General features: G+C 60.9%; 39 protein-coding genes, 1 other RNA gene and 1 pseudogene. 17 read left to right on the forward strand and 24 right to left on the reverse strand.

All coding sequences use genetic code 11. The features are described 5' to 3' along the window. The 4 genes from GIW48_RS25830 to hemN all read left to right on the forward strand — a co-directional run. On the forward strand, nt 1–2412 hold a 2412-nt coding region (locus tag GIW48_RS25830), incomplete at its 5' end, for a heavy metal translocating P-type ATPase (RefSeq protein ID WP_236490683.1). A gap of 22 nt (nt 2413–2434) precedes the next feature. Then, entirely contained in the window at nt 2435–2647 is a 213-nt protein-coding gene (ccoS, locus tag GIW48_RS25835; protein ID WP_017134806.1) for a cbb3-type cytochrome oxidase assembly protein CcoS, read from the forward strand. Beyond that, a complete protein-coding gene (locus tag GIW48_RS25840; RefSeq protein WP_017134805.1) occupies nt 2640–3323 on the forward strand; it encodes a sulfite exporter TauE/SafE family protein in 684 nt (227 codons plus the stop codon). Before ccoS ends, GIW48_RS25840 begins: the two co-directional genes overlap by 8 nt. A gap of 103 nt (nt 3324–3426) precedes the next feature. Next, complete coding sequence (hemN, locus tag GIW48_RS25845) at nt 3427–4809, forward strand: oxygen-independent coproporphyrinogen III oxidase (protein WP_170039242.1); 1383 nt, start codon at nt 3427–3429, stop codon at nt 4807–4809. A 6-nt stretch (nt 4810–4815) separates the two neighbouring features. Here the strand turns inward: hemN and GIW48_RS25850 are convergent, their stop codons facing one another. Beyond that, nucleotides 4816–5289: a hypothetical protein gene (locus tag GIW48_RS25850; protein ID WP_170039244.1), complete on the reverse strand. Its 474-nt coding sequence runs from the start codon at nt 5287–5289 to the stop codon at nt 4816–4818. Nucleotides 5290–5442: 153 nt separating this feature from the next. Here GIW48_RS25850 and fnr point away from each other — a divergent pair, with 153 nt between their 5' ends. Then, nucleotides 5443–6177 (forward strand): fumarate/nitrate reduction transcriptional regulator Fnr, encoded by a 735-nt coding sequence (gene fnr / locus GIW48_RS25855; RefSeq protein ID WP_056861531.1) that lies wholly within the window; start codon nt 5443–5445, stop codon nt 6175–6177. Nucleotides 6178–6258: 81 nt separating this feature from the next. Then, a complete protein-coding gene (locus GIW48_RS25860) occupies nt 6259–6807 on the forward strand; it encodes an adenine phosphoribosyltransferase (RefSeq protein ID WP_099548818.1) in 549 nt (182 codons plus the stop codon). Between the two features lie 115 nt (nt 6808–6922). On the opposite strand, the gene GIW48_RS25865 is transcribed toward GIW48_RS25860, so the two are convergent. From GIW48_RS25865 to dnaX, 5 genes are all read right to left on the reverse strand, one after another. Beyond that, nucleotides 6923–8071, reverse strand: a complete 1149-nt coding sequence (locus tag GIW48_RS25865) for an acyl-CoA dehydrogenase family protein (protein ID WP_236460281.1) — start codon at nt 8069–8071, stop codon at nt 6923–6925. Between the two features lie 172 nt (nt 8072–8243). Then, nucleotides 8244–8846, reverse strand: a complete 603-nt coding sequence (gene recR, locus GIW48_RS25870; protein ID WP_099486741.1) for a recombination mediator RecR — start codon at nt 8844–8846, stop codon at nt 8244–8246. Between the two features lie 66 nt (nt 8847–8912). Then, nucleotides 8913–9947 (reverse strand): NADP-dependent oxidoreductase, encoded by a 1035-nt coding sequence (locus GIW48_RS25875; protein ID WP_236460280.1) that lies wholly within the window; start codon nt 9945–9947, stop codon nt 8913–8915. A 132-nt stretch (nt 9948–10079) separates the two neighbouring features. After that, complete coding sequence (locus GIW48_RS25880; RefSeq protein ID WP_003175481.1) at nt 10080–10418, reverse strand: YbaB/EbfC family nucleoid-associated protein; 339 nt, start codon at nt 10416–10418, stop codon at nt 10080–10082. Nucleotides 10419–10464: 46 nt separating this feature from the next. Next, nucleotides 10465–12570, reverse strand: coding sequence for a DNA polymerase III subunit gamma/tau (gene dnaX, locus GIW48_RS25885; protein ID WP_236460279.1), 2106 nt, complete (start codon nt 12568–12570; stop codon nt 10465–10467). 133 nt (nt 12571–12703) lie between these two features. Between dnaX and GIW48_RS25890 the strand changes: the two genes are divergently transcribed. After that, nucleotides 12704–13480 (forward strand): amino acid ABC transporter substrate-binding protein, encoded by a 777-nt coding sequence (locus tag GIW48_RS25890; protein WP_236460278.1) that lies wholly within the window; start codon nt 12704–12706, stop codon nt 13478–13480. Between the two features lie 54 nt (nt 13481–13534). Continuing rightward, nucleotides 13535–13906: a VOC family protein gene (locus GIW48_RS25895; RefSeq protein ID WP_017134794.1), complete on the forward strand. Its 372-nt coding sequence runs from the start codon at nt 13535–13537 to the stop codon at nt 13904–13906. On the opposite strand, the gene GIW48_RS25900 is transcribed toward GIW48_RS25895, so the two are convergent. Next, nucleotides 13820–14779, reverse strand: a complete 960-nt coding sequence (locus GIW48_RS25900) for a DMT family transporter (protein ID WP_236472895.1) — start codon at nt 14777–14779, stop codon at nt 13820–13822. The two genes, GIW48_RS25895 and GIW48_RS25900, sit on opposite strands and share 87 nt — an antisense overlap. A 102-nt stretch (nt 14780–14881) precedes the next feature. Here GIW48_RS25900 and GIW48_RS25905 point away from each other — a divergent pair, with 102 nt between their 5' ends. Then, nucleotides 14882–15745: a LysR family transcriptional regulator gene (locus GIW48_RS25905; protein WP_236460276.1), complete on the forward strand. Its 864-nt coding sequence runs from the start codon at nt 14882–14884 to the stop codon at nt 15743–15745. Here GIW48_RS25905 and GIW48_RS25910 read toward each other — a convergent pair. The 3 genes from GIW48_RS25910 to GIW48_RS25920 form a co-directional block, all read right to left on the reverse strand. Further along, the gene (locus GIW48_RS25910) at nt 15742–16335 is read right to left on the reverse strand and encodes a hypothetical protein (protein ID WP_017134791.1); all 594 of its coding nucleotides are present in this window, start codon (nt 16333–16335) and stop codon (nt 15742–15744) included. The two genes, GIW48_RS25905 and GIW48_RS25910, sit on opposite strands and share 4 nt — an antisense overlap. A 1-nt stretch (nt 16336) precedes the next feature. Then, entirely contained in the window at nt 16337–17383 is a 1047-nt protein-coding gene (locus GIW48_RS25915) for an N-acetylmuramidase family protein (protein ID WP_017134790.1), read from the reverse strand. A 156-nt stretch (nt 17384–17539) separates the two neighbouring features. Next, on the reverse strand, nt 17540–18469 hold the full coding sequence (locus GIW48_RS25920; RefSeq protein ID WP_170039256.1) for an N-acetylmuramidase family protein: 930 nt from the start codon (nt 18467–18469) through the stop codon (nt 17540–17542). On the opposite strand from GIW48_RS25920, the gene GIW48_RS25925 reads away from it, so the two are divergent. Further along, a complete protein-coding gene (locus GIW48_RS25925; RefSeq protein ID WP_236460275.1) occupies nt 18468–18635 on the forward strand; it encodes a hypothetical protein in 168 nt (55 codons plus the stop codon). The two genes, GIW48_RS25920 and GIW48_RS25925, sit on opposite strands and share 2 nt — an antisense overlap. Before the next feature lie 41 nt (nt 18636–18676). Here the strand turns inward: GIW48_RS25925 and ffs are convergent. From ffs to GIW48_RS25955, 6 genes are all read right to left on the reverse strand, one after another. Further along, nucleotides 18677–18773: signal recognition particle sRNA small type (gene ffs, locus GIW48_RS25930), an RNA gene on the reverse strand. Between the two features lie 240 nt (nt 18774–19013). Further along, nucleotides 19014–20180, reverse strand: coding sequence for a zinc-binding metallopeptidase family protein (locus GIW48_RS25935; protein ID WP_236460274.1), 1167 nt, complete (start codon nt 20178–20180; stop codon nt 19014–19016). Between the two features lie 161 nt (nt 20181–20341). After that, on the reverse strand, nt 20342–22699 hold the full coding sequence (gene ligA / locus GIW48_RS25940; RefSeq protein ID WP_099548813.1) for an NAD-dependent DNA ligase LigA: 2358 nt from the start codon (nt 22697–22699) through the stop codon (nt 20342–20344). 87 nt (nt 22700–22786) lie between these two features. After that, the gene (gene zipA, locus GIW48_RS25945; protein ID WP_017134785.1) at nt 22787–23656 is read right to left on the reverse strand and encodes a cell division protein ZipA; all 870 of its coding nucleotides are present in this window, start codon (nt 23654–23656) and stop codon (nt 22787–22789) included. A 284-nt stretch (nt 23657–23940) separates the two neighbouring features. Beyond that, the gene (smc, locus tag GIW48_RS25950) at nt 23941–27429 is read right to left on the reverse strand and encodes a chromosome segregation protein SMC (RefSeq protein WP_236460272.1); all 3489 of its coding nucleotides are present in this window, start codon (nt 27427–27429) and stop codon (nt 23941–23943) included. A 2-nt stretch (nt 27430–27431) separates the two neighbouring features. Continuing rightward, a complete protein-coding gene (locus tag GIW48_RS25955; RefSeq protein ID WP_186617202.1) occupies nt 27432–28091 on the reverse strand; it encodes a GntR family transcriptional regulator in 660 nt (219 codons plus the stop codon). Between the two features lie 280 nt (nt 28092–28371). Here GIW48_RS25955 and xdhA point away from each other — a divergent pair, with 280 nt between their 5' ends. From xdhA to guaD, 4 genes are all read left to right on the forward strand, one after another. Continuing rightward, complete coding sequence (gene xdhA, locus GIW48_RS25960) at nt 28372–29820, forward strand: xanthine dehydrogenase small subunit (protein WP_186617203.1); 1449 nt, start codon at nt 28372–28374, stop codon at nt 29818–29820. After that, nucleotides 29813–32200, forward strand: coding sequence for a xanthine dehydrogenase molybdopterin binding subunit (xdhB, locus tag GIW48_RS25965; RefSeq protein ID WP_186617204.1), 2388 nt, complete (start codon nt 29813–29815; stop codon nt 32198–32200). Before xdhA ends, xdhB begins: the two co-directional genes overlap by 8 nt. A gap of 149 nt (nt 32201–32349) precedes the next feature. After that, on the forward strand, nt 32350–33189 hold the full coding sequence (gene xdhC, locus GIW48_RS25970; RefSeq protein ID WP_017134780.1) for a xanthine dehydrogenase accessory protein XdhC: 840 nt from the start codon (nt 32350–32352) through the stop codon (nt 33187–33189). 15 nt (nt 33190–33204) lie between these two features. Further along, nucleotides 33205–34509 carry a guanine deaminase gene (gene guaD, locus GIW48_RS25975; RefSeq protein WP_170039269.1) on the forward strand — a complete coding sequence of 435 codons (1305 nt, stop codon included), beginning with the start codon at nt 33205–33207 and terminating at the stop codon, nt 34507–34509. Nucleotides 34510–34680: 171 nt separating this feature from the next. Here the strand turns inward: guaD and GIW48_RS25980 are convergent, their stop codons facing one another. Further along, on the reverse strand, nt 34681–35445 hold the full coding sequence (locus tag GIW48_RS25980) for a GntR family transcriptional regulator (protein ID WP_017134778.1): 765 nt from the start codon (nt 35443–35445) through the stop codon (nt 34681–34683). 215 nt (nt 35446–35660) lie between these two features. Here GIW48_RS25980 and GIW48_RS25985 point away from each other — a divergent pair, with 215 nt between their 5' ends. Next, nucleotides 35661–36851 carry a benzoate/H(+) symporter BenE family transporter gene (locus tag GIW48_RS25985; protein WP_017134777.1) on the forward strand — a complete coding sequence of 397 codons (1191 nt, stop codon included), beginning with the start codon at nt 35661–35663 and terminating at the stop codon, nt 36849–36851. A gap of 36 nt (nt 36852–36887) precedes the next feature. On the opposite strand, the gene GIW48_RS25990 is transcribed toward GIW48_RS25985, so the two are convergent. Beyond that, a complete protein-coding gene (locus GIW48_RS25990) occupies nt 36888–37232 on the reverse strand; it encodes a YggL family protein (protein WP_017134776.1) in 345 nt (114 codons plus the stop codon). Between the two features lie 236 nt (nt 37233–37468). On the opposite strand from GIW48_RS25990, the gene dacB reads away from it, so the two are divergent. Continuing rightward, complete coding sequence (gene dacB / locus GIW48_RS25995) at nt 37469–38929, forward strand: D-alanyl-D-alanine carboxypeptidase/D-alanyl-D-alanine endopeptidase (RefSeq protein ID WP_236460271.1); 1461 nt, start codon at nt 37469–37471, stop codon at nt 38927–38929. 107 nt (nt 38930–39036) lie between these two features. Here the strand turns inward: dacB and GIW48_RS26000 are convergent, their stop codons facing one another. Continuing rightward, nucleotides 39037–41421, reverse strand: coding sequence for a sensor domain-containing diguanylate cyclase (locus GIW48_RS26000; RefSeq protein WP_099548808.1), 2385 nt, complete (start codon nt 41419–41421; stop codon nt 39037–39039). A 151-nt stretch (nt 41422–41572) separates the two neighbouring features. Continuing rightward, nucleotides 41573–43837, reverse strand: a complete 2265-nt coding sequence (rlmKL, locus tag GIW48_RS26005; protein ID WP_017134773.1) for a bifunctional 23S rRNA (guanine(2069)-N(7))-methyltransferase RlmK/23S rRNA (guanine(2445)-N(2))-methyltransferase RlmL — start codon at nt 43835–43837, stop codon at nt 41573–41575. 532 nt (nt 43838–44369) lie between these two features. On the opposite strand from rlmKL, the gene rmf reads away from it, so the two are divergent. After that, complete coding sequence (gene rmf / locus GIW48_RS26010; protein ID WP_002553055.1) at nt 44370–44585, forward strand: ribosome modulation factor; 216 nt, start codon at nt 44370–44372, stop codon at nt 44583–44585. 136 nt (nt 44586–44721) lie between these two features. On the opposite strand, the gene GIW48_RS26015 is transcribed toward rmf, so the two are convergent. From GIW48_RS26015 to GIW48_RS26030, 4 genes and pseudogenes are all read right to left on the reverse strand, one after another. Beyond that, nucleotides 44722–45741, reverse strand: coding sequence for a quinone-dependent dihydroorotate dehydrogenase (locus GIW48_RS26015; protein WP_236460269.1), 1020 nt, complete (start codon nt 45739–45741; stop codon nt 44722–44724). Nucleotides 45742–45826: 85 nt separating this feature from the next. Beyond that, entirely contained in the window at nt 45827–46282 is a 456-nt protein-coding gene (locus GIW48_RS26020; protein WP_099548806.1) for a transglycosylase SLT domain-containing protein, read from the reverse strand. Continuing rightward, the gene (locus tag GIW48_RS26025; RefSeq protein WP_169984961.1) at nt 46275–46676 is read right to left on the reverse strand and encodes a winged helix-turn-helix domain-containing protein; all 402 of its coding nucleotides are present in this window, start codon (nt 46674–46676) and stop codon (nt 46275–46277) included. The genes GIW48_RS26020 and GIW48_RS26025 overlap by 8 nt, the downstream gene beginning before the upstream one ends. A 206-nt stretch (nt 46677–46882) precedes the next feature. Beyond that, a pseudogene (locus GIW48_RS26030) lies at nt 46883–47124 on the reverse strand (type III secretion system outer membrane ring subunit SctC); the annotation flags it as partial.

A 47124-nucleotide genomic window follows, 5' to 3' on the forward strand; every position in this document is an offset into this window, starting at 1 on the left:
GTCCCGCCCGGCAGCCGGTTCACCGCCGAAATCCTCGGCGAGCGCCGCGAACTCTGCTGCCCGGGCTGTCAGGCAGTGGCCGAGGCGATTGTGGCCGGCGGGTTGCAAAGCTATTACCAGCACCGCAGCGAAGCCTCGGCCAACCCCGAGGCGCTGCCGGTGCAACTGGTCGACGAACTGGCGCTGTACGACCGCGCCGACGTGCAAAAACCCTTTGTGCGCCACGAAGGCGATCTGGCCGAAACCACCCTGTTGATGGAAGGCATCAGCTGCGCGGCCTGTGGCTGGCTGATCGAAAAACACTTGCGCAGCCTGCCCGCCGTGGCCGAGGCGCGGCTGAACCTGTCCAACCATCGCCTGCACGTGCGCTGGGCCGATGGGCAATTGCCGCTGAGCCAGGTGCTCAGCGAACTGCGCCATATCGGCTACGCCGCCCACCCTTACCAGGCCGATCGCGCCGCCGAGCAATTGGCCAGCGAAAACCGCCGGGCCTTGCGCCAGCTGGGCGTGGCGGGGTTGCTGTGGTTCCAGGCAATGATGGCGACCATGGCGACCTGGCCGGAATTCAATATTGACCTGAGCCCGGAGTTGCACGTGATCCTGCGGTGGGTGGCGATGTTTCTGACTACGCCCATCGTGTTCTACAGCTGTGCGCCGTTCTTCAAAGGCGCCCTGCGCGACCTGCGCACGCGCCACCTGACCATGGATGTGTCGGTGTCCCTGGCGATTGGCGGCGCGTACCTGGCGGGCATCTGGACCGCCATAACTGGTACTGGCGAGTTGTACTTCGACGCGGTGGGCATGTTCGCGCTGTTCCTGCTCGCCGGGCGCTACCTGGAGCGCCGGGCACGTGAGCGTACGGCCGCCGCCACCGCGCAGTTGGTCAACCTGCTGCCGGCGTCATGCTTACGCCTCAAAAGTGATGGTCAGAGCGAGCGCATCCTGCTCAGCGAACTGGCCGTAGGTGATCGCGTACTGGTGCATCCCGGCGCCGTGCTGCCGGCCGACGGGCTGATTCTTGATGGCCAGTCGAGCATTGACGAGTCCCTGCTCACCGGCGAATACCTGCCGCAGCCGCGCAACGTCGGCGACGCGGTTACCGCCGGCACGCTCAACGTCGAAGGCGCGCTGACCGTCGAGGTGCGCGCCTTGGGGCATGACACCCGCCTGTCTGCCATCGTGCGCCTGCTGGAACGTGCCCAGGCCGAGAAACCGCGCCTGGCGCAAATCGCCGACCGTGCTGCTCAATGGTTTCTGCTGTGCTCGCTGATCGCGGCCGCGCTGATCGGCCTGCTGTGGTGGGAACTGGACGCGTCACGCGCATTCTGGATTGTGCTGGCGATGCTGGTGGCAACCTGCCCTTGCGCGTTGTCGCTGGCGACACCGACCGCCCTCACCGCCGCCACCGGCACATTGCACAAACTCGGGCTGTTACTCACTCGTGGGCACGTGCTGGAAGGATTGAACCAGATCGACACGGTGATTTTCGACAAGACCGGCACCCTGACCGAAGGCCGCCTGGCCCTGCGTGCCATCCGCCCGTTGGGCACGTTGAACAGCGACGACTGCCTGGGCCTCGCCGCCGCGCTGGAAAACCGCTCCGAGCACCCGATTGCCCGCGCCTTCGGGCGTGCGCCGCTGGCCGCCGAGGAAGTCCTGAGTTTCCCAGGCTTAGGCCTGGAAGGTCGTGTGGGCGAGCATCAATTGCGCATCGGCCAGCCGGGCTTTGTGTGCCAATTAAGCGGCTGCGCGATTCCCGCCTCGCCGGACGAAGCAGGCCAATGGTTGCTGCTGGGCGATCGTGAAGGCGCCCTCGCCTGGTTCGTGCTCGATGACCGCCTGCGCAGCGATGCGCCCGCCCTGCTGGCCGCGTGCAAAGCGCGAGGTTGGCGTACGCTGTTGCTGTCGGGTGACAGCTCGCCGATGGTCGCCAGTGTCGCGCTTGAGTTGGGGATTGACGAGGCCAAGGGCGGCTTGCGCCCCGACGACAAACTGCAGGTGCTGCACCAGTTGCACCAGCAAGGCCGCAAGGTGCTGATGCTTGGCGACGGCGTCAACGATGTGCCTGTGCTCGCCGCCGCCGATATCAGCGTGGCGATGGGCTCAGCCACCGACTTGGCAAAAACCAGTGCCGATGCCGTGCTGCTGTCCAACCGTCTCGACGCGCTGGTGCAGGCGTTTACCCTGGCGCGGCGCACGCGGCGGGTAATCATTGAAAACCTGCTGTGGGCCGGGCTGTACAATGGCCTTATGCTGCCGTTTGCCGCCCTCGGTTGGATCACCCCGATCTGGGCCGCGATCGGCATGTCCCTCAGCTCGTTGACCGTGGTGCTCAACGCCTTGCGCCTGACTCGGCTGCCGAGCACGCAGGCAAACAGTGCCACCTTAGTAACCCGCCCGCTGCCGGCTTGAGCCGCGTGGGCATGGAGTACCGATGCCAGCTCTCTACGTGATGATTCCGGCGGCGCTGCTGTTAGTCGGCGTGGCCATTTACATTTTCTTCTGGGCGGTGGACAGCGGCCAGTACGACGACCTCGACGGCCCGGCCCACAGCGTGCTGTTCGACGACCAGGACCCGAACCACCTGGCGGGCGTCGACGAAGCCAACCGGGCCGAGCAACCGCCCAAAGACCCACCCCATGCTTGAGCTGGCGCCACTGCTGGTCTCTGCCCTGATCCTTGGGCTGCTGGGCGGCGGCCATTGCCTGGGCATGTGCGGCGGACTGATGGGCGCGCTGACGCTGGCAATCCCCAAAGAACAACGCAGCCGCCGTTTTCGCCTGCTGCTCGCCTATAACCTGGGGCGCATCCTCAGCTACGCCGCTGCCGGGTTATTGATCGGCCTGGCCGGCTGGGCGGTGGCCAACAGCCCGGCGGCGATGTTCATGCGCGTGCTCGCCGGGTTGTTGCTGATCAGCATGGGCTTGTACCTGGCCGGTTGGTGGAGCGGCCTCACCCGTATCGAAAGCCTGGGGCGCGGCCTGTGGCGCTACGTACAGCCGGTCGCCAACCGTTTGCTGCCGGTGTCCAGCCTGCCACGCGCATTGCTGCTGGGCGCGCTGTGGGGCTGGTTGCCGTGCGGGTTGGTCTACAGCACGCTGTTATGGGCGGCGAGCCAGGGTAATGCGCTGGACAGCGCAATGCTGATGCTCGCCTTTGGGCTTGGAACCTGGCCAGTACTGCTGGCGACTGGCTTGGCGGCGGAACGTGTCACGGCGGTGCTGCGCAAACGCAGCGTGCGTGTGGCCGGTGGCGTGCTGGTTATGCTCTTCGGCGTTTGGACGTTGCCAGGCCCGCATCAACACTGGCTAATGGGCCATTAAATCGCCATGTGGCATAGCGCCGCTCCCCGTTGATGCAAATCAAGATGGTACCTGCGGTGCGCCCCTAGACTCGGCTCACTAGCCAATCCCGGGGACCGCCCGCATGCTCGACGCCATTCGTTGGGACACAGATCTGATTCACCGCTACGACTTGGCGGGGCCGCGCTACACGTCCTACCCCACCGCCGTACAATTCGACAGCCAGGTCGGCACCTTCGACCTGCTCCACGCCCTGCGCGACAGCCGCAAGGCCGTACGGCCCTTGTCGCTGTATGTGCATGTGCCGTTCTGCGCAAACATTTGCTACTACTGCGCGTGCAACAAGGTCATCACCAAGGACCGTGGCCGAGCCCAGGCCTACCTGCAACGCCTGGAGCAGGAAATCCAGCTGGTGGCCTGCCACCTCGACCCGAAACAGCCCGTGGAACAGTTGCATTTCGGCGGCGGCACGCCGACTTTTCTCAGCCACGACGAACTGCGCCAGGTGATGACCCGCCTGCGCCAGCACTTCAACTTGCTCGATGATGATTCCGGCGACTACGGCATCGAGATCGACCCGCGTGAAGCCGACTGGGCGACCATGGGGCTGCTGCGTGAACTGGGCTTTAACCGCGTGAGCATCGGCCTGCAAGACCTTGACCCCGAGGTGCAGCGTGCGGTCAACCGCCTGCAAAGCCTGGAAGAAACCCGTGCGGTGATCGATGCGGCGCGCACCCTGCAATTTCGCTCGATCAATATTGATTTGATCTACGGCCTGCCCAAGCAGACGCCGCTGAATTTTGCGCGCACCGTCGAAGAGGTGATCAACCTGCAACCGGATCGCCTGTCGGTCTTCAACTACGCGCACCTGCCCGAGCGCTTTATGCCGCAGCGGCGCATTAATGCCGACGATTTGCCCTCGCCGGAAGAAAAACTGCTGATGCTGCAAACCACCATCGAGCAGTTGACCCGTGCCGGCTACCGCTACATCGGCATGGACCACTTTGCCCTGCCGGATGACGAACTGGCCGTGGCCCAGGAAGAAGGCACGCTGCAGCGTAACTTCCAGGGCTACACCACCCACGGGCATTGCGATTTGATTGGGCTGGGCGTGTCGGCGATCAGCCAGATCGGCGACCTGTATTGCCAGAACAGCAGTGACCTCAATCACTACCAGAACGCACTGGCCGGCGCGCAACTGGCCACCAGCCGTGGCCTGGTCTGCACCACGGATGATCGTTTGCGCCGGGAAGTAATTCAGCAGTTGATCTGCAATTTCAGCCTGGCATTCGAGCGGATCGAACAGGCCTATAACATCGATTTTCGCGGCTATTTCGACGAACTCTGGCCACAGCTGGAGACAATGGCCGCCGACGGCCTGATCGAACTGGATGCCCACGGCATTCGCGTTTTACCGGCCGGGCGCTTGCTGGTGCGCTCGGTGTGCATGGTGTTCGATGCCTACCTGGAGCACCAGAACAGGCAGCGATTCTCGCGGGTGATCTAAGGGCAGCTACTTCATTGCCAGGGCAGCGGTCTTAGCTGCGTCGCTCGCGCTCATGTCTTTCATCGCCTTAGTCAAAGACGCCTGCATGCCAACCAAGCTGGCTTGTAAGGCGCTCAACGCACTTTGCAGACCGGAGAGGCGGGCTCGCATCTGATCAGGGCTGAGGTTTTTATCTGCCATCAGCGCAGCCATCTCAGCCTGCTTCTCGGCAATCTGCTTTTTGATCTCACGAATCATCTTCAGCAGATTCTTGACGTTATCCGCCAGGCCGCTGTCGTCGATATCGCTGTTGGAGGTTTTCTCATCCGCCGCAGCTTTCATCGCCGCGCCGGAAATTGTAACCGCCACACCTTCGACCGCCGCGGAATCGGCCTGCGGTGTCGAAGCGCTGTTGGTGTTGTCTGCCACCGCGTCCTTTTGGGGTTGTGGCGCAGCAGGAATACGAATACTTGAAGGATTGACACCCATGATGGAAGACATGGCTCTTGTCCACGGTTATTGAGTTGTGATCTTGTATCGACCCCGATACAAAAAGCTTTATATCTTTGCTGCTTTTTTGTACACGCTGGCCTCACAGTCCCCCGGTGCGTTACCCTTACGTCTTATGTGTGTTTTCCCACAAGGATTTAAGAAATGTCCGAGCCAGTTAAACTGCGCGCTCACAGCCAGGCTCACTGCAAGGATTGCAGCCTGGCCCCCCTCTGCCTGCCACTTTCGTTGAATTTGGAAGACATGGAAGCGCTGGACGAAATCGTTAAACGCGGCCGACCGCTGAAAAAAGGCGAGTTTCTGTTTCGCCAGGGCGACAAGTTCGATTCCGTTTATGCAGTACGTTCAGGCGCGTTGAAGACCTTCAGCCTTAGCGACGGCGGCGAAGAGCAGATCACCGGCTTCCACCTGCCCAGCGAACTGGTCGGGCTGTCTGGCATGGACACCGAGATTCACCCGGTGTCGGCCCAGGCCCTGGAGACGACCTCGGTGTGCGAAATCCCTTTCGAACGCCTGGATGAATTGGCCCTGCAGCTGCCGCAACTGCGCCGCCAATTGATGCGGGTGATGAGCCGCGAGATCCGTGACGACCAACAGATGATGTTGCTGCTGTCGAAGAAAACCGCCGACGAGCGCATCGCCACGTTTTTGGTCAACCTGTCGGCACGCTTCCGTGCCCGTGGGTTCTCGGCCAACCAGTTCCGCCTGAGCATGTCGCGCAACGAAATCGGCAATTACCTGGGCCTGGCGGTGGAAACCGTGTCCCGCGTGTTTACCCGTTTCCAGCAAAACGAACTGATTGCCGCCGAAGGCAAGGAAGTGCATATCCTCGACCCGATCCAGCTGTGCGCGCTGGCCGGGGGCTCGCTGGAAGTCTGAGGCAGACACTTGCGGCCGCGCCAATCGGCAGGGCCGCAGGTATACTTCGAGTCCGTTTTCCGCTCCCAGGACTCTTCGACGATGACCTTCGATTCGTTCGACATCAAATCCCTGATCCGCCCCGTCATCGACTTCCCCAAGCCTGGGGTGATCTTTCGTGACATTACCCCGCTGTTCCAATCGCCCCGCGCCCTGCGCCTGGTGGCCGACAGTTTTGCCCAGCGTTACGTCGAGGCCGACTTTACCCACATCGGCGCGATGGATGCCCGTGGCTTCCTGATCGGTTCGATCATCGCCTACCAATTGAACAAACCACTGATCCTGTTCCGCAAACAGGGCAAGCTGCCCGCTGACGTGCTGGCCGAGGGTTACCAGACCGAATACGGCGAAGCCTTTCTCGAAGTACACGCCGACAGCCTGTGTGACGGCGACTCGGTGCTGATGTTCGATGACCTGATCGCCACTGGCGGCACCTTGATTGCCGCGGCGAACCTGGTGCGACGTATGGGCGCGAAGATCTTCGAAGCGGCGGCGATCATTGATCTGCCTGAGCTGGGTGGTTCGCAACGCCTGCAGGATATGGGCATTCCGACGTTTTGCCTGACGCAGTTTGGGTTGACCGACGTTTAAAAGTTGCCTGGGCCGGCGCTATCGCAGGCAAGCCAGCTCCCACATTTTGATTTGCAAACACAGTCAAAGGTGGGAGCTGGCTCGCCTGCGATAGCGCCTGAAAGAACACCACTAATCACAACCCCATCTGCTTGCTGATGATCTCGTTCATCACCTCACGCGTGCCCCCGCCGATAGACAGAATGCGGTTATCCCGATACAGCCGTTCCACCAGGCTGCCACGCATATACCCCTGCCCACCCAGTATCTGCACCGCGTCATAGGTCACCCGATCCGCGGTATCAGTGGCCAGGTTCTTGGCCATGGAAATCTCCTTGATCACACTCTTGCCGGCCGCCATCTTCGCCGCCTGGCGGTAGGTGAACTCGCGGGAGACTTCCACTGCGGTGGCCATTTCCGCCAGCCGATGCTTGAGCACCTGGAATTTGCCGATGGGTTTGCCGAAGGCTTCGCGCTGGCTCGCCCACTTGAGGCTTTCTTCCAGGGCGAGCTGCGCGGTCATGTTCGCCATCAGCGCCAGCGCCAAGCGTTCGCTCTGGAAATTGCCCATGATGCAGGCAAAGCCCATGTTCTCGACGCCGATCAAGTTGCCTACAGGCACGCGGCAATCGTCGAAGAACAACTCAGCCGTGTCCGACGCCCACCAGCCCATTTTCTTCAACGGCTGGCCGACGGTGAAACCTGGCGTCTGTTTTTCGATCAGCAATAAGCTGATGCCGCCGAAGCCCGGCCCGCCGGTGCGTACGGCTACCGTATAGAAGTCGGCGCGGATGCCGCTGGTGATAAAGGTTTTGCTGCCGCTGACGCGATAAAAGTCGCCATCGCGAAGGGCGCGGGTTTGCAGGTTGGCTACATCGGAGCCGCCACCGGGCTCGGTGACGGCCAGGGCGATGATCTTCTCACCGGTCAGCACTTGAGGCGCAACGCGCTCACGCACCTCGGGGCGCGCCCATTTGACTACCGGCGGCAAGCCGATATCCAGCGAACCCAGGCCCGCGACCACGCCACCCGAACCGCAACGCATCAACTCTTCGCTGGCGGCGACCTTGGCGAACAGGTCGCCTTCATGGCTGCCGCCCAGGCTTTCGGGGTAGCCGATGCCCAGGATCCCCGCCGCGCCCGCCTTGAGGTACAGCTCACGGGGAAAGCTCTCGCCCTCCTCCCATTGCTCGATGCCCGGCAACATCTCGCGCTCGACGAAACGGCGCACGCTGTCGCGGACCAATTGGTGGCTGGGGTCGAAGTAGTCCTGATAGGCAGACATCGGCAAGCTCCACGGTGAGGTGGAGAGAACTTACCAAGCGCTTGCTTGGTTATCAAGATATCCCTGACAACACAAAACCACTGTGGGAGCTGGCTTGCCTGCGATAGCGGAGTGTCAGGCGACATCAATGTCACTGATCCACCGTTATCGCAGGCAAGCCAGCTCCCACATTTTAGAGCGCGATCGGCTTGCGACCGGCAAAAGAGTGCGCCAACGTGCCGCCATCCACCAATTCCAGCTCGCCACCCAACGGCACGCCATGGGCGATACGCGAGGTGATCAAGCCTTTGTTGGTCAGCAATTGGGCGATGTAATGCGCCGTCGCCTCGCCTTCCACCGTCGGGTTGGTTGCCAGGATCACCTCGGTAAACGTGCCCTGCTCTTCAATGCGCGTCACCAGTTGCGGAATGCCAATGGCTTCCGGCCCCAGGCCGTCCAGCGGCGAAAGATGCCCCTTGAGCACAAAGTAGCGCCCGCGATAGCCGGTCTGCTCGACGGCGTACACGTCCATCGGCCCTTCAACGACGCACAGTAAAGTGTCGTCGCGACGTGGGTCGGCGCATTGCGGGCACAGGTCTTCTTCGGTCAGGGTGCGGCACTGGCGGCAGTGGCCCACGCCGGTCATGGCCTGGCTCAAGGCCTGGGCCAACCGCGTGCCGCCGCTGCGATCACGCTCCAGCAGTTGCAGCGCCATACGCTGGGCGGTTTTCTGGCCCACACCCGGCAAAATGCGCAGGGCGTCGATCAGTTGGCGAATCAGGGGGCTGAAGCTCATGGGCGAAGGGTCCGACAAAACAACGAGACGCGGTTTATACCCGCGCCTCGGATTAGCGTCAAATGCTCAATCCTGTGCGACGCGCACCACCAACTTGCCGAAGTTGCGCCCCTCGAGCAAACCGATAAAGGCTTCGGGTGCCTGTTCCAGGCCATCGACCACGTCTTCGCGGAACTTGATCTTGCCGTCGCGCACCCACGGCGCCATGGCGCTGAGGAATTCGGGCTGGCGATCGCCATAATCGTCGAACACGATAAAACCCTGGATGCGCACGCGCTTGGTCAACAAGGTACGTTGCAGTGCCGGCAGCCGATCAGGACCGCTGGGGGCTTCATGGGCGTTGTAACCGGCGATCAGGCCGCACAGCGGAATGCGTGCCTTGGGGTTGAGCAGCGGCAGCACGGCGTCGAAGACTTTGCCGCCAACGTTTTCAAAGTAGATATCCACGCCTTTGAAACAGGCCAACGCCAGCTCATGGGCAAAATCGGCGCTCTTGTGGTCGATACAGGCGTCAAAGCCCAGCTCATCGACCACGTAGCGGCACTTGTCCGCGCCGCCGGCAATACCCACCACGCGCAAACCCTTGAGCTTGGCCACCTGCCCGACCACCGAACCCACCGCGCCGGAGGCAGCCGCCACCACCAGGGTTTCGCCGGCCTTGGGCTGGCCGATATCCATCAGGCCCATGTACGCGGTCATGCCAGGCATACCCAATACACCCAGCGCCATCGAGGGGCTGGCCAGGCCTTTGGGCAGCGGGATCAGGTTGTTTCCGTCTGAGATGCTATGGCTTTGCCAGCCGGTGGAACCCACCACAAGATCACCCACCGCGAATTTCGGGTTACGCGATTGCTCGATACGGCTGACAGCACCACCGGTCATCACTTCGTCGATTTCCACCGGAGCTGCGTAGGACGGCGCGTCACTCATGCGCCCACGCATGTAGGGATCGAGGGACAGGTACAGGGTTTTGAGCATCACCTGGCCATCTGCCAATTCCGGCAGGTTCACGCGTTCCAGGCGAAAGTTTTCCGGTGTCGGCGCGCCTTGCGGGCGCGAGACCAGGACAATGCGCTGGTTAAGAATGGGTTCTTGAGGCATGAGGGGCTCCTTTAACGAATCTTTCGGTATAGGGTGCAGACCCTGCTTGCCATGCCAGGGTTCGATCGGATTAGCACAAACAAAAATGCCAGGCGCGATGCCTGGCATTTGAGTCTAGCTAACGCTGCACGATCAAAACGGCAGTTTCATGCCCGGCGGCAGTTGCATGCCAGCGGTCACGCCACCCATTTTTTCCTGGCTGTTGGCTTCGATCTTGCGCACGGCGTCGTTGACGGCCGCGGCGAACAGCGCTTCGAGCATTTCCAGGTCATCTTCGCCGACGCCAGGCAATACGCTTGGGTCGATGCTCACACGCTTGATGTCGTGACGACCGGTCATCACCACGCTGACCATATCGCCACCGGCTTTACCGGTGACTTCGGCGTTGGCCAATTCTTCCTGCATCTTGGCCATCTTTTCCTGCATCTGCTGCGCCTGCTTCATCAGGCCGGCCATGCCACCTTTCATCATGGGAATCACCTCAAAGTACGTGGATCAATCAATTAGTAGCCCGGTTTTATGACGCTTGGGGCACCGGGGCTTCGACAGGTTCAATAGTATCGTGACGCACCACCGCACCGAACTGTTGCATCAACTGTTGGATGAGCGGATCGCCATGGATCGAGTCTTCAGCCTCGCGCTGACGGTTGATGCGCTTACGAGTCGCCGCCTGGGCCGGGGTTTCCTGCTCAGGCTTGATCAGTTCGATGGCGATGGTCAACGTGCGTTCATGGTACTGGTTGAGCGCATCGTTGAGACGGCGTTGCTGAGTGGCGTTGAACAAGGCGCTGTGGGCCGGGTCCAGGTGCAACAGCCAGTGGTCGCCCTCGATGGAGATCAAGGTGCAGTTGGCGGCGATGCTGCCGGTCATGCCGGAGATCGGCAATTTCGGAAACAACTCCAACCATTGCAACGCCAGGCCAGTGGCCGGGGCCGCAGCGGGTTCCGCTTCGGGCTCGGGGGCCGGTTCGGCGGTGTGCTCGCTGGCCAGGTCGTCCAGGTAACTGTAGGCCGAATCCATGTCCGGCTCGATGTAATCTTCATCCAGCGGCGGCTCGTCATCAAGGTCGATGCCCGGCGTGGCAGCGTCCACCTGCGCGACAGTCGGCTCGGCAACCGGTGCCGACACCCATTCCGGCGCGTCCGGCACCGCACTGTCCGGGGTCGGCGTGGGCATCGGCGTCAGCTCGGGCTGCTCGCCGGTGGTTTCCAGCACGGGCTCCACCGCGGGCACTTGCTCGACTTCAGGTTCAGGCTCAGGTTCTGCGTCGACCGGATCGTTCCAAGGCAGGTCAACCACCGGCGCGCGAGCAGGTTCAGGCTCAACCACGGGCGCAGGTTCAACCACCGGCGCGGCAACCACAGGCTCGGGTGCCGGCGCCGACGCCGACGCAACTGGCGCAGGTTCAGGCGGTGCAGGTTCAGGTGCAGCAACTACTGGCGCGACTACCGCCGCGCCAGCCACTGGTTTGGCGGAATCAACTGTGGCCTGGCTGATCCCCACTGGCTTTAGCGGCTGTCTCGGTGCGTCTGCCGAGTCGGCGGGCCGGAAGGCCAGCATCCGCAGCAAGACCATTTCAAAGCCGCCACGCGGGTCTGGCGCCAAGGGCAAATCCCGACGGCCGATCAGGCCCATCTGGTAGTAGAACTGCACATCTTCGGCCGGCAACGCCTGGGCCAGCGCCAACACGCGGTCGCGGTCGCCATGGCCGTTGTCGACACCTTCGGGCAACGCCTGGGCGATGGCCACGCGGTGCAGCACATTGAGGATTTCCGAGAGCACGCCGTTCCAGTCCGGGCCTTGCTCCGACAAATGGCGCACGGCTTCGAGCAACGCCTTGGCGTCACCTTCGATCAGCGCGTGCAACACGTCGAACACCTGGCCGTGGTCCAGCGTGCCGAGCATGGCGCGCACATCTGCGGCCATAACCTTGCCTTCACCAAAGGCGATGGCCTGGTCGGTGAGGCTCATGGCATCGCGCATCGAACCATCGGCGGCGCGGCCGAGCAGCCACAACGCGTCGTCTTCGAACGGCACGTTCTCGACGCCGAGTACATGGGTCAAGTGCTCGACCACGCGCTCAGGCGTCATGTTTTTCAGGGAGAACTGCAGGCACCGCGACAAAATCGTTGCAGGAAGTTTCTGCGGGTCGGTGGTGGCCAGGATGAACTTAACGTAGGGCGGCGGCTCTTCCAGGGTTTTCAACAGCGCGTTGAAGGAATGGCTGGAGAGCATGTGTACTTCGTCGATCAGGTAGACCTTGAAGCGCCCACGGCTCGGCGCGTACTGCACGTTGTCGAGCAGCTCGCGGGTGTCTTCGACCTTGGTGCGGCTCGCGGCGTCGATCTCGATCAGGTCGACAAAACGCCCTTCGTCGATCTCACGGCATACCGAACAGGTACCGCAAGGTGTCGACGTGATGCCGGTTTCACAGTTCAGGCACTTGGCAATAATGCGCGCGATAGTGGTCTTGCCCACCCCCCGAGTACCGGTGAACAGGTAGGCGTGGTGCAGCCGTTGGCTGTCCAAGGCATTGATCAGAGCCTTGAGCACATGGGTCTGGCCGACCATTTCGCGGAACGAGCGCGGACGCCATTTACGTGCAAGAACCTGATAACTCATCGAAAACCGTCGCAACTGGGAAGCGGAAGCCGGTAATGCTAGCGGAGCAAGGGGGAAATTGCATCCGGCACGCTCGTCTAATCTGACTAAGCTTGCCTGACTGGCCCCACAAAGGCCTGAACCCGGAGAGTGTATGCGTGTAGTCCTGGGCGCTTTATGGATGATTTCCGTTGCTTGCCTGGCGGCGCCCGCACCGTTGCGTTTTTCGGTTTCCGACAGCTGGGCAATGCCCATGGCACAGATAGAGGGTGACCAGCCCACACAGGGCATTCTGTATGACTTGATGTTGAGCCTGGCCACCCAGGTCGGGCGGCCAGCCGAGTTCCACGTGCTGGCCCGGGCGCGACTCGCCGGTGCCATGGCACGCGCAGAGGTCGATGTGCGCTGCTATGTCGCCCAGGAATGGCTCGGCGAATTGTCCGGCGACTACAGCTGGAGCGTACCCTTGATGGTGCAGCGCAATGTGTTGGCCAGTGTCCACGCACCGCCCGTTCAGGTGGCCAGGTTGGCACCGCAGGCCATTGGCACGGTGCTCAACTACCGCTATGTCGTCCTCGAACCGCTGTTCGCCAGTGGCCAATTGACCCGCGACGATTCGCGCAGCGAGGAGTTGGTGCTGCACAAGCTGGTGGCCGCGCGTTTCGAATACGCCGTGATCAACGAATGGACCCTGGACCGTTTCAACCTGAAAGTGCCCCCAAGCCTGCGGCTGCACAACGTCGCGGTGATCGACGAACAAAACCTGGGCTGCATCGTGCGCAATGACCCGAGCGTGCCGGTGCAACGGATCTTGCGCACGCTGCTGCGGATGAAAATGTCGGGCGAGATCGATGACCTGATCAAACTGTACACCGGGGAGAACGCGCGACCGCTGCGCACTCCTGACAAGAACGCTCCTGACAAGAACTGACAGGGCCGTCCCCTAGACTGGGCTCACTTAACCGCCCGTAATCAAGGAGCCTGCATGCACACCGTCGCCCATTACTTCCTGCTCTACGTCGACAGCCCGGCCACCAGCGCCAACTTCTATAGCCGCCTGCTGGGCAAGCCGCCGGTGGAGCTGAACCCGACGTTCGCCCTGTTCATTCTCGACAACGGCGTCAAGCTGGGGCTGTGGTCGCGCCACACCGTAGAGCCTGCGGCTCAGTTTACCGGCGGAGGCGGTGAGGTAGGTTTTTCGCTGGGGGACCCAGCCGCCGTAGACGCCCTTTACGCTCAATGGGTAGAGCGCGGCGCGACCATCATTCAGTCACCGACCCACCTTGACTTCGGCTACACCTTTGTCGCCGAGGACCTCGACGGCCACCGGCTGCGCGCGTTCAGCCTGAGCGATTGAGCGCCAGCGCCCTTCAAGGCTGATGGCGGCGACACTGGCCAGCACGATCACCGCGCCCAATATCACTTGCAGGGCAACGTGCTCGCCCAGCAGCGTCGCCGCCATCAGCATGGCCACCGGCGGAATCAGGTACATCGCCACCGAGGCGCGGCTGACGTCCACGTGCTTGAGCACATAGCCCCAGGCCAGGTAGGCCAGGGCGCTGGGGAAAATCCCCAATACCAGCACCGACAGATTCTCCGGCATTGGCGCCTGGGCCACCGCAGCCGGCAAGCCCGGCAGGTTCACGCACAGCATCAAGGTGCCCGCCCACACCATGTAACACGCCATGGTCAGCGGGCTGTAGCGATGGGCGTAGTGTTTCTGGATGACGAAATACACGCTCCACGACACGGCTGCCAGCAAGATCAGCAAGCCGCGCGGGTCGATATCACCGACGCCATGATCACCCCAGATCACCACCAGCACACCCAGCAAGCCGAGCAAGACGCAGCCCCAACGCCAGAGGCTGACCCGTTCCTTCAAACAGAAAAACGCGATCACCACACTGAACAGCGGCACCGACTGTGCCAGTACACTCGATGCCGCCGCCGTCACCCACTGTTGCCCGTAGTTGAGGCTGGTGTGGTGCAGGAACACGCCGAAAAAACCCAACACCAGCAACCACGGCAGATCCCGCACACGCGGGCAGCCGATGCCTACCGCCAGGGCGATGCCGCCCATGAACACCGAGGCGATCAGAAACCTCAGCAACGCCAACTGGCCAGGGCTGTAGCTGTGCAGCCCCATGTGCACGCCAATCGGCGAATAGGCCCAACAGAGAATCACGCCAGCGATGACTAGCGTAAGCTTTACGGGTGACGGGGCATTCATCGACGGCATCCAGATACTGAGAAGGAATACCGTCAGTCTTGAGCCGCGCAAGGCGCAGGACAATTAAGCGTTTCTGACTTCTGAAATCATTGGAACTGAGCAATGGAACTGGCCCAACTGAAAATGGTGCGCGCCGTGGCACAAACCGGCAGCGTGGCCCAGGCCGCGCTGCAACTGCACTGCGTGCCGTCCAACATCACCACGCGCATCAAGCAGCTGGAAAGCGAGTTGGGCACACCGCTGTTTATTCGCGCAGGCCGTGGGTTGGCCATCAGTGCCGCCGGGGAAATCTTCCTCGATTACTGCGAGCGCATCCTGGCCCTGGTGGATGAGTCCAAACGCGCAGTGGATGCCAACGCCATCCCGCGCGGCACGCTGCGCATCGGCGCGGTGGAATCCAGCGCCAGCGGCCGCCTGCCGCCGCTGCTGGCCGAATACCACCGGCGCTACCCGGACGTCAGCCTGGAACTGGTCACCGGCGCCTGGGCGCAACTGCTCGACGACCTGCAACACCATCGCCTCGATGTGGCGCTGGTGGCCTCGGGCGGCAAGCGCGCCAAGCTCAAACACAGTGTGGTCTACAGCGAACGCCTGGTGCTGATCGCCAGCGCCTCCAGCGCGCCGATCAACAGTGCCGAAGACTTGGCAGGCCGCACCTTGCTGGTGTGGCCGCCCGGTTGCCCGTATCGCGCGGCGCTGGAGAACTGGATCAAACCGCACGCCTTCAAACCAAGCATCGCCAGCTATGCCAGTTGGGGCACCATCATTGGTTGCGTCAGTGCAGGAATTGGCGTGGCGTTGGCGCCGGAAGGCATCCTGGCCCGCTACGAGCAGGCCAATCAACTGGCCTCCTACCGGTTCGAGGAGTTGCAGGCCGTGGACAACCTGCTGTTCTGGCACAAAGACACCCAGCGCCACCTGGCGCGGGATGCGTTTGCCGGGCTGCTGCGAGAGACGTTTGGCTAGTTGGCTTGCGGCGCCGCCAAGCGTGCGTACTGGTCCTGGCTGATCCAACCGGTGTAGGTATGGTCTTTGGCATTGGTGAACTCGACCTTGGCCCAGCCGTCCTTGAACGCCAGCACGCCGACCACATCGTCCTTGACGATATACGCGCGTTTGGCCGCTTCAGCGCCTGGTTTTTTCAGCAGGTAAGCCTTGTCGGCCGTCACGGTCACCAGGCCGATCCATTGCTTGCTGGCCGTTTGGGCCAGGTCCAGGCCGGTGGCGATTTCCGGCATCAGCACGCTGATGCAACCGGGATGCTCGCGCCCCTGCTCCACCGTCAAGGTCACGCCGTCGGAGGACGCTGCGACGCTGCCAGGGTAGGCCTTGTCTAGCCAGGTGGTGAGCGCTTCAGGCTGGCCTTGCAGGTAAAACGTGCAGCTGCGGGTCACACCCTCGCCCAGTTCTTCTGCGTAGTAGCCTTCGACCTGATGCTCAGGGGTGACCGCCAGCATCAATCCCTCGTATTTACCAGAATGCAGCTCAGCGGCACCTGCCAACGCGGGCACCAAGGCGCACAACGACAACACACTCATCGCTAGAAAACGGCTCATCTTATTTCTTCCCTTCCAATGCTTCGTAGGCCTTTTTGATACGGCTGTCGTAGTCACCGTAATCCTTGCCGTTATAGTTACGCGCCATGGCCACGTAGTCTTTATCTTTCATGGCCTTGATCAGGGCCGGGCTCTGGCTGCAAAAACCAATAAACGCTTTTAATTGGTTACCGGCATTGACCTTCAGGGCGGCAGCAAATTCAAACACCGTCTTGTAACCGCAGGAGGTGTAGTTGAACCCCATTATTTGAAACATGCCCCAGGACGCCGACATCAATGCCGCCTCCTGGTCCAGCGCAAACGCTGTGGCCATGGTCTCCCAGGCTTTGGTCTGGTCCTTGTTATTGACCTGCCACTGCGGCCCGGCCTTTCTCACGTAGATATAAGACAGCAGCGGGTGCGCCTGATCGTAGATGTGCTTGGTGTACTTGCGAAACAAGTGGCCTTCAAAGGCAATCACCGGCAACTTGGCCGGCCCGAACCCGGAACGCCCGCCGGATTCGACCGTGGCGAAAGCCTTGATGATATTCACCGAAATGCCGCTGCCCAACTGGGTGGCAGCGCTTTGAAAGTCGGTATCGGTCAGCGTCATGCCACCATCGCACGTGGCCTGGAGCATCAACTGGCGGTTACGCCGCTCGGCCTCGATGGTCGCGCGCATGCGCTCCAGGTACACATTGACCGTGGCCTGTACCGCATCGCCGCCGTTATTGCCAAACGCGTTGAGAAAGCTCGGAATGCGCATCGTCGGAAACGCCTTCACCGGCACTTTGACCGCCTCTTCTATCAGGCTATTGAAGGTTCGGCCGGTCGGGTCGATCACGCCATCAGGATGCGCATACTTGAGGTGCCGGAACTGATACTGGCTGATGCACTGCACCAATTGCCCATCGCACTTACCGTTTTCGGCCAGCGCAAAACCCATCTTGGGAATGATCAGATTAAATAGATACTGGATGCACTGAACATCGGCGGGCAAGTTGCGCGCTTTACCCGGCGCGCCCACTGAAGCACTGATAAGACGGGGCAACCCTTGCAGGCTTTTCATCATGGACATCCTTGTTAGTTCAAGAAGTGATAGCACTTCAATATCAGCACCGCACACCTGTCATAACTTGAAACAAGTGGCTGGCGGAAACTAACAAGATGATTTTGGGTTGTCCAGTGGGCCACCTCAACGATGTGAGGCAGCCAGCAGGTGCGGCTATTTTTTCCGTTCCAGCGCCTCGAAGGCTTTTTGGATACGCCTGTCGTAGTCGCCATAGCTTGAGCCATTGTAATTGCGCGCCATGCCGGCAAAGTCCTTGCTTTTCATCGCTCTGAGCAAGGCTGGATTCTTGCGGCAAAAGCCGCAGAACGCCATCAATTGCTGGCCGGCGTTAAGCTTCAGTGCAGCCACAAACTCGAACACGTTCTTGTAGCCACAGGCAGCAAAATTAAAGCCCATGACCTGGAACATACCGTAGGACGCCGACATCAGCGCTGCTGCCTGGTCCAACGTATAAGCATCGACCAGAGTCCGCCACGCAATCGCCTGGGTTTTATTGTTGGCTTTCCATTGCGGGCCAGCATTGACCAAAAAGGGGTAGGACAAAAAGGGGTAGGTCCTGTCGTACTTATGTTGAGTGTACTTGCGAAAGATATGGCCCTCGAAGGCGATAACCGGCATGTTGGCCGGCCCGAACCCGGATCGCCCACCAGACTCAACGGCGGCAAACGCCTTGATCAGATTCACCGAAATACCGTTGCCCAGCGCTGCAGCCGCGCTCTGAAAATCAGCCTCGGTCAGGGCGATTTGACCGTCACAGGTGGGCCTGGTGACTAACGACTGGTCGGGAAGAACAACGGCATTGGCTTTGCCTGCATCGTCGACCAGGCTATTGAACGTCCGACCGCCCGGGTCAATCACCCCATCAGGTTTGCTGACCTTGAGACGATTCGCCTGATAGTCGCTGATGCGCCGCAACAACAGCGGGCCGCACTTTCCGTCCTCCACAAGGCGCGAAGCGGATTCTGGCGTGATCAGATTAAACAGATGCTGGATAAAGCGAACATCAGCAAGCACATTCTGCGCCTTGCCTGGGGCGCCGACTGAAGCACTGAGCGTTCTGGGTAAAACGGGAAGGCTGGGCATGGCAATCATCCTTGTTGATCAAAGGAGTGCCATCACTTCTTTACTACTCCAGCACAGGGTCGCTTACAAGAATGACGCTAGCAGGCCGCTGAAAATTTTCCAGCACAACGCCGTCATCGCTGCGCAAAAAATGGCAGATGAGCGAGTAAAACAATGTTTGATTTGAAACAGGAAGGGTAGAAACAAAGGAGAGCGTTATGGAGGCAACCCCACCAGCCACACCCCGGCACACAATGTTCCCGCTGTGGCTGCTGCCTTCCGGCTCTGACCAGGTTCACGGGTAATCGTTGCGGGGGGACCGATGGGGTCACCATAACGACGCTGGCCTCTCGGCAAGCCGCGCCATTGTACCGATCTCATCGGAACTTACAACCGTTGTTCCGGATTAAAAATATGAAGGAGCTCAAGCACTTGTCCACAACCTCGATAACCTGCCAGAACCTTGTGGGAGCCGGGCTTGCCCGCGATTGCGGTGCATCAGTTGGGGCATTCACTGGATGATGCACCGCAATCGCAGGCAAGCCAGCTCCCACATAGGGGCGGATTACTGTGCTTGTACGACTTCGTCGGCCCTGCCGCCCTCCTCCTGAATCACCAAGTGAATGAAGTGCAGCTTGGCGATCACGGCCGGCGGCAACACAAAGGGGTAGAAATCCGGCTGGCCCATGCTGCGCGACAGTTCGTTGAGCATGCCGGCCAGTTCGATCCAGGCGTTGACGAACGACAGGAAGGCCGGGCCGCCAGGGTGTTCGGGGTCGTAGAGCGTGGTCAACGGGAAGGGCTGGTAATCCAGGTCCATCTCGCGGGCACTCATGCCAAAGCCCAGTGCGGTGTCGACGGCGTCCATCATGTGCAGGTAGTGAGCCCAGGTTTCGGCCCAGTCTTCCCAGGGGTGCATGGTCGCGTAGGCGCTGACACAGGTTTGCTGCCAGTCGGCGCGCGGGCCGTTCTGGTAGTGCTGCTCGAGTGCCTCGGCGTAACTGGCGCGTTCGTCGCCGAACAGGCTACGAAACGATTCAAGCCAATGGCTGTTGGCAATCAGCCGATCCCAATAGTAATGGCCGACCTCATGGCGAAAGTGGCCGAGCAACGTGCGATACGGCTCGCGCATTTGCACACGGACTTTCTCGCGATGGGCGTCGTCCGCTTCCTTGATATCGAGGGTGATCAGGCCGTTGGCGTGGCCGGTGGTGGGTGCGTTGCCTTCAAGGTCAATGCCGACGAAATCGAAGGCCAGGCCGCTGTTTTCGTCAACACTTTTGGGCACCACTTGCAGGCCCAGGCTGATCAGTTGCGCCACCAACCGGCGCTTGGCGGTTTCGACTTTGCGCCAGCGTTCGGGGTTATCCGGCACCGATAAGTCGGGAATAGTGCGGTTCAGGCTGCACGCGACGCACAGCGTTGCGGTGCTGTGGGCAGGAATCAGCCAGTTACAGGCGGCCGGGGTGTCGAGGTTGGCGCAGCGGCGGAAGGTGCCGGCGTCAAGGTTATCGTCCTGTAGCCATGTGCCATCGACCGGGCCGGGCTGTAGCGACGACAGCCGGCTTTGCTGGGGCTGATAGCCCAACAGCGCAGAACAGACCAGGCACTGGCTGTTGCGAAAGAACAGCGACTGGCCGCACCGGCACTGCCACACCTTGCTGCTGCGCGAGGATCCGGCCATGAACGGTGCGGCGATGCGCGTGCTGAGTTGCTCGAAGTAGCGGAACATGGCGATCTCTCCCTGGGTGACCAAGACTAGATCATTTACCGTGAAAGATCGTTCCCACGCTCTGCGTGGGAATGCCTGCGGTGACGCTCTGCGTCACGAGGTTCAAGAGCCGACGCAGAGCGTCCAGGGCTGCATTCCCACGCGGAGCGTGGGAACGATCGTCAGACGCTGATGTTGTGTCTGGCCAGGAAGGCGACGAAGGCCTCTTCGTCCAGCACCTTGAGGCCCAGCTCGGTGGCCTTGGCCAACTTGGAACCCGCGCCCGGCCCGGCAACCACGCAGTGAGTCTTGGCCGAGACGGAACCTGCCACCTTGGCGCCCAGGCTTTCGAGCTTGTCCTTGGCCACATCACGGCTCATCAGCTCAAGAGAGCCGGTCAGCACCCAGGTATGCCCCGCTTCCGGCAAGCCCTCGACGACCTTCTTCTCGCTCTGCCAGTGCATACCGAAGTCCTTGAGCTGCTGCTCGATGGCCAGGGCACGGTGGGCATTGTCCGGGTTATCAAAAAACTCGCGCACCGCCTTGGCCTGCTTCTCGGGCAACGCCTGGCGCATATCCAGCCAGTCGGCCTTGATTACGCCTTCGAGGCTTACGAACTTGTCGGCCAGTTTTTGCGCGGCGCCAGGCCCTACGCTGGGCACGTGCAGCTTGTCGAGCAGGCCGCCGAGGGTGGTGCTGGCGGCAAACTCGGCGCTCAGGTCGCCCTGATCCTGCAACTGCAGGCCGCATTCATCCGGCGACAGCAGCGCGCCAATCACCTCCTGGTTATGGCTGTCTTCAAAGAAGCTGTGAATCTCGTGGGCGACTTCAAGGCCCACGTCCGGCAAGTACGTCAGCACTTCCGGCAAGGCCTGCTGCACGCGCTCCAGGGACGCCAGCGAGCGCGCGAGCACCTTGGCCGTCTCTTCGCCCACGTCCGGAATGCCCAAGGCGTAGATAAACCGCGCCAGGGTTGGAGTCTTGCTGTTTTCGATGGCGGCAATCAGCTTCTTGCTGGAAATATCGGCAAAGCCTTCCAGGTCGATGATCTGCTCGTATTTGAGCTTGTAGAGGTCAGCCGGCGAGCCGATAAGCTTTTCATCCACCAACTGCTCGATGGTTTTGTCGCCCAGGCCGTCAATGTCCATGGCGCGGCGCGACACAAAATGGATGATCGCCTGCTTGAGCTGCGCGCCACAGGCCAGGCGCCCGACGCAGCGGTAAACCGCGCCTTCGCTGACGGTTTCCTTGCCCTTGCTGCGCTTGACCAGTTGCGTGCGCTCCACATGGGAGCCGCACACCGGGCAGCTTTGCGGAATGTGCACGGCGCGGGCGTTTTCCGGGCGGCGTTCGGTGACCACCGAGACGACTTGCGGGATCACATCACCGGCACGGCGAATGATCACAGTGTCGCCGATCATCAAGCCCAGGCGCGCCACTTCATCCATATTGTGCAAGGTTGCGTTGGACACCGTCACACCCGCGACCTTGACCGGCTTCAAGCGCGCCACCGGCGTTACAGCACCGGTGCGGCCGACCTGGAATTCCACATCGAGCAGCTCGGTCAGCTCTTCCATGGCCGGGAATTTATGCGCGATGGCCCAGCGTGGTTCGCGGGCGCGGAAGCCCAGCTCACGTTGGGAAGCAATGTTGTTGACCTTGAACACCACGCCGTCAATCTCGTACGGCAGGCTGTTACGCCGCTCGCCGATATCGCGGTAGTACGCCAGGCAATCCTGAATGCCCTTGGCCAGCTTCAGCTCATGGCTGATGGGCATGCCCCACTTCTGCAATTGCTGCAGGTTACCGATATGGGTGTCGCTGATGTCGGTAGTCACGCCGTAGCAGCAAAACTCCAGCGGGCGGCTGGCGGTGATCTTCGAGTCCAGCTGGCGCAAGCTGCCTGCGGCGGCATTACGCGGGTTGGCGAAGGTCTTGCCGCCCACTTCCAGTTGCGAGGCATTAAGGCGCTCGAAGCCAGCCTTGGACATGAACACTTCGCCGCGCACTTCCAGGGTCGCCGGCCAGCCGCTGCCGTGCAGTTTCAACGGGATATTGCGCACCGTGCGCACGTTGACGCTGATGTCTTCACCGGTGGTGCCATCGCCGCGCGTGGCACCGCGCACCAGCTCGCCGTCCTGATACAACAGGCTGACCGCCAGGCCATCGAGCTTGGGCTCGCAGCTGTATTCCACCGCTGCGCCGCCGCCAAACAGATCGCCCACCGGCAGGTCGAGACCTTCGGTAACCCGGCGATCAAATTCGAGCATGGTGGTTTCATCAAAGGCGTTGCCCAGGCTGAGCATCGGAATCTCGTGCTTGACCTGGGTGAACGCCGACAGCGCCGCACTGCCAACCCGCTGCGTCGGCGAATCACGCGTCACCAAATCCGGGTGCTCGGCTTCCAGAGCCTTTAGCTCATGGAATAACCGGTCGTACTCGGCGTCCGGAATGCTCGGCTCGTCGAGGACGTGGTAGCGGTAATTGTGCTGATCCAGTTCAGCGCGCAGTTCGAGAATGCGGGTGTGGGCGGCGGTCATGGGTGTTCTCTCATAAAGCAAAAGAGCAGCCGAAGCTGCTCAATATGTTAGTGCACGGATTCTACAGGCAACGCTTAAGATCGAACCTCAGCGTTTCTGTGTCAGGGCGCGACGCTCGAACTCGACGATGCGCTGACGGTAATGCTCGATGGTCTGGGCAGTGAGCACGCTGCGTTGGTCGTCCTTGAGCTCGCCGTTGAGCTCTTGGGACAGTTTGCGCGCAGCAGCCACCATCACGTCGAACGCTTGTTTCGGGTGACGCGGGCCTGGCAAACCGAGGAAGAAGCTCACCGCCGGGGTGCTGAACAAGTCGATATCGTCCAGATCGAAAGTGCCCGGCTTGACCGCGTTGGCCATGGAGAACAGCACTTCGCCGTTACCGGCCATGCTTTCGTGGCGGTGGAAAATATCCATCTCGCCAAAGCGCAGGCCGCTTTCGAGGATATTCTGCAAGAGTGCCGGGCCTTTGAAGCCGGCGGCGTCACGGCAGATCACGCTGATCACCAAGACTTCTTCGGCAGCAGGCTGGTCGTTGACCGATTGGCGCGGCGCACTGGATGCCTTGCCGATATTTTCATCCGGGAAATCGTCGTCGCGGCTGCTGAAGCTCGGGCCTTCGTCGACGTCGAGGTTCAGGTCGCCCTGATGCGGCTCGGCGACGGCGGCACTGGCGCGCTTGCCACGCTTGGACGACGGTTCGCGGGCTTCACGCACCGGCGCACTCATCGACGGCAAGTCGTGCTCGTCCAGTTGTGGTTCTTTATGGTTATCCAGCACACGAGGCGGCCCCAGCAGCTCGGCGCTGCCGTCGTCGTCGGGCAAGTTGGACAGGTTACGGTCCAAACGGAATTTGAGCTTGCCCTTGCCACCGCGCATGCGGCGCCAGCCATCAAAAAGAATACCGGCAATGACAATAATGCCGATGACGATCAGCCACTCGCGCAGACCGATTTCCATGTAATCCCGTGCCTCTAATAAAAAATGCTGAAAAATAAGGGGTTTAGCAACGTCCAAACCGCTTTAAAACGTGGCGCCAACTCTATGTTCTGACTGACGTTTTGCCCACGCATACGAGGAATTGACAATAAACTAGCACGACCTTCGATAACTTTACACAGTTGGCGCGAAATGTATCGGTTTGCCATCTTTCGGCGACATGGGAGATCTCTTACGCAAGCCGCCAACTGTGAGCTACACACTGCAAGCTATAGCCTCACACACTTGCAGCTTGCAACTCGCCGCTAGGCGTCCACCATCGCCATCGCTTCTTCGACATCCACCGCCACCAACCGCGAACAACCCGGCTCATGCATCGTCACGCCCATCAACTGATCGGCCATTTCCATGGCGATCTTGTTGTGGGTGATATAGATGAACTGCACGGTCTGGGACATCTCTTTAACCAACCGAGCGTAGCGTCCAACGTTAGCGTCATCCAGCGGCGCGTCAACTTCGTCGAGCATGCAAAACGGCGCCGGGTTCAACTTGAAGATCGCAAATACCAGGGCCAATGCCGTGAGTGCCTTTTCGCCACCGGACAACAAATGGATGGTGCTGTTCTTCTTGCCCGGGGGCCGCGCCATAATCGTCACCCCTGTATCGAGTAGATCTTCGCCCGTCAGTTCCAAGTAGGCGCTGCCGCCACCGAAAACTTTCGGGAATAACGCCTGTAAACCGCCATTAATCTGATCAAAGGTATCTTTGAAGCGATTACGGGTTTCCTTGTCGATCTTGCGGATCACGTTCTCCAGAGTGTCCAGCGCTTCGACCAGGTCGGCGTCTTGAGCATCCAGATAACGTTTACGCTCGGACTGTTGCTGGTATTCGTCGATGGCCGCCAAGTTGATCGCGCCCAGGCGCTGGATACGCGCGGCGATGCGCTCAAGTTCTTCTTCAGCGTCTTTTTCATTGGCCTGGGCGGTCAATGTATTGAGCACGCCGTGCAAGTCAAAGCCGTCTTCAAGCAACTGGTCTTGCAGGGTTTTGCGGCGCACGGTCAGGGCTTGCCATTCCATGCGTTGCTGTTCGAGTTGGCCGCGAATCAGCTGGGATTGCTGCTCGGCCTGGGTCCGGCGTTTCTCGGCGTCGCGCAGTTCGCGGTCGGCGTCTTCCAGGGCGATTTGCGCGGTCTTGAGTTCTTCATCAACGGTCATGCGCTTGTCGAGCAACTCTTCGAGCTTAAGGCGCAACTCTTCCAGCGGCGCCTCGCCCTCCTCCAGGTTGAGGCTCAGTTGCTCGCGCTTTTCGGTGAGGCGTTCGGACTGCATCTCCAAACGCTCAAGCGCCTGGCGCGTGGAGGTGTGCTGGGCCTGCAACGAGCCCAGGCGCACGGCCAATTGGTGGGCGTGATCCTTGTGCTGACGGGCTTCCTGGCGCACTCGATCGAGTCGCTCACGCAGGCTGTCGCGCTGGGCCAGCAGCAGTTCGCGCTGCTCGGTATCCAGCGCCATGCTGTCGAGGGCTTCCTGCAAGTGCAGGCGCGCTTCGCCGATCTGCTCGTGTTCGAGGGCGCGCTGCTCGCCCATCTCGGCCACTTCTTCGTCAAGGCGGGTGCGGCGCAGGGTCAGTTGCTCGGCCTTGGCCTTGCTCGCCGACAGTTGGGCTTTCAATTCGCCTTGCTGGCGCGCTTCGTCCTGCAAGAGGCGGCGCAGGTGTTCGCGGCCAGTCTCTTGTTGGCGCTGAGTGGCACGCAGGGTTTGCAGTTCGGTTTCCAGGCTTTCGAGGGTGGCCTCGCGTTCTTCGCGTTCGGCGCTCAGGTTGACGATTTCCTGGCCACGGGCCAATACGCCGCTCTCGGCCTCACTGGCGCGACGCACGCGCAGGAAGTGCCGGCCAACCCAGTAACCGTCTCGGCTGATCAGGCTTTCACCGGCGCCCAATTGGCCACGCTGGGACAAGGCTTGCTCCAATGATTCAACCGGTTTGACCTGGCCCAGCCACGGCGCCAGATCGATCGCGGCCTCAACCTTGTCGAGCAAACTGCCCGGCACTCGCGTGCCATCGACTGCGGGGCTGAGCAAACGCAAATCGCCCTGGGCAAAACCGGCCAGGTCGAAACCGCCAAAATCATCCACCAATACGGCTTGCAGGTCGGCGCCCAACACGGTCTCGACCGCCAATTCCCAACCCGCTTCAACTTTCAAGCCTTCGGCCAGGCGCGGACGCTCGGCCAGGTGCTGGTCACGCAGCCATTCGGCGGTGCCGGTGCCTGGGTCCAACGCTGCCTGCTGCAAGGCTTCAAGCGACGCCAGGCGCCCGTTCAGCCGCTGCAAATCGCCCTGGGCCTGCTGCTGGGCCTGGGTCGCCTGTTGCAGTTGCTGACGCAATTGCTCCAGGCGCTCCACTTGCTGTTCTTCGCTGGCCTCGAGTTCTTCCAGGGTCATTTCGCTTTCGGCCAGCTGTTCGCTCAACGCCATGATCGCCGCGTCTTCCGGGTCGGCGGCGAGCAACGCGCGCTCCTCCTGCATACGGCGCTGGCGCTCGGCCAGGCGCTCCATGCTGGTTTCCAGTTGCTGGATGCGCGATTGCTGCACCTCAGCCTGGCGGCGCGGCTCGGCGGATTGCAGGTTGAAAGCGTCCCACTGTTCCTGCCAGCCGTGCATGGTGGTTTCGGCTTCTTCCAGGGCGGCCGCGGCCTCTTCAGCGGCGGCGCTGGTGATTTCCTGCTCGGGCGTGAGCATGTCCAGCTCTTCGCCCAACGTCAGCAGCAACGTACGGTCGTGGCCCAGGTGCGACTCTGTTTCCAGCCGCGCGCGTTCGGCTTCTTTCAAATCGTCCTGCAACTGGCGCAGGCGCTGCTGGCCGTGCTGGATGCTCTGTTCGACCCGAGCAATATCGCCGCCTACCGAGTAGAACCGCCCCTGCACCAGATTGAAGCGCTCGGACAGGTCATGGTGACCGTCACGCAAGCGCTCGATGCTCGCGTCGGCATTACGCTGCTCGGCCACCAGCGCTTCGAAGCTGATTTCCTGGGTGCCAATGATCGCTTCGCGCTGGCCGACCTGATCATTCAGCGCCTGCCAGCGCAGGGCCGAGAGCTGCGCCTTGAGCTGGCGCTCCTCGCCCTTGTATTCCTGGTACTTCTCGGCCGCCTGGGCCTGGCGGTGCAGGCGTTCCAGTTGACGCTCCAGCTCTTCGCGCAGGTCGGTCAGGCGGGCGAGGTTTTCGTGGGTACGGCGGATACGGTTTTCGGTCTCGCGGCGGCGCTCCTTGTACTTGGAGATGCCGGCCGCTTCTTCGATAAAGTTACGCAGGTCTTCGGGCTTGGCTTCGATCAGCTTGGAGATCATGCCCTGCTCGATGATCGAGTAGCTGCGCGGGCCTAAGCCGGTGCCGAGGAAAATGTCGGTGATATCGCGTCGACGGCATTTGGTGCCGTTGAGGAAGTAACTGTTCTGGCTGTCGCGCGTCACTTTGCGGCGAATCGAGATTTCCGCGTAAGCGGCGTATTCGCCAACCAGGGTGCCGTCGGAGTTGTCGAACACCAGTTCGATGCTGGCCTGGCTCACCGGCTTGCGGCTGGTGGAGCCGTTGAAGATGACGTCGGTCATCGACTCGCCACGCAGGTTTTTTGCCGAGCTCTCGCCCATCACCCAACGTACGGCGTCGATGATGTTCGACTTGCCGCAGCCATTGGGCCCGACCACCGCCGCCATGTTACTGGGGAAGTTCACCGTGGTCGGGTCGACGAAGGATTTGAACCCCGCCAGTTTGATGCACTTGAGCCGCACGTTTAGGCGCCCGCCAACGCAGCGATGACCAACGAGCTGCTGCGCTCGCAGTAGGCCGACAGTACCTGGCGGATCTGCGGCAGATCACGGGCGAGCACCGCCGCGAGCAGCTGCTCGAACAGCGCCAGGTACTCACTCATCTCCGCCTTGCGCTGGTCCAGGGCCAGGTAATAGGCACGGTTCATCGCCGGCTGCAGGTTTTCGACGGTTTCCTGCAAGTACGGGTTGTTGGCGAAGGGGTACGCGGCGCGCATCACACTGAAGCTTTCTTCGACGAAGGCACGCACGTCCTCACGTTCGAAACTGGTCATCAGGCGTTGCTGGATCTGCAGGAACGGCGCCATGTCAGCCTGGACCTTCCAGCCCTCAGCCACCGAATTGCCGAGCAGGATGTACATCTCGCCCATCAGCGTGCACAGGCTCTGCACCTTGTGCGCGGTGAGTTCGGTGACGTGGGCGCCACGGCGCGGCAGGATCGCGATCAGGTGGCGGCGCTCGAGGATCAGCAAAGCTTCACGCACGGAGCCACGGCTGACATTGAGTGCCAGCGTGACTTTCTGTTCCTGGATCCGCTCCCCAGGCTTGAGATCGCCGCGAATGATACGTTCGGCGAGGTGGTGAGCAATTTGCTCGGCGAGACTGTCCGGCGCCTTGAACGTCATGTTTTCCCTTCAAAATCTTCTATCGGTACAAGCGCGGCAGTGTAGCGCATTGGCTGGCTGATGGCGCTACGCCCACAGGCGCGAATTTGGCATGAAATAAGCAGCGATGAAAAGCCAAAAGCCAGCAAAAACACCGGTTCCAGAAGACTGGACCATAATTAAAAGTGTTGCGATCGCAATTTCTTGACCTTCTGGTCAGAAAATCGTTGACCGAAAAGTCAGACATGACTAGATTCGGCGCAAAGCGGTTAACAACAATAATGAGTCTGCGAGGCCTTCCGTGATCCAGTTTTTACTTAACCAGGAACTCCGTAGCGAGCACGCCCTGGACCCCAACCTGACCGTGCTCAACTATTTGCGCGAGCATTTGGGCAAATCCGGCACCAAGGAAGGCTGCGCCAGCGGCGATTGCGGTGCATGCACCGTGGTGGTCGGCGAATTGCACACCGACACTCAAGGCGCGGAGCAGATCCGCTATCGCAGCCTCAATTCCTGCCTGACGTTTGTGTCGTCATTGCACGGCAAACAGCTGATCAGCGTCGAAGACCTCAAGCATCAAGGCCAACTGCACAGCGTGCAACAGGCCATGGTCGAGTGCCACGGCTCGCAATGCGGCTTTTGCACCCCAGGCTTTGTGATGTCGCTGTTTGCCCTGCAAAAGAACAGCGACGCCCCCGATAGCCAGAAAGCCCATGAAGCCCTGGCCGGTAACCTGTGCCGTTGCACCGGTTATCGACCGATCCTCGCCGCCGCCGAACAGGCCTGCTGCAACAAGCCGGCTGATCAGTTCGACAGCCGCCAGGCCGAGACCATCGCCCGGCTCAAAGCCATCGCGCCCACGCAAACCGGTGAACTCAACAGCGGCGACAAACGCTGCCTGGTGCCGCTCACCGTTGCCGACCTGGCCGACCTCTACGACGCCTACCCGCAGGCGCGTTTGCTGGCGGGCGGCACTGACCTGGCGCTGGAAGTCACGCAGTTTCACCGCGTGCTGCCGGTGATGATCTACGTGGGCAACATCGAAGAGATGAAACGCATCGAGTCGTTCGACGACCGCCTGGAAATCGGCGCGGCTACCCCGCTGTCCGACTGCTACAGCGCGCTGCACCACGAATACCCGGACTTCGGCGATTTGCTGCACCGCTTCGCTTCGCTGCAAATCCGCAACCAGGGCACGCTGGGCGGCAATATCGGCAATGCGTCGCCCATCGGCGATTCGCCACCACTGCTGATCGCGCTCGGCGCGCAGATCGTGCTGTGCAAGGGCAACACCCGTCGCACCCTGGCGCTGGAAGATTACTTCATCGATTACCGTGTCACTGCGCGTCAGGACAGTGAGTTTATCGAGAAGATCATCGTGCCCAAGGGCCACGCGCTGTTCCGCGCCTACAAGGTTTCCAAGCGCCTGGACGATGATATTTCCGCCGTGTCCGCCGCCTTCAACCTGAAGCTCGACAACGGTGTGATCAGCGACGCCCGCGTGGCGTTTGGCGGCATGGCCGCCACGCCCAAGCGCGCGAAAAGCTGCGAAACCGTATTGGTGGGCGCCACCTGGAACGCCGCCACGGTGGAGAAAGCCTGCGCCGCCCTCGCCCAGGATTTCACCCCGCTGTCAGACTTCCGCGCCAGCAAGGAATACCGCCTGCTCAGCGCGCAGAACCTGCTGCGCAAATACTTCATCGAACTGCAAACACCGCACATCGAGACTCGGGTGACCGCTTATGTCTAACCATCACGCCGTCGTTAAAACCCAGGCCGAACTCGCCGAGCTGTTTGCCCAGGACCTGACCACCGGGGTCGGCCGCAGCGTCAAGCATGACAGCGCCGCCAAGCATGTCAGCGGTGAAGCGCAGTACATCGATGATCGCCTGGAATTTCCTAACCAGTTGCACCTGTACGCGCGTATGTCCGACCGCGCCCATGCGCGCATCATCAGCATCGACACCGCACCCTGCTACGCCTTTGACGGCGTGCGTATCGTCATCACCCATGAAGATGTGCCGGGCCTCAAAGACATTGGTCCATTGATGCCCGGCGACCCGTTACTGGCCATCGACACCGTGCAGTTTGTCGGCCAAGTGGTGCTGGCCGTGGCCGCCCGCGACCTGGAAACCGCGCGCAAAGCGGCCCTGGCGGCGGTGATCGAATACGAAGACCTGGAGCCGGTGCTGGACGTGGTCGAGGCCTTTCGCAAGAAGCACTTTGTGCTCGACAGCCACACCCACCAACGCGGTGATTCGGCGGGCGCACTGGCCACCGCGAAAAACCGTATCCAGGGCACCCTGCATATCGGCGGCCAGGAACACTTCTACCTGGAAACCCAGATTTCCTCGGTAATGCCCACCGAAGACGGCGGCATGATCGTCTACTGCTCCACGCAAAACCCCACCGAAGTGCAAAAGCTGGTGGCCGAAGTGCTCGACGTGTCGATGAATAAAATCGTCGTGGATATGCGCCGCATGGGCGGGGGTTTTGGCGGCAAGGAAACCCAGGCCGCCAGCCCCGCGTGCCTGTGCGCGGTGGTCGCGCACCTGACCGGCCAGCCGACCAAGATGCGCCTGCCGCGTGTCGAAGACATGCTGATGACCGGCAAGCGCCACCCGTTCTATATCGAATACGACGTGGGCTTTGACGACAACGGCCGCCTGCACGGCATCAATCTGGACCTGGCAGGTAACTGCGGCTGTTCGCCGGACCTGTCCAACTCGATTGTCGACCGCGCCATGTTCCACTCCGACAACTCGTATTACCTGGGCGACGCCACCGTCAACGGCCACCGCTGCAAGACCAACACCGCGTCCAACACAGCGTATCGCGGCTTTGGCGGCCCGCAAGGCATGGTGGCCATCGAAGAAGTCATGGACGCCATTGCGCGTCATCTGGCGCTGGACCCGTTGGCGGTGCGCAAGGCCAATTACTACGGCAAGACCGAGCGCAACGTCACCCACTACTACCAGACCGTCGAGCACAACATGCTCGAAGAAATGACCGCCGAGCTTGAAGCCAGCAGCCAGTACGCCGAGCGTCGCGAGGCGATCCGCCTGTACAACGCCCACAGCCCGATTCTGAAAAAAGGCCTGGCGCTGACGCCGGTGAAATTCGGTATTTCGTTTACCGCCAGTTTCCTCAACCAGGCTGGCGCGTTAATCCACATTTACACCGACGGCAGCATCCACCTGAACCACGGCGGCACCGAGATGGGCCAGGGCTTGAACATCAAGGTCGCGCAGGTGGTGGCTGAAATATTCCAGGTCGAGATCGACCGCGTGCAGATCACCGCCACCAACACCGACAAGGTGCCCAACACCTCGCCGACCGCCGCCTCCAGCGGTGCCGACTTGAACGGCAAGGCCGCGCAGAACGCTGCCGAAACCATCAAGCAGCGCCTGGTGGAATTTGCCGCGCGCAAGTACGACGTGAGTGAAGCGGACGTGGAGTTCCACAACGGCCATGTGCGCGTGCGCGATCAGATCCTGACCTTTGAGGCGTTGATCCAGCAGGCGTATTTCGCTCAGGTTTCGCTGTCGAGCACCGGCTTTTACAAAACCCCAAAAATCTTTTACGACCGCAGCCAGGCACGTGGCCGGCCGTTCTATTACTTCGCGTTCGGCGCGGCCTGCTGCGAAGTGATCGTCGACACCCTGACCGGCGAATACAAGATGTTGCGCACCGACATCCTCCACGATGTGGGCGCCTCGCTGAACCCGGCCATCGACATCGGCCAGGTCGAAGGCGGCTTTATCCAGGGCATGGGCTGGCTGACCATGGAAGAGCTGGTGTGGAACAACAAGGGCAAGCTGATGACCAACGGCCCGGCCAGCTACAAGATCCCGGCCGTGGCGGACATGCCCCTGGATTTGCGTGTGAAGCTGGTGGAAAACCGCAAAAACCCGGAAGACACGGTGTTCCACTCCAAGGCCGTGGGCGAGCCGCCGTTTATGCTCGGGATTGCTTCTTGGTGTGCGATCAAGGATGCCGTGGCAAGTTTGGGTGACTATCGCCATCAGCCGAAGATTGATGCGCCGGCGACGCCGGAGCGAGTGTTGTGGGGCTGTGAGCAGATGCGGCAGTTGAGCGCTGCAAAAGCCGTTGAGACTGAACTGGCTTGATCGTTCCCACGCTCTGCGTGGGAATGCCGCCTTGGACGCTCTGCGTCCGCTGTTGTGACGCAGAGCGTCACGGTATGCATTCCCACGCGGAGCGTGGGAACGATCTGATTCCCACGCGGAGCGTGGGAACGATCTGACTGGAGGTGACTATGAACAACTGGATCAGCGCCCTCGCCGACCTGCAGAACCAGGGTGAACCCTGCGTGCTGGTGACCATCATCGAAGAGCTCGGCTCCACGCCGCGCAATGCCGGCTCAAAAATGGTCATCAGCGCCGCGCACACCTTCGACACCATCGGCGGCGGGCACCTGGAATACAAGGCGATGCAGATCGCCCGTGACATGCTGGTGCGTGGCCAGCAGAACACCCATCTGGAGCGCTTCAGCCTCGGCGCCAGCCTGGGCCAGTGCTGCGGCGGCGTGACGGTGTTGCTGTTCGAACCCATGGGCCAGGTGCAGGCGCAGATCGCGGTATTTGGCGCCGGCCATGTCGGCCGCGCGCTGGTGCCGTTGTTGGCAAGCCTGCCGTGTCGGGTGCGCTGGATTGATTCGCGTGATCAGGAGTTTCCAGAACACATCCCTCAGGGCGTGCGTAAAATCATCAGCGAAGAGCCGGTCGACGAAATTGCCGACCTGCCGGTGGGCAGTTACTGCATCGTGATGACCCACAACCACGCGCTGGACCTGGAACTGACTGCCGCCCTGCTCAAGCGCAATGACTTTGCCTATTTCGGCCTGATCGGTTCAAAGACCAAGCGGGTCAAGTTCGAACACCGCCTGCGTGATCGCGGCTTCGACACCGCGCAACTGCAACGCATGCGCTGCCCCATGGGCCTCACCGAGGTAAAGGGCAAACTGCCGGTGGAGATCGCCATCTCCATCGCCGGTGAAATCATCGCCACCTATAACGCGAATTTCGGCCAGCACAGTGCGAGCGCCGAACCTATTGCCAAACTGCTGCCGGCCTCGCGTCGCAGCCAAGCTATCTAACACATTGAGATCACCATGCCTTTGACTCGCAAAGCCTACCGCGCCGCCATTTTGCACAGCATCGCCGACCCCGCCGAAGTGGGGATCGAAGCCTCTTATGAGTATTTCGAAGACGGCCTGCTGGTGATCGATAACGGCCAGATCAGCGCCCTGGGCCACGCCAGCGATTTGCTGCCAACCCTGCCCGCCGACATCGACGTGACCCATTATCAGGATGCGCTGATCACGCCCGGGCTGATCGACACCCATATCCACCTGCCGCAAACCGGCATGGTCGGTGCCTATGGCGAGCAGTTGCTGGATTGGCTCAACACCTACACCTTCCCGTGTGAAAGCCAGTTCGCCGACAAGGCCCACGCCGAGGAAGTCGCGGGTATCTTTATCAAGGAACTGCTGCGCAATGGCACCACCACCGCACTGGTGTTCGGCAGTGTGCACCCGCAGTCGGTGAACGCGTTCTTTGAAGCCGCCGAGAAACTCGACCTGCGCATGATCGCCGGCAAGGTGATGATGGACCGCAACGCGCCGGACTACCTCACCGACACTGCCGAATCCGGCTATCAGGAAAGCAAGGCGCTGATCGAACGCTGGCACGGCAAGGGCCGTTTGCACTATGCCGTCACGCCACGTTTTGCGCCGACCAGCACCCCGGAGCAACTGGCGCTGGCCGGGCAACTGCTGGGCGAATACCCGGACCTGTACATGCAGACGCACATCAGCGAGAACAAGCAGGAAGTCGAGTGGGTAAAAGAGCTGTTCCCGGAGCGCAACGGCTACCTGGACGTGTACGACCATTACAAGCTGCTGGGCGAGCGCTCGGTATTTGCCCACGGCGTGCACCTGTGTGATGACGAGTGCGCACGGCTGGCGGAGACGGGTTCAGCCGTGGCGTTCTGCCCGACCTCGAACCTCTTCCTCGGCAGTGGCTTGTTCAACTTGCCGATGGCCGAGAAGCACAAGCTGAATGTCGGCCTGGGCACTGACGTGGGCGGTGGCACCAGCTTCTCGCTGCTGCAAACCCTGAACGAAGCCTACAAGGTCATGCAACTGCAGGGCGCGCGTTTGAGCCCGTTCAAGTCGCTGTACCTGGCCACCTTGGGCGGTGCGCGGGCACTGCGTCTGGAAGACAAGATCGGCACATTGCAGCCGGGCACGGATGCGGACTTTTTGGTGCTGGACTACAACGCTACGCCGCTGCTCAGCTATCGCTTGAAGCAGGCCAATAACATTGCCGAGACGTTGTTTGTGTTGATGACGTTGGGGGATGACCGGACGGTGTTGCAGACGTATGCAGCGGGTCAGTTGGTGCACCAGCGCTAATTTCAGCAACACCACAAAACAAATGTGGGAGCTGGGCTTGTGTGGGAGCTGGCTTGCCTGCGATAGCATCACCGCGGTGTACCTGATACACCTCGGTGCCTGCATCGCAGGCAAGCCAGCTCCCACACAAGCCCGGCTCCCACATTTTTAGTCCCAGGCGAACCTGGAACATTACAGTTTGACTGAAGAACGCCCTGGCTTCTTGGTCTGCAACAAATGCGAGAACACCGCGTGCAAATCATCCGACGCGCTTTCCTCGTCGAGGTTGAGCTTGCTGTCGATGTGATCCATGTGGTGCATCATCAAATTCACTGCCAGCGTCGCGTCGCGTGCTTCGATCGCATCGATCAGTTGGGTGTGCTCATCGTAGGAACAGTGCGAGCGGTTGCCGCTTTCGTACTGGGCGATGATCAACGAGGTCTGCGACACCAGGCTGCGCTGGAAGCTGATCAGCGGTGCATTCTTCGCCGCTTCGGCGAGCTTCAAGTGGAATTCGCCGGAGAGGCGGATACCGGCACCGCGATCACCCCGTGAGAAGCTGTCGCGCTCGTCGTTGACCATCTGGCGCAACTCGGCCAGTTGCTCAGCCGTGGCGTGTTGCACCGCCAATTCAGTGATCGCCCGCTCGACCAGACGCCGGGCCAGGAACACCTGGCGCGCTTCTTCTACACTTGGGCTCGCCACTACCGCGCCACGATTGGGCCGCAGCAGCACCACGCCTTCATGGGCCAGGCGCGAGAGCGCGCGGCGGATGATGGTGCGGCTGACGCCGAAGATTTCGCCCAGTGCTTCTTCACTCAATTTGGTACCGGGCGCCAGGCGTTGTTCGAGGATCGCCTCGAAGATATGCGCGTAGACGATATCGTCCTGGGTTCCGCTGCGACCAGCCTTGCCGGCTCGCGGTTGTTTCTTGAGAGGTTGCAACTGTTCGTTCATGGGCACTCGGGGTTTGGAGAACGGCGGCGAATTAACGGTAATACGTCAACAGCGTGTTGCTGGCAAGTATCACCTAAAAACAGGGCACATTGTACACAACCCAGTGCGCCAACACACTGTACGGCTATTTGCGGCGGCGGCTGTATTGCAATGAGTGGTTACGTTTGAGTTTAGGCTTGAATTCGCTTTTTCCCAGGTAAAAGGAACACCTCTCCATGACCGACGCCACTCAAGCGCCCTTGCGCCCATTGGCCGACACTTCTGCGTCGGCCGTCGTCGCCGGCTTCATTGCCATGATGACCGGCTACACCAGTTCCCTGGTGCTGATGTTCCAGGCCGGCCAGGCAGCCGGTTTGACCACGGCGCAGATTTCTTCGTGGATCTGGGCGATCTCTATCGGCATGGCGGTGTGCAGCATCGGCCTGTCGTTGCGCTATCGCACGCCGATCACCATTGCCTGGTCCACGCCCGGCGCCGCGCTGCTGATCACAAGCCTGGGTGGAGTAAGTTACGGCGAGGCCATCGGCGCCTATATCACCTGCGCGGTGCTGGTCACGCTCTGCGGGCTGACCGGCAGCTTTGAAAAACTGGTCAAGCGCATCCCCGCCTCATTGGCGGCCGCCTTGCTGGCGGGGATTCTGTTCAAGATCGGCAGCGAGATTTTTGTCGCCGCGCAACATCGCACTGGCCTGGTGCTGGGGATGTTTTTCACCTATCTGATCATCAAGCGCCTGTCGCCGCGTTATGCAGTACTGGCCGCGCTGGTAATCGGCACCCTGTTGTCAGGGCTGATGGGTTTGCTGGACTTCAGCGGTTTCCACCTGGAAGTGGCCACACCGGTGTGGACCACGCCGCACTTCTCGCTGGCGGCGACCATCAGCATCGGTATCCCGTTGTTTGTGGTGGCAATGACCTCACAAAACATGCCCGGCGTCGCCGTGTTGCGCGCTGACGGCTATACCGTACCCGCCTCGCCGTTGATCACCGCAACAGGGCTGGCCTCGCTGGTGCTGGCGCCCTTTGGCTCCCACGGCATCAACCTGGCGGCCATCAGTGCAGCCATCTGCACCGGGCCACATGCCCATGAAGACCGCAACAAGCGCTACACCGCGGCCGTCTGGTGCGGGGTGTTCTACGGGATCGCCGGGGTGTTCGGCGCCACCTTGGCGGCGTTATTCGCAGCGTTGCCCAAGGAACTGGTGCTGTCGATTGCGGCCCTGGCGTTGTTTGGCTCGATCATCAATGGTTTGAGTATCGCCATGAATGAGCCCAAGGAGCGGGAAGCGGCGCTGATCACCTTTATGGTCACCGCGTCTGGCTTGACGCTGTTTTCCATCGGCTCGGCGTTCTGGGGGATTGTGGCGGGGGTGTTGACGCTGTTGATTCTGAATTGGCGCAAGGCATAAAAAAACGGCGACCCGAGGGTCGCCGTTTTTTTAGTATCACTTAGCCGCGTTGATCGGCTTTTCCGGATACCACACGTCCAGCAGTGGGCTGACTTCAGCGCTTTTCAGCTCGCTGCGGCCTTTGAGCCAGCTTTCAACAGCTGCGCGTTGCTCTTCGTTGACCGAGCCACGCTTCTGCAGGCAAACCAGACCGAAGTCATCGCCGCCGACATAGCCCAGACCATTGGCTTCCATGGCTTCTTTGATGAATGCTTCGAGGAAAGCATCGGTAGCTTCTTCACTCAGGTCTTCTTTGAAGTCCAGGTTCAGTTCGAAACCCAGCTCTTGAAATTCATCAACGCACAGTTTTTTGCGCAGACGCTGGGAACGGTTAGTCGCCATTGGAACAATCCTCTTAAGTAATAACGGCCGGCACTTTAGCAGTTTAAGCCGACCTTTGCCCGACTCTATGGGACGGGCGGCCATTGGTCTGCAAAAAAACCCGAAATACCCGCTATCGTTCAGCTACAACTGGATCCACCTTGGGGCATAATGCCGACACTTTCGTGACCAATGAGGGATTTTCTTCCATACCCCTCACCTTTTTCACCCTTCTCAGCAGTAGGGTTTTATTCCTTATGATCAACTCTTTTCGTTCAGTACTCTTTGCCGGTTTTCTTCTACCTCTGGCTTTTTCCGTCACCGCCGCGCCGATCAACAACAGCCTGCCGCCAAATGTTCAGCAGGCACTGCAGAAAGCCAAAATACCCAATACTTCGCTGTCGTTGGTGATGCTGCCCCTCACCGGGCCCGGCACGCCGACCGTGTTCAACGCTGATGTTTCGGTTAACCCGGCCTCCACCATGAAGCTGGTCACCACCTACGCAGCCCTGGAAATGCTCGGCCCCAACCACCAGTGGAAGACCGAGTTCTACACCGACGGCACCCTCAGCGGTGGCGTGTTGCGCGGCAACCTCTACCTCAAGGGCGGCGGCGACCCCAAGCTGAATATGGAAAAACTCTGGCTGTTGATGCGCGACCTGCGCGCCAATGGCGTACAGCAAGTCACTGGCGACCTGGTGCTGGACCGCAGTTTCTTCAATCAGCCGCAATTGCCTGAATTCAATGACGACGGCAACGACGAGAACAAGCCGTTCCTGGTCAAGCCGGACGCCCTGCTGGTCAACCTCAAGGCCCTGCGCTTTGTCACCCGCAATGACTCGGGCCGGGTGATCGTCTCGGTCGAGCCGCCGATTGCGAGCATCCGCATCGACAACCAGGTCAAAGTCTCCAACGCCAAGCAATGCACCGGCGATGTGCGCTACAGCCCGGTGACCGCCGCCGATGGCAGCGTGACCGTGACGGTCAGCGGCCAGTTGGGCGATGGGTGCAGCTCGCAGACCTACCTGTCGCTGCTCGACCACGCCACCTACACCGCCGGCGCCGTGCGTGCGATCTGGCAGGAGTTGGGCGGTACCATCCAGGGCCGTGATATCCAGGCACCAGTGCCCAAGAACGCTAAAGTGCTGGCTCGTGCGTTCTCGCCGGACCTGGCGGAAATCATCCGTGACATCAACAAATACAGTAACAACACCATGGCCCAGCAGTTGTTCCTGAGCCTGGGCGCGCAGTTCCGCAACGACGCCGATGGCGACGACGCCAAGGCCGCGCAACGCGTGGTGCGTCAGTGGCTGGCGAAAAAAGGCATCACCGCGCCGCACCTGGTGATGGAGAACGGCTCCGGCCTGTCCCGCGCCGAACGCGTCAGCGCCCGCGAAATGGCGGCCATGCTGCAAGCGGCGTGGAAAGGCCCGTACTCGGCGGAATACATCAGTTCGCTGCCGATTGCCGGCACCGATGGCACCATGCGCAAACGCCTGAAAACCACGGCTCTGCGCGGTGAGGCTCACGTCAAGACCGGCACCTTGAACACCGTGCGCGCCATTGCCGGGTTCAGCCGCGACAACAATGGCAACACCTGGGTGGTGGTGGCGATACTCAACGATTCGAAGCCATGGGGGGCTTCTTCGGTGCTCGATCAGGTGCTGCTGGACCTGTATCGCCAGCCGAAGCTGACAGCCGCAGCGCCCGTTTTGTAATTGATCGTTCCCATACTCCGCGTGGGAACGCAGCCTGGGACGCTCTGCGTCCCAAAGCGTGACGCAGAGCGTCACAAGAGGCATTCCCACGCAGAGCGTGGGAACGATCAGGCGCGCAAGCGCTCGGCCTCCACCCGGTCGCGGCCCGCCTGCTTGGCCACATACACCGCCGAGTCCGCGCGCAGCAGCAGCCCGTCAATCCCTTCATCGATCCGCCAACTGGCCACACCGAAGCTGGCGGTCACCACGCCCACCACCTCCATCGGTTCGGTGCGCAGCGACTGCCACAACTCCATCGCCAGGCTATAAGCCTGCTCGGCATCGGTATGCGGGCACAGCACCACAAACTCTTCGCCGCCCAAACGACAAAACACATCCGTGCGGCGCAAGCGCCGGCCGATGCGTTTGCACACTTCCTGCAACACCCCATCGCCCACCGCATGCCCGTGCTGGTCATTGATGCGCTTGAAGTGATCAATATCGAGCATGATCAACGACAATGTGCCCTTGGTTCGGTTGAGCCGCAGCATCTCGGCCTTGAGGCGATCCTGAAAATAACGGCGGTTATGAATGCCCGTCAGCGAGTCGGTAATCGACAGCGCACGCAGCTCCTCTTCGACCCGCTTCAGATCGGAGATATCCGACACGTAGCCATGCCACAACGTGCCACCGCCGGTTAACTCCTCCGGCGTGGCTTCGCCGCGAATCCAGCGCAGGCCGCGTTGCGGCAACACCACCCGGTACTCTTCGCGCCAATGGCTCAACTGCAGCGCCGACAGCCGAATCGACAGGCGCACACGCTCCACGTCTTGCGGATGAATGCGTTCGAACACCTTGTCCGCGTCTTGCTGCAGTACGCCCGTGTCGATTTCATAGATATCGCGCATACCATCGCTGGCATAGATGAAACGCCCCTTCCCCTTGGGTTCGAGGGTGAACTGAAAAATCCCGCCAGGCACGTGGGCACTGAGCTTTTTGAGTAGGCGGTCGCGCGCGGCCAACGCCTCGTAGGCGCGTTTTTGTTCGGTCACATCCATGTAGATCGCCAGGTGCCCGATCCACAGGCCGTAGTCGTCCAGCAATACGGTGGTGAGCATATTCACCGTCAGGTAGCGGCCATCCTCGCGCAGTAATGTCCACTCGCGCGCCTCGTGCAGATTGTCCGGGCTTTCCACCAGCATCGCCTGGCTCGCCGGAATACGCTTGCCCAAGGCCACGCTCAAACTGGCCGCGCGCGCTTCGAGTTCCAGGGCCAGATGCAGGCTTTCCAAGGTCAGTCGCCCCACCACCGCCTCGGATTTGAACCCGAGCATTTTCTCGGCACCGGCATTGAAGGTGTTGATCACACCCCGCAGGTCAGTGGCAATGATCGCAACATGGGTGGCGGCGTTCAGCACACTGCGCAATTGCCCGTGGGCTGCGCGAAGCTCCTGCTCACGCAGGTGCAACTGCTGCGTGCGTTGTTCCACCAGCTTGAGCGCGCGCTGGCGCTGGCTGACCAACACATACAGCAACGCACTGAGCAGCAGGCTGAGGAGCACGCCCATGGCCAGTATGGTGTGCATCGACGAGTGATTGGCCTGGTCGAACACCTGGCTGGCGCGAACGCTCAAGGCATACACATGGTCGCCGAGGGTGAGACGACGCGTGGCAACAAGGCCGCTGTCGCCCACCGCGTTGCTGGACGCGTACAGCACGCGCTGCTGCGTGTCGGAAGTGTCGACGATCTGCATCACCAGGTTGTCGCGGCTGGGCTTGGGCAAACCATCGGCGACCAGTTGGCGCATGCTGATCACTGCCATCACATAACCATGGGGCTCGGTGTCGACGGGTTTGCTCACGGGCGCCACCAACAAGACGCCGGCGGCATAAGCCGGTTCTACGCCCACCAACTGCATGGGCTGGGACACCGCAGGCCGGCCGCTTTTCTGCACCCGCTCAAGCACCGAACGACGCAGTGGCTGGGCCAACAGATCGAACCCCAAGGGCGAACCCAGCAAGCTTTGGGTCTGGCTGTACAGCACCGGCACATACTCGTCGCGCTCGGGCGCCGGCGCCAGTTCACCCGAAGTGTTCAATTCTCTAATGGCGAAAGGTGTACCACGCTGACGCGAGATTTCCTGTTCAAAAGCGTTGCGCTGTTCGCGAAATATACGCGGCGCCCAGGCATAGGCGCGGGCGCGCAGAAGCAAAGGCTTGGCGAAACCATCGAACTCGGCGCGGGACACGTCACTGGAATTGACGAAGAAACGCTGCAGGCTGGCCAGGCGTTGCTCCTGGTCTTCGAACCGCTCCTGAAGGCGGGTGTAGCGCTCGTTGACCAATAACTGGAAACGCTGGCGCACTTGCTGTTTGTAGAGGTCGGCGGCCGCCCAGGCGACGATGACCGTCAGCGCTCCACCTGCCAATAACACCACCAATGCCACCAGCCAAGCCGACGCCTGCTCACTGATAAAGCCTAGTATTTTCGGGCGAACGGCTTGCATCGGCATAGGCAACACTCACAACGCCAGCGTGCGGGGGGTGTCACTTTGGCTAGGCGTTAAGTTATAACCATGAGGCCGGTGTTTGACCAGTGCAAAAAAGCCGCAAGCCCGGAATATTCCGGGCTTGCGGCTTTTTGGTGCAGCTTGAGTGTGGCGATCAGCGAGCGGTGATTTTCCAGGCCCGGTGAATCTTCGCGTTACGTGCGAAGTCCGGGTCCAGGGTCTTGTCGCTGATTTCCTCGACCGCATAGCGCTCGCTGAGGTTGTCCTCCAGCACGAACTTGCGGAAGTTGTTCGAGAAGTACAGCACGCCGCCAGGGGCCAGGCGCGCCATGGCCAGGTCGAGCAACTGCACGTGGTCACGCTGTACGTCGAAGATGCCTTCCATGCGCTTGGAGTTGGAGAAGGTCGGCGGGTCGATGAAGATCAGGTCGAACTCATCACGGCTCGCCTCCAGCCAGGCCATCACATCACCTTGCTCCAGGCGGTTCTTGTCAGAGAAACCGTTAAGGGAGAAGTTGCGACGCGCCCAGTCCAGGTAAGTCTTGGACAAGTCGACGCTGGTGGTGCTGCGCGCGCCGCCCTTGGCTGCGTGCACACTCGCGGTGGCGGTGTAGCAATACAGGTTGAGGAAACGCTTGCCGGCCGCTTCCTTCTGGATGCGCATGCGCATCGGGCGATGGTCGAGGAACAGGCCGGTATCCAGATAGTCGGTGAGGTTGACCAGCAGCTTCACGCCGCCTTCGCTGACTTCGGTGAACTTGCCTTGGGCGCTTTGACGTTCGTACTGCTTGGTGCCGCTCTGACGTTCGCGACGCTTGACCACCACGCGGCTTTTGTCGACGTTCAGCGCCTGGGGAATCGCGGCCAGCGCATCGAACATACGCGCAGAGGCTTTTTCCGGGTCGATGGATTTAGGCGCGGCATATTCCTGCACATGCACCCAATCGTGGTACAGGTCGATGGCCATGGAGTATTCCGGCATATCGGCGTCGTACACACGGTAGCAGTCCACACCTTCGCGCTTGGCCCATTTGCCCAACTGCTTGAGGTTCTTTTGCAGGCGGTTGGCGAACATCTGCCCGCCTTCGCTCAGGCGCGCCTGCTCAACCACCGGGGCTGGAGCCGGCTTGATCGGGTTGCCGTTCTTGTTGTACTGGCGCTCGACCGGCTCGGTCGGGGCTTGATCGTAAGCGGCTTGCTCACGCTCGGCCTGGCGCTGCTCCGGGGTGCGGCGCTCGCCAGTGACGAACTGGTCCGGGTTGACCTTGATCAGCAGCAACTTGCACGGCAACGCGCCGTTCCAGAACGAATACTGTTTGTGGCTGCGGATGCCCATGCGCTTGCCCAGGTCCGGCGCGCCGGTGAACACCGCCGCTTCCCAGCCCATGCAGGCCTGGCGCAAGCGCTCGCCGAGGTTCTGGTAGAGGTACAACAGGCTGGCTTCGTCACCGAGGCGCTCGCCGTAGGGCGGGTTGCAGATCACCAGGCCTTTTTGGTTCTGGTCCGGGCGCGGCTCGAACGTGCCGACTTCGCCCTGGTACACCTTGATCCAGTGGCTTAAGCCTGCGCGTTCGATGTTGTTACGGGCGGGCTGGATCAGACGCGGGTCAGCCTCATAGCCACGCACCCACAATGGCGGCTTGTTCATGCCAATGGCAGCACGCTCGGTGGCCTCGGTGTGCAGCTTCTTCCACAGCGCCGGTACGTGACCGAGCCAGGTGGTGAAGCCCCACAGCTCACGATTGAGGTTGGGCGCCATGTCGGCGGCGATCATTGCGCCTTCCACCAGGAAGGTGCCCACGCCACACATCGGGTCCGTCAGCGCGCCGCCTTCGGCCGCAATACGCGGCCAGCCGGCGCGAATCAGGATCGCGGCTGCGAGGTTTTCCTTCAACGGTGCGGCGCCCTGCTGCAGGCGATAACCGCGCTGGTGCAGGCTGTGACCGGACAGGTCCAGGGAAAGGATGGCTTCGCCACGGTCCAGGCGCAGGTGAATGCGCAGGTCCGGGTTGATCTTGTCGATGGACGGGCGTTCGCCGGTCGGGGTGCGCAGTTTGTCGACAATCGCATCCTTGACCTTCAGCGCGCCGAAGTGGGTGTTGTCGATGCCCGAGCCGTGGCCACTGAACTCAACGGCCAGGGTGCCGTCCGGGACCATGTGGTCGGCCCATTCGATATCCAGCACGCCGTGGTAGAGGTCCTCGGCGTCCTTCATCGGGAAGCGCTTGAGCACCAGCAGCACGCGGTTGGCGAGGCGCGACCAGAGACACAGGCGGTAGGCGGTTTCCATGTCGGCCATGCCGCGCACGGCCGAGGTGTGCTCGCGGGCTTCCTCAAGGCCAAGCCCGACGGCTTCCTCGATCAGCAGGCCTTCGAGGCCCTTGGGGCAGGTGAGGAAGAGTTCAAAACGGTCCGACATGGGGCATTCCAGGCTTTTCAGCAATAAATGAACGGGCGACGCATCGCCGGCTCGGTTTTCAATCAAGCACTTTTCTTGAAGAGTGCTCGCGTGGCACGAATGTGCCGTTCCACCCCGGCTACCGGGCGTTTGGGCCTGAATTGCCGGGGCAGATAAATAAATCATCGCAACAAAAAGAAATATTCCGACCCTTCGTCGAATAATAACCGACTGCAACAGGCGGGCATTCTCACTAAAGGATTAAACCCATCCTCTATGCAGGGCACATCATAGCTGGGTTTGCCTATTAAATGGGGCGAAAAGCCATCCCAGCTTATGGCTATAGCATCGTTATCGTTACGTGCTTATGACAAAACGATCATTGAATCCATGTGACCTATTGGTTAGAACTCAACACAGGTTGGCGCCGTAACGACGCCGACACATAGGCTCGCCACGCCGGCAGCGAGCCCACCAACGGCAGGAAAACCCTGCCCGGCCCCACGCGGGGCCGAAGGATATCTAGACAGTCAACAAGTGAGGGAAACACCCTATGAGAAGACTTAAGCGTGATCCGTTGGAAAGAGCATTTTTACGCGGATATCAATATGGCGTTCATGGTAAATCCCGTGAGCTTTGCCCATTTACTCTACCGTCGGTACGCCAAGCCTGGATCAACGGCTGGCGAGAAGGACGCGGCGACAACTGGGACGGTATGACTGGCACTGCGGGAATCCACAGACTCAACGAACTTCACGCCGTCGGCTGACACGGGGCACTTAATCCGACAACCACCTTGAAGATTTTGTAACGACTTAACCACGCACGTCCTATCCGGGCGGCGGGCTTCGGCCCAGGGGGCTCCTTTTGGAGCCCTTTTTAATGCTCAGGAATTGGCTGAACTATCAGCGCAAAGCCGCGATGGCATCCACCGACTCGCGAATCAACGCCGGGCCTTTGTAGATAAAGCCGGAATAGAGTTGCACCAGGCTGGCGCCGACAGCGATCTTCTCGGCTGCGTGCTTGCCTTCGGTGATGCCGCCCACGGCGATGATCGGCAAGCGCCCCGCCAGTTCAGCGGCCAGTACCTTGACGATATGGGTGCTCTGGTCCCGCACCGGCGCGCCCGACAGGCCGCCCGCTTCGTCACCATGCGCCAGCCCTTCAACGCCGACGCGGCTTAAGGTGGTGTTGGTAGCGATCACCGCATCCATGCCCGAATCCACCAGGGCCTGGGCGACCAGCACGGTTTCTTCATCGCTCATGTCCGGGGCAATCTTGATGGCCAACGGCACGCGCTTGCCATGGCGCACGGCCAGGTCTTCCTGGCGCTGGCGCAAGGCTTCGAGCAATTGCTTGAGGGAATCACCAAACTGCAGGCTGCGCAGGCCTGGCGTGTTGGGCGAACTGACGTTGACCGTGACGTAGCTGGCGTGGGCGTAGACCTTGTCCAGGCAGGTCAGGTAATCATCCACGGCGCGCTCGACCGGCGTGTCGAAGTTCTTGCCGATATTGATGCCGAGAATGCCTTTGTACTTCGCGGCTTGAACCCGCGACAGCAAGTTATCAACGCCCAGGTTGTTGAAGCCCATGCGGTTGATGATTGCCTCGGCTTCGGGCAAACGGAAGATACGCGGCTTCGGGTTACCCGGTTGTGGTCGTGGCGTGACGGTGCCGATCTCGACAAAGCCGAAACCCAGTTGCGCAAAACCGTCGATGGCCGCGCCGTTCTTGTCCAGCCCCGCAGCCAGCCCGACCGGGTTGGGAAAATCGAGCCCCATCACCGAAACCGGCATTTTTGCCGGTGCCTTGCATACCAGACCATTGAGCCCCAGGCGGCCACCGGCACCGATCAAGTCCAGGGACAGATCGTGGGAGGTTTCCGGGGAGAGTTTGAACAACAGCTGGCGGGCCAGGGTATACATGGGCGGGCTAGACTCGGATGGCGGCGAAAGGTGGCGCGATTATAGCCGGGGTGGCACGCCGGGTGCGAGGCGTGCCGTCCATTCGTCACTGGCGATGTGCAACCAACGCTTCATACTGCGCCCAGATTTTTTCTGCATAACGCAGGCGCAATGCCTCACGCTCGGGTGCCGGCCCGGCATTATAGGACCCCACGGCTGTCCAGTTGTAACCGAAGCGCTGGATGAAGTCGGCCAGGATCGAAGCCCCCACCTCGATCGATAAACACGGCTCAGTCAGCAACCTTTCCTCGGTAATCCCCTGCTTGGCCAGACGAGGCAAGTGCATGCTGTTGATCTGCATCAGGCCAATGTCTCGCGAACCATCGCTATTACCCGGGTTCATCGCGCCCGCGCGTGCGCCCGACTCCACCACAGCAATGGCTTTCAACAGCTCCGGCTCAATGTCATACCGGCCGGCGACTTCCTCCCAACAACTGGCCCAGGCCGGGTAGCTGCCCATCAGCAGGCACAGCAGCAAGCCTTTGCGCAAACGCTTAATCATGGTTCACCTGGCCACAGGCCGAACAGATGCGAGGCACACACGCCTGCCCTGGTAGCCGTTGGGTGTGTTGCCGAACGGTGACGGCACAAGTAAAGCGATACCCCCTGCCATAGATCGTCTTGATAAAGCCTTTGTCTTCTCTCAAGTGCTTGCGCAATTCATAGATACAACGGGTGAGCGACTCTTCCGCAACCTCGCCACGGGACCAGGCCTGCTCGAGTAAACGGTCCTTGGTCATCAGCACACCACCGGATGCCAACAGCAACCGCAGCACCTGCCACTCCTTGGGTGGCAGCTGAATATCCACACCCTCACCCGTTAACCGGCCATCAACATGCAAGGTCCATCCGGCAAAAAACCACGAGGCTGCCAGCCCTTCATTCGCGAGGGTCATATTCACCTCTGTACCTGATCTACTGACATTGATTTCCTTGTTTCCAGAAACGGTCGATACGCCAACCCCGCGACTATAGAAAGTCGGCCCCTGAGCAACGTTAGGGAAAAACCCATGTAATCGAAGCTTTGTGTGCGTATCGCGTAGGACTTTTCGCCATTACCGGCAACGAACACTCAGGAAAGCGTTGATAGGCGTTCAGAAAGTTATTGGATGTCAGAGGCTTCGCGGTTTTCGCGCACAAATGCACGTTGCACACGCTCATATTGACTTTGCGTCAGCGGCGGCGGCCCGATAGCACCCGCCAGCATCCGCGGCTCTGCACCAACCGCCCGGGCCTGGATCACAAACAGCCGTACCTCGGCGCGCCGACCGGAACCCACGCCGCCCTCACGTTCAAACGCGCCCAGCCACAGTCGCTTGCCCTGAGGCACGCGCACCACCGTGT

The organism is Pseudomonas sp. PA-6-3C, assembly GCF_021605825.1.
Lineage (GTDB): Bacteria > Pseudomonadota > Gammaproteobacteria > Pseudomonadales > Pseudomonadaceae > Aquipseudomonas > Aquipseudomonas edaphica.

Bases quoted from the DNA above. Each gene is read 5' to 3' on its own strand.
- hemN (WP_170039242.1), top strand. From the start codon at position 3,427: ATGCTCGACGCCATTCGTTGGGACACAGATCTGATTCACCGCTACGAC.
- dacB (WP_236460271.1), top strand. From the start codon at position 37,469: ATGATCAACTCTTTTCGTTCAGTACTCTTTGCCGGTTTTCTTCTACCT.
- rlmKL (WP_017134773.1), bottom strand. From the start codon at position 43,837: ATGTCGGACCGTTTTGAACTCTTCCTCACCTGCCCCAAGGGCCTCGAA.
- GIW48_RS25910 (WP_017134791.1), bottom strand. From the start codon at position 16,335: ATGAGCCGTTTTCTAGCGATGAGTGTGTTGTCGTTGTGCGCCTTGGTG.
- GIW48_RS25850 (WP_170039244.1), bottom strand. From the start codon at position 5,289: ATGTCTTCCATCATGGGTGTCAATCCTTCAAGTATTCGTATTCCTGCT.
- guaD (WP_170039269.1), top strand. From the start codon at position 33,205: ATGCCTTTGACTCGCAAAGCCTACCGCGCCGCCATTTTGCACAGCATC.
- xdhC (WP_017134780.1), top strand. From the start codon at position 32,350: ATGAACAACTGGATCAGCGCCCTCGCCGACCTGCAGAACCAGGGTGAA.
- GIW48_RS26015 (WP_236460269.1), bottom strand. From the start codon at position 45,741: ATGTATACCCTGGCCCGCCAGCTGTTGTTCAAACTCTCCCCGGAAACC.
- GIW48_RS25905 (WP_236460276.1), top strand. From the start codon at position 14,882: ATGGAACTGGCCCAACTGAAAATGGTGCGCGCCGTGGCACAAACCGGC.
- GIW48_RS26000 (WP_099548808.1), bottom strand. From the start codon at position 41,421: ATGCCGATGCAAGCCGTTCGCCCGAAAATACTAGGCTTTATCAGTGAG.
- recR (WP_099486741.1), bottom strand. From the start codon at position 8,846: ATGAGCTTCAGCCCCCTGATTCGCCAACTGATCGACGCCCTGCGCATT.
- GIW48_RS25990 (WP_017134776.1), bottom strand. From the start codon at position 37,232: ATGGCGACTAACCGTTCCCAGCGTCTGCGCAAAAAACTGTGCGTTGAT.
- GIW48_RS25935 (WP_236460274.1), bottom strand. From the start codon at position 20,180: ATGTTCCGCTACTTCGAGCAACTCAGCACGCGCATCGCCGCACCGTTC.
- GIW48_RS25985 (WP_017134777.1), top strand. From the start codon at position 35,661: ATGACCGACGCCACTCAAGCGCCCTTGCGCCCATTGGCCGACACTTCT.
- GIW48_RS25860 (WP_099548818.1), top strand. From the start codon at position 6,259: ATGACCTTCGATTCGTTCGACATCAAATCCCTGATCCGCCCCGTCATC.
- GIW48_RS26020 (WP_099548806.1), bottom strand. From the start codon at position 46,282: ATGATTAAGCGTTTGCGCAAAGGCTTGCTGCTGTGCCTGCTGATGGGC.
- zipA (WP_017134785.1), bottom strand. From the start codon at position 23,656: ATGGAAATCGGTCTGCGCGAGTGGCTGATCGTCATCGGCATTATTGTC.
- GIW48_RS25895 (WP_017134794.1), top strand. From the start codon at position 13,535: ATGCACACCGTCGCCCATTACTTCCTGCTCTACGTCGACAGCCCGGCC.
- GIW48_RS25865 (WP_236460281.1), bottom strand. From the start codon at position 8,071: ATGTCTGCCTATCAGGACTACTTCGACCCCAGCCACCAATTGGTCCGC.
- GIW48_RS25840 (WP_017134805.1), top strand. From the start codon at position 2,640: ATGCTTGAGCTGGCGCCACTGCTGGTCTCTGCCCTGATCCTTGGGCTG.
- GIW48_RS25890 (WP_236460278.1), top strand. From the start codon at position 12,704: ATGCGTGTAGTCCTGGGCGCTTTATGGATGATTTCCGTTGCTTGCCTG.
- ligA (WP_099548813.1), bottom strand. From the start codon at position 22,699: ATGACCGCCGCCCACACCCGCATTCTCGAACTGCGCGCTGAACTGGAT.
- ccoS (WP_017134806.1), top strand. From the start codon at position 2,435: ATGCCAGCTCTCTACGTGATGATTCCGGCGGCGCTGCTGTTAGTCGGC.
- GIW48_RS25900 (WP_236472895.1), bottom strand. From the start codon at position 14,779: ATGAATGCCCCGTCACCCGTAAAGCTTACGCTAGTCATCGCTGGCGTG.
- fnr (WP_056861531.1), top strand. From the start codon at position 5,443: ATGTCCGAGCCAGTTAAACTGCGCGCTCACAGCCAGGCTCACTGCAAG.
- dnaX (WP_236460279.1), bottom strand. From the start codon at position 12,570: ATGAGTTATCAGGTTCTTGCACGTAAATGGCGTCCGCGCTCGTTCCGC.
- GIW48_RS25980 (WP_017134778.1), bottom strand. From the start codon at position 35,445: ATGAACGAACAGTTGCAACCTCTCAAGAAACAACCGCGAGCCGGCAAG.
- rmf (WP_002553055.1), top strand. From the start codon at position 44,370: ATGAGAAGACTTAAGCGTGATCCGTTGGAAAGAGCATTTTTACGCGGA.
- GIW48_RS26025 (WP_169984961.1), bottom strand. From the start codon at position 46,676: ATGACCCTCGCGAATGAAGGGCTGGCAGCCTCGTGGTTTTTTGCCGGA.
- GIW48_RS25955 (WP_186617202.1), bottom strand. From the start codon at position 28,091: ATGACGTTCAAGGCGCCGGACAGTCTCGCCGAGCAAATTGCTCACCAC.
- GIW48_RS25915 (WP_017134790.1), bottom strand. From the start codon at position 17,383: ATGAAAAGCCTGCAAGGGTTGCCCCGTCTTATCAGTGCTTCAGTGGGC.
- GIW48_RS25880 (WP_003175481.1), bottom strand. From the start codon at position 10,418: ATGATGAAAGGTGGCATGGCCGGCCTGATGAAGCAGGCGCAGCAGATG.
- GIW48_RS25925 (WP_236460275.1), top strand. From the start codon at position 18,468: ATGGCAATCATCCTTGTTGATCAAAGGAGTGCCATCACTTCTTTACTA.
- GIW48_RS25920 (WP_170039256.1), bottom strand. From the start codon at position 18,469: ATGCCCAGCCTTCCCGTTTTACCCAGAACGCTCAGTGCTTCAGTCGGC.
- GIW48_RS25875 (WP_236460280.1), bottom strand. From the start codon at position 9,947: ATGCCTCAAGAACCCATTCTTAACCAGCGCATTGTCCTGGTCTCGCGC.
- xdhB (WP_186617204.1), top strand. From the start codon at position 29,813: ATGTCTAACCATCACGCCGTCGTTAAAACCCAGGCCGAACTCGCCGAG.